The sequence below is a fragment of the Sphingomonas populi genome, from assembly GCF_004208535.1.
GTDB classification, from domain to species: Bacteria; Pseudomonadota; Alphaproteobacteria; order Sphingomonadales; family Sphingomonadaceae; genus Sphingomonas; species Sphingomonas populi.
In genome coordinates, this window is sequence record NZ_SGIS01000027.1 from 1 (window position 1) to 57,671 (window position 57,671).

At 66.7% G+C, this 57,671-nt stretch carries 47 protein-coding genes (1 of these 47 running past the window's edge); 23 read left to right on the forward strand and 24 right to left on the reverse strand.

Annotation, left to right across the window (positions count from 1 at the left end; genetic code table 11):
- Positions 1-132 precede the first annotated feature (132 nt).
- The 7 genes from EWE75_RS16270 to EWE75_RS16300 all read right to left on the reverse strand — a co-directional run bounded on the left by EWE75_RS16270 (position 133) and on the right by EWE75_RS16300 (position 14,158).
- Positions 133-3,105, reverse strand: coding sequence for a TonB-dependent receptor (locus EWE75_RS16270; RefSeq protein WP_231708402.1), 2,973 nt, complete (start codon positions 3,103-3,105; stop codon positions 133-135).
- A 114-nt stretch (positions 3,106-3,219) separates the two neighbouring features.
- Positions 3,220-4,143: a FecR family protein gene (locus EWE75_RS16275; protein ID WP_130159164.1), complete on the reverse strand. Its 924-nt coding sequence runs from the start codon at positions 4,141-4,143 to the stop codon at positions 3,220-3,222.
- Positions 4,140-4,694, reverse strand: a complete 555-nt coding sequence (locus tag EWE75_RS16280) for an RNA polymerase sigma factor (RefSeq protein ID WP_130159165.1) — start codon at positions 4,692-4,694, stop codon at positions 4,140-4,142. Before EWE75_RS16280 ends, EWE75_RS16275 begins: the two co-directional genes overlap by 4 nt.
- 252 nt (positions 4,695-4,946) lie before the next feature.
- Positions 4,947-6,878, reverse strand: a complete 1,932-nt coding sequence (locus EWE75_RS16285; protein WP_130159166.1) for a sialate O-acetylesterase — start codon at positions 6,876-6,878, stop codon at positions 4,947-4,949.
- A 10-nt stretch (positions 6,879-6,888) separates the two neighbouring features.
- Entirely contained in the window at positions 6,889-9,576 is a 2,688-nt protein-coding gene (locus EWE75_RS16290; protein WP_130159167.1) for a glycoside hydrolase family 3 C-terminal domain-containing protein, read from the reverse strand.
- A gap of 29 nt (positions 9,577-9,605) precedes the next feature.
- Positions 9,606-11,147, reverse strand: coding sequence for a tryptophan halogenase family protein (locus EWE75_RS16295; protein ID WP_130159168.1), 1,542 nt, complete (start codon positions 11,145-11,147; stop codon positions 9,606-9,608).
- A 59-nt stretch (positions 11,148-11,206) separates the two neighbouring features.
- A complete protein-coding gene (locus tag EWE75_RS16300) occupies positions 11,207-14,158 on the reverse strand; it encodes a TonB-dependent receptor (RefSeq protein ID WP_130159169.1) in 2,952 nt (983 codons plus the stop codon).
- Positions 14,159-14,495: 337 nt separating this feature from the next.
- On the opposite strand from EWE75_RS16300, the gene EWE75_RS16305 reads away from it, so the two are divergent.
- Positions 14,496-15,188: a SapC family protein gene (locus EWE75_RS16305; RefSeq protein WP_231708403.1), complete on the forward strand. Its 693-nt coding sequence runs from the start codon at positions 14,496-14,498 to the stop codon at positions 15,186-15,188.
- Positions 15,185-16,183 carry a cupin-like domain-containing protein gene (locus EWE75_RS16310; RefSeq protein ID WP_130159170.1) on the forward strand — a complete coding sequence of 333 codons (999 nt, stop codon included), beginning with the start codon at positions 15,185-15,187 and terminating at the stop codon, positions 16,181-16,183. The genes EWE75_RS16305 and EWE75_RS16310 overlap by 4 nt, the downstream gene beginning before the upstream one ends.
- A gap of 9 nt (positions 16,184-16,192) precedes the next feature.
- Here EWE75_RS16310 and EWE75_RS16315 read toward each other — a convergent pair whose 3' ends face one another.
- The 3 genes from EWE75_RS16315 to EWE75_RS25105 all read right to left on the reverse strand — a co-directional run bounded on the left by EWE75_RS16315 (position 16,193) and on the right by EWE75_RS25105 (position 20,288).
- Positions 16,193-18,184: a glycoside hydrolase family 43 protein gene (locus EWE75_RS16315; RefSeq protein ID WP_130159171.1), complete on the reverse strand. Its 1,992-nt coding sequence runs from the start codon at positions 18,182-18,184 to the stop codon at positions 16,193-16,195.
- A gap of 133 nt (positions 18,185-18,317) precedes the next feature.
- Positions 18,318-19,976: a glycoside hydrolase family 43 protein gene (locus EWE75_RS16320; RefSeq protein WP_165388419.1), complete on the reverse strand. Its 1,659-nt coding sequence runs from the start codon at positions 19,974-19,976 to the stop codon at positions 18,318-18,320.
- Positions 19,977-20,060: 84 nt separating this feature from the next.
- A complete protein-coding gene (locus EWE75_RS25105) occupies positions 20,061-20,288 on the reverse strand; it encodes a hypothetical protein (protein WP_165388420.1) in 228 nt (75 codons plus the stop codon).
- A 109-nt stretch (positions 20,289-20,397) separates the two neighbouring features.
- Between EWE75_RS25105 and EWE75_RS16330 the strand changes: the two genes are divergently transcribed.
- Positions 20,398-20,838 carry a hypothetical protein gene (locus EWE75_RS16330; protein WP_130159172.1) on the forward strand — a complete coding sequence of 147 codons (441 nt, stop codon included), beginning with the start codon at positions 20,398-20,400 and terminating at the stop codon, positions 20,836-20,838.
- A gap of 47 nt (positions 20,839-20,885) precedes the next feature.
- Here EWE75_RS16330 and EWE75_RS16335 read toward each other — a convergent pair whose 3' ends face one another.
- Complete coding sequence (locus EWE75_RS16335; RefSeq protein ID WP_130159173.1) at positions 20,886-21,389, reverse strand: hemerythrin domain-containing protein; 504 nt, start codon at positions 21,387-21,389, stop codon at positions 20,886-20,888.
- A gap of 180 nt (positions 21,390-21,569) precedes the next feature.
- On the opposite strand from EWE75_RS16335, the gene EWE75_RS16340 reads away from it, so the two are divergent.
- The 7 genes from EWE75_RS16340 to EWE75_RS16370 all read left to right on the forward strand — a co-directional run bounded on the left by EWE75_RS16340 (position 21,570) and on the right by EWE75_RS16370 (position 31,919).
- Positions 21,570-22,136: a DNA-3-methyladenine glycosylase I gene (locus EWE75_RS16340; RefSeq protein WP_130159174.1), complete on the forward strand. Its 567-nt coding sequence runs from the start codon at positions 21,570-21,572 to the stop codon at positions 22,134-22,136.
- Positions 22,133-23,674 (forward strand): cation:proton antiporter, encoded by a 1,542-nt coding sequence (locus EWE75_RS16345; RefSeq protein WP_130159175.1) that lies wholly within the window; start codon positions 22,133-22,135, stop codon positions 23,672-23,674. Before EWE75_RS16340 ends, EWE75_RS16345 begins: the two co-directional genes overlap by 4 nt.
- A gap of 181 nt (positions 23,675-23,855) precedes the next feature.
- Positions 23,856-25,118, forward strand: coding sequence for an efflux RND transporter periplasmic adaptor subunit (locus EWE75_RS16350; RefSeq protein WP_130159176.1), 1,263 nt, complete (start codon positions 23,856-23,858; stop codon positions 25,116-25,118).
- The gene (locus EWE75_RS16355) at positions 25,115-28,303 is read left to right on the forward strand and encodes an efflux RND transporter permease subunit (RefSeq protein ID WP_130159177.1); all 3,189 of its coding nucleotides are present in this window, start codon (positions 25,115-25,117) and stop codon (positions 28,301-28,303) included. The genes EWE75_RS16350 and EWE75_RS16355 overlap by 4 nt, the downstream gene beginning before the upstream one ends.
- The gene (locus tag EWE75_RS16360) at positions 28,300-29,721 is read left to right on the forward strand and encodes an efflux transporter outer membrane subunit (RefSeq protein WP_130159178.1); all 1,422 of its coding nucleotides are present in this window, start codon (positions 28,300-28,302) and stop codon (positions 29,719-29,721) included. The genes EWE75_RS16355 and EWE75_RS16360 overlap by 4 nt, the downstream gene beginning before the upstream one ends.
- 90 nt (positions 29,722-29,811) lie before the next feature.
- On the forward strand, positions 29,812-30,945 hold the full coding sequence (locus EWE75_RS16365) for a ThuA domain-containing protein (RefSeq protein WP_130159179.1): 1,134 nt from the start codon (positions 29,812-29,814) through the stop codon (positions 30,943-30,945).
- Between the two features lie 317 nt (positions 30,946-31,262).
- Entirely contained in the window at positions 31,263-31,919 is a 657-nt protein-coding gene (locus EWE75_RS16370; protein WP_165388421.1) for a PilZ domain-containing protein, read from the forward strand.
- A 6-nt stretch (positions 31,920-31,925) separates the two neighbouring features.
- Here the strand turns inward: EWE75_RS16370 and EWE75_RS16375 are convergent, their stop codons facing one another.
- From EWE75_RS16375 to EWE75_RS16390, 4 genes are all read right to left on the reverse strand, one after another.
- Positions 31,926-33,185, reverse strand: coding sequence for an MFS transporter (locus EWE75_RS16375; RefSeq protein ID WP_130159181.1), 1,260 nt, complete (start codon positions 33,183-33,185; stop codon positions 31,926-31,928).
- Positions 33,182-33,616, reverse strand: a complete 435-nt coding sequence (locus tag EWE75_RS16380; protein ID WP_130159182.1) for a MarR family winged helix-turn-helix transcriptional regulator — start codon at positions 33,614-33,616, stop codon at positions 33,182-33,184. Before EWE75_RS16380 ends, EWE75_RS16375 begins: the two co-directional genes overlap by 4 nt.
- Before the next feature lie 109 nt (positions 33,617-33,725).
- Complete coding sequence (locus tag EWE75_RS16385) at positions 33,726-36,143, reverse strand: TonB-dependent receptor (RefSeq protein WP_130159183.1); 2,418 nt, start codon at positions 36,141-36,143, stop codon at positions 33,726-33,728.
- A gap of 112 nt (positions 36,144-36,255) precedes the next feature.
- Complete coding sequence (locus tag EWE75_RS16390) at positions 36,256-39,669, reverse strand: acyl-[ACP]--phospholipid O-acyltransferase (RefSeq protein ID WP_130159184.1); 3,414 nt, start codon at positions 39,667-39,669, stop codon at positions 36,256-36,258.
- A 129-nt stretch (positions 39,670-39,798) separates the two neighbouring features.
- On the opposite strand from EWE75_RS16390, the gene EWE75_RS16395 reads away from it, so the two are divergent.
- Entirely contained in the window at positions 39,799-40,389 is a 591-nt protein-coding gene (locus EWE75_RS16395; RefSeq protein WP_130159185.1) for a TetR/AcrR family transcriptional regulator, read from the forward strand.
- Positions 40,390-40,487: 98 nt separating this feature from the next.
- Here the strand turns inward: EWE75_RS16395 and EWE75_RS16400 are convergent, their stop codons facing one another.
- From EWE75_RS16400 to hflK, 3 genes are all read right to left on the reverse strand, one after another.
- A complete protein-coding gene (locus EWE75_RS16400; protein WP_130159186.1) occupies positions 40,488-42,026 on the reverse strand; it encodes a Do family serine endopeptidase in 1,539 nt (512 codons plus the stop codon).
- Positions 42,027-42,124: 98 nt separating this feature from the next.
- Positions 42,125-42,943 (reverse strand): protease modulator HflC, encoded by an 819-nt coding sequence (gene hflC, locus EWE75_RS16405; protein WP_130159223.1) that lies wholly within the window; start codon positions 42,941-42,943, stop codon positions 42,125-42,127.
- Positions 42,944-42,984: 41 nt separating this feature from the next.
- Positions 42,985-44,133, reverse strand: coding sequence for a protease modulator HflK (hflK, locus tag EWE75_RS16410; RefSeq protein ID WP_130159187.1), 1,149 nt, complete (start codon positions 44,131-44,133; stop codon positions 42,985-42,987).
- 71 nt (positions 44,134-44,204) lie between these two features.
- Here hflK and EWE75_RS16415 point away from each other — a divergent pair, with 71 nt between their 5' ends.
- The 4 genes from EWE75_RS16415 to EWE75_RS16430 are packed head-to-tail and all read left to right on the forward strand — an operon-like array spanning position 44,205 to position 46,354.
- Positions 44,205-45,170 carry an Mrp/NBP35 family ATP-binding protein gene (locus EWE75_RS16415; RefSeq protein ID WP_130159188.1) on the forward strand — a complete coding sequence of 322 codons (966 nt, stop codon included), beginning with the start codon at positions 44,205-44,207 and terminating at the stop codon, positions 45,168-45,170.
- Positions 45,170-45,598 carry a CoA-binding protein gene (locus EWE75_RS16420; RefSeq protein ID WP_130159189.1) on the forward strand — a complete coding sequence of 143 codons (429 nt, stop codon included), beginning with the start codon at positions 45,170-45,172 and terminating at the stop codon, positions 45,596-45,598. The genes EWE75_RS16415 and EWE75_RS16420 overlap by 1 nt, the downstream gene beginning before the upstream one ends.
- Before the next feature lie 36 nt (positions 45,599-45,634).
- The gene (locus tag EWE75_RS16425) at positions 45,635-45,952 is read left to right on the forward strand and encodes a PilZ domain-containing protein (protein WP_130159190.1); all 318 of its coding nucleotides are present in this window, start codon (positions 45,635-45,637) and stop codon (positions 45,950-45,952) included.
- Between the two features lie 57 nt (positions 45,953-46,009).
- On the forward strand, positions 46,010-46,354 hold the full coding sequence (locus tag EWE75_RS16430) for a hypothetical protein (protein ID WP_130159191.1): 345 nt from the start codon (positions 46,010-46,012) through the stop codon (positions 46,352-46,354).
- Positions 46,355-46,375: 21 nt separating this feature from the next.
- Here EWE75_RS16430 and EWE75_RS16435 read toward each other — a convergent pair whose 3' ends face one another.
- From EWE75_RS16435 to EWE75_RS16450, 4 genes are all read right to left on the reverse strand, one after another.
- Entirely contained in the window at positions 46,376-47,425 is a 1,050-nt protein-coding gene (locus EWE75_RS16435; protein ID WP_130159192.1) for an aspartate-semialdehyde dehydrogenase, read from the reverse strand.
- A gap of 379 nt (positions 47,426-47,804) precedes the next feature.
- The gene (locus EWE75_RS16440) at positions 47,805-49,091 is read right to left on the reverse strand and encodes a homoserine dehydrogenase (RefSeq protein WP_130159193.1); all 1,287 of its coding nucleotides are present in this window, start codon (positions 49,089-49,091) and stop codon (positions 47,805-47,807) included.
- 108 nt (positions 49,092-49,199) lie between these two features.
- Entirely contained in the window at positions 49,200-50,153 is a 954-nt protein-coding gene (locus tag EWE75_RS16445; RefSeq protein WP_130159194.1) for an isopenicillin N synthase family dioxygenase, read from the reverse strand.
- Between the two features lie 172 nt (positions 50,154-50,325).
- The gene (locus EWE75_RS16450) at positions 50,326-50,823 is read right to left on the reverse strand and encodes a hypothetical protein (RefSeq protein ID WP_130159195.1); all 498 of its coding nucleotides are present in this window, start codon (positions 50,821-50,823) and stop codon (positions 50,326-50,328) included.
- A 106-nt stretch (positions 50,824-50,929) separates the two neighbouring features.
- On the opposite strand from EWE75_RS16450, the gene EWE75_RS16455 reads away from it, so the two are divergent.
- The 3 genes from EWE75_RS16455 to EWE75_RS16465 all read left to right on the forward strand — a co-directional run bounded on the left by EWE75_RS16455 (position 50,930) and on the right by EWE75_RS16465 (position 53,413).
- On the forward strand, positions 50,930-52,159 hold the full coding sequence (locus tag EWE75_RS16455) for a multidrug effflux MFS transporter (protein ID WP_130159196.1): 1,230 nt from the start codon (positions 50,930-50,932) through the stop codon (positions 52,157-52,159).
- 75 nt (positions 52,160-52,234) lie between these two features.
- Positions 52,235-52,579 carry a DNA primase gene (locus EWE75_RS16460; protein WP_206364792.1) on the forward strand — a complete coding sequence of 115 codons (345 nt, stop codon included), beginning with the start codon at positions 52,235-52,237 and terminating at the stop codon, positions 52,577-52,579.
- Positions 52,580-52,693: 114 nt separating this feature from the next.
- Entirely contained in the window at positions 52,694-53,413 is a 720-nt protein-coding gene (locus EWE75_RS16465; protein ID WP_130159197.1) for a hypothetical protein, read from the forward strand.
- Positions 53,414-53,426: 13 nt separating this feature from the next.
- On the opposite strand, the gene EWE75_RS16470 is transcribed toward EWE75_RS16465, so the two are convergent.
- A complete protein-coding gene (locus EWE75_RS16470; RefSeq protein ID WP_130159198.1) occupies positions 53,427-53,633 on the reverse strand; it encodes a hypothetical protein in 207 nt (68 codons plus the stop codon).
- Between the two features lie 80 nt (positions 53,634-53,713).
- On the opposite strand from EWE75_RS16470, the gene EWE75_RS16475 reads away from it, so the two are divergent.
- On the forward strand, positions 53,714-54,418 hold the full coding sequence (locus EWE75_RS16475) for a Crp/Fnr family transcriptional regulator (RefSeq protein WP_231708404.1): 705 nt from the start codon (positions 53,714-53,716) through the stop codon (positions 54,416-54,418).
- Positions 54,419-54,515: 97 nt separating this feature from the next.
- Here the strand turns inward: EWE75_RS16475 and EWE75_RS16480 are convergent, their stop codons facing one another.
- Entirely contained in the window at positions 54,516-55,187 is a 672-nt protein-coding gene (locus EWE75_RS16480) for an RBBP9/YdeN family alpha/beta hydrolase (protein ID WP_130159200.1), read from the reverse strand.
- A gap of 195 nt (positions 55,188-55,382) precedes the next feature.
- Here EWE75_RS16480 and EWE75_RS16485 point away from each other — a divergent pair, with 195 nt between their 5' ends.
- The 4 genes from EWE75_RS16485 to EWE75_RS16500 form a co-directional block, all read left to right on the forward strand.
- Entirely contained in the window at positions 55,383-56,132 is a 750-nt protein-coding gene (locus EWE75_RS16485) for a TlyA family RNA methyltransferase (protein WP_130159201.1), read from the forward strand.
- 88 nt (positions 56,133-56,220) lie between these two features.
- Complete coding sequence (locus tag EWE75_RS16490; RefSeq protein ID WP_130159202.1) at positions 56,221-56,778, forward strand: TspO/MBR family protein; 558 nt, start codon at positions 56,221-56,223, stop codon at positions 56,776-56,778.
- A gap of 25 nt (positions 56,779-56,803) precedes the next feature.
- Complete coding sequence (locus tag EWE75_RS16495; RefSeq protein ID WP_130159203.1) at positions 56,804-57,070, forward strand: accessory factor UbiK family protein; 267 nt, start codon at positions 56,804-56,806, stop codon at positions 57,068-57,070.
- Between the two features lie 108 nt (positions 57,071-57,178).
- Positions 57,179-57,671, forward strand: the 5' portion of a protein-coding gene (locus EWE75_RS16500) for a type III secretion system chaperone family protein (protein ID WP_130159204.1). Its footprint extends 8 nt past the window's final position; the window shows 493 of its 501 coding nt (coding positions 1-493); the start codon lies at positions 57,179-57,181; its stop codon lies beyond the right edge, outside the window.

Consider the following 57,671-nt stretch of genomic DNA (forward strand, 5'->3'; position numbering starts at 1 on the left):
CCGCAGAAGCGTCGAAGTCGGTGCGAAGTGCGATAGGCATGGCAAACTCCAGTCCGTTTGCCATCTTGAATCAAAGCTTACCGCCGCTGGCAAGCCCTTGCGAGTCACGATCATCGAGACTTGGTATAACGCTTAGAATTCGGCGCTGACGCCGAAGGTGAAGGTGCGGCCGGCGGTGGTGTAGACTTCGGGCCGGTCGTAATCGATGCTGGCGAACTGCCGGATCGGCGTGTTGGTCAGGTTGATACCCTCGGCGATCAGGCGCACGCCCTTGCGCACGTTGACATGTGCCTGAAAGTCGATGTTGTTGGTGCCCTTGATGCCGTCGCCGGCATTGACATAGGCGTTGCTTGCGCCAGTGAGATACTGGCTGCGATAGGCATCCGACACGCGCACGCCCCACACCGCATTCTCGTAATAGAGCGTCGCATTGGCCGCCCATTTCGACAGATTGTAGAGCGGCATGACGCGCGGCACACCGCTGTAGAACAGCGTCTGATGCCCGTCGAACCACGTCCCGTTCGCCACCACGCCGAGATGCTTGAGCGCGCCCGGCAGGAAGGTGAAGTCATGCTGGAACGCCGCCTCGATGCCCTTGATGTCGGCGCCGGGGCCGTTGATCGGCTGGCTGACGTCGAAGATCGTGTTGGCGTCCTCACCCTGCACGAGCAGCGACAACGGCAGGCCAGTTTGGCCGTAGGGGATCTGCTGGGTCGAGGAGACGATGTAGCTGTCCATCTTCTTGTAGAAGAAGCCGAGCGAGGCGAAGCCGGTGCGGTCCATATACCATTCGAGCGACCCTTCGATCGAGGTCGCCTTGTACGGCTTGAGATACGGGTTGCCGAGGCTGAGCGACCCGCCGTTGGGGCGCGTCGTGATCGACCCCGCCGCCGCCAGATCGCCGAGGCCGGGGCGGTTAACGTTGCGGCTTGCGCTCACGCGGAGCACCAGGTCCTTCGCCACGTCGAGCGCGACGTTGGCGGCGGGCAGGAAGCCGTGGCTGTTGGTGCCGACCGAGACCGGCACGAACTGAGTCACCCCGGCGATCACCTGCGAGAGATGCCCCGACGAGATCAGGTCGGTCGAATAATAGCGCACGCCCGCGTTCGCGCGCAGCCGCATCCCCGCGACGAACGTGTCGAGATCGAGCTGTGCGAAGCCCGCCCAGGTCTTCTCATCGACCCGGTAGTCGCTGCCGGCCTGAAGGTTGGCCGCTGCCAGGTCCCGTTTGTCGCCGATATAGCTGTACACGCCATCGACATTGCCAACGATATATTGCGCCAGCGTATCGACGCCGACGGTTTGCTTCAGGGTGTTGGGAATGGCCACGTCGGCGGGGACGTTGTGGAACACCTTGTTGACCCAGGTGTAGCCGCTGTTGATGAAATGCTTGAACTCGCCACCAGCCTTGAAGGTCAGCGCGTCGGTCAGCTTGTAGGCGCCGTCGAGCTTGGCATTGGCATATTGGTTGGTGACCGTGTTCTCCTGCACGTCGAGCCGCTGGAGCGCCCAGTTGTTGGGATCGGTGATGTCCTTCCCGTAGGTGTTGACCGGGATGGTCGGCTTCATGTTGAAGCTGAACGGCGTGTTCTTCAGCTCCATGAACACCTTGTCGAACACCGGCTGGCCGAAATCCGATTCCTCGTAACCGCCGAGCGCGTGCAGCGTCAGCCGATCGCTCACCTTCCACTCGGCGTTGGCGACGCCTTGATAGAAATCGGTGTGGTTCTCGACGATGTGGTGTTCGCTGCGCAGATCGATGCCGGTAAAGCTCGCCGCGCGCAGCGTGCTCGAACTGTCGATTTCGGCGCTCTGGATCATCTGTCCGCCGGTGACCGAGGTGCCGGTCAGCGCGTTGGTGCCGGCGGTGGCGATGGCATAATCGTCGCGGTGATCCCACAGCCGCCCGTACAGCCCGTCGATATCGAGCTTGAAATTGGTGCCGGGGTGATATTGCAGCGACGAGGTGACGCCGAGCCGCTTGCGATCGGTGAACCAGCTCGACGGCGATTGCGCGGTTGCTTGCCACACGCCGCTCAGCAGCTTCTGGCGCGTTGCCGCGTCGACGTTGGGGCCGATATTGGCCGCGCCATATTTGGTCAGCCCCCAGCCCCAGTTGCGATAGCCGAACTCGTTGTTCTTGATCTCGCTGTACGCGACCGAGACGAGCGCACCGAAATCGCCATGCCGGGTGGAGACGAGGCCGACGACGCGTGGCGTCACGCCGCTGGTGTTGTCGTTGGTCTGGCCCTTGGCCGAGACGACGAATTTGGTGCCGGCATAATCGAACGGGCGCGCGCTTGAGAGTTGCACGGTGCCGGCGATGCCGCCTTCGTCCTGTTCGGCCGAGAACGACTTCTGTACCGCGACGCGGTTGAACAGTTCCGACGCGAACAGGCTATAGTCGAACGCGCGCGAGCGGGTGACGCCGCCGCGATTGTCCATGCCCGAGGCGGTGTTGCCGAGCACTTCCATGCCGTTCAACTGCGTGCGGGTGAAATCCGCGCCAAGCCCGCGCAGCGCGATCTGGCGGCCTTCACCGCTGTCGCGGGTGATGGTGATGCCGGGAATACGCTGGAGCGATTCGGCGAGGTTCAGGTCGGGAAAGGCGGCGATATCGGTGGCGAGGATGTCGTCCTCCGCACCGACCGCGCGGCGCTTGAGATCCTGCGCCGCTTCAAGGCTGTGGCGATAGCCCGAGACGATGATGTCGCGCTGCGGCACGCTGTCATCGTCGGCGAGGGCGGCGGCCGGCGCCGGCGTGGCCGCGACCGGCGTCAGATGCGCGACCGGCGCGTTCGGCGTCGCGCCGGGCGTGAGCACCACCACTCCGCCGCGGATCGTCGCGGTCAGGTTGGTGCCGCGCAACAGCGCGTCGAGCGCCTGCCGCACGGTCAGATCACCGCGCACTCCGGCGGTATGCCGCCCGGCGACGGCGTTGGGTGCGACAACGACCTGTACGCCGGTCGCTTTCGAAAATTGCGAGATCGCGCTGCGCAGATCGGACGCGCCGATCTCGAAGCGCATCGGCCGGGCCGTGCTGGTATCGACTGGCCGCGCTTCGGCCAAAGCCGGCGCGGCGAGCGCTGCTGCCAAGACGATCAACGATGTTCCCTTTATGCGTATCATGATGTTCCTCCGCTCGGACGCATCTGCGCCTCGAACGGAAGACGGCGGTTTGCTCAGCTCAGGACAAAAGAATTTTGTTTCAATTCAATGTCATGAGTGTGACGTTTTGACGATACGGATGCGGTCGCCCGCGCGCACCGTCTCGAAGCCGTAGGCCGCGCCGATCGCGCCGAGCAACGTCTCGGCATTGTCGAGCTTGAAACGCCCCGACAGCGCCAGCCCGGCGAGCGCGGGCGGCGGCGGCGCGATTACCGGCCCGCCGCGCCGGTTGAGCGTATCGACGAGATCCTCCAGCCGCATGTCGTCGGTATCGAGCCAGTTCTGCCGCCAATCCTGCTGCGTGGCATCGAAGCGCACCGGCGCTTGTGCCACCGCACCGGCAAAGCGCGACCGCCAGCCGGCGGGCACTTCGACGCTGCCGCCCGCACCGCCGAAGCGGACCCGGCCGCGATAGACGTCGAGCTTCACCTCGCGCCGCGCGACATCCACGTCGAACGCGGTGCCGAGCACGCGCGTCTCCGACCCCGCCGCCGCGACGACGAACGGCCGCGCGGGTTCGTGCGCGACATCGAAATACACTTCGCCCCGACGTAGCGCGACGCGGCGTTGGCGGTCGCCGAGCGTCACGTCGAGGCTGGTATCGCCGTTGAGCTGGAGCTTACTGCCGTCCGCGAGCGCAAGATCGAGCTGTTGACCGCGCTTGGTCTCGTAATGTGTCGTCACCGGCGCGGGCGGGCCGAACGCGCCCTGCTGCCACGCGCCGATCCCGAGCGCGAGCGCCAGCGTCGCGGTGGCGCCGGTAACGAATGTGCGGCGGCGGCTCGCGCGCAGCGCGCGGATGTCGTCGTTCGACAGCCGCCCGAAATCCGCCGCCTGTGTCAGCGCCTCGCCAAGCGCGGGATCGTCGAGCGTGACGCGCAGATCGGCTGCGGCGCGCGGGGCAGGGGACGGCGGGATGTCGTCGCCCGCCAGCGTCCAGCGCGCGGCGGTGTTGAGATCGGCACGGCGCGTCATGGCCGCGCCCCCGGCGGCAGTCCACGCCGTTCGAGTGCGGCACGCAGATCGGCGAGCGCGCGCGTGCAATGCTTGTCCACCGCCGCGCGGCTCAGCCCGAGGTCGGCGGCGATCTGTACGGCGGGCGTACCGTCGAGCTGACGGCGCAGGAACACTTCACGGCGCAGCGCCGGCATCACCTTCATCGCGCGCACGAGGATTTCGACGCGCTGGCGATAGTCGAGTACCTCCTCGACGCGCGGCTGCGGGCAGACGATCGCGTCGTCGACCTGCTCGGTGCGCGGCGCGGCGCTGCGGCGGCGGAAATGATCGTGAACGAGGTTGCGCGCCACCGCGAAGCAGAAGGCGCCGATATCGGCGACGGGCCGGGTGCGGCGGTAATCGTAGAGGCGCAGATACGTTTCCTGCACGATGTCCTCACCATCGGCACGCTCGCCCGCGCCGAGCCGTCCGCCGACGAAGCGCTTGAGCGCAACGCGCAACTCGGCTTCCTCGCGCGCGGCATGGCGGCGCGCGGCATTGGGCGCGGCGATCGCCACGATCTCGTTCATAGCGCCCACGCCCCGGCGGGGCGCGGGCGGGCCATGTGGTGCCCCGTCACTGTTGCGTCTCCCCGCCCGGGCTTTTGCCCGGGTCCGTGGCTGCGCTAACGCCGTTCCATGAAGCGCGCGTGACAGTCTGGATTTCTCCCCTGCCGGCAAGGGAGGGGCCGGGGGTGGGGCGCTTTGCTTTGGAAGGTTCAGGCCACCACGAGCCAACCCACCCGCAGCCCCTCCCTTGTCAGGCAGGGGAGTAAGACGCGCTTATCGCACCGCCATCTCGAACGGTCCCGCCGGCAGCGCGGCGTCATCGACGAGATTGACCACCGGGAAGTCCGCCCATGCATAGCGCACGCGCGCGACCGGCTGGCCGTCGCCGGCCAGCATCACGCGATTACCGTCCACCGTCGCGGCGGCGTAGCGGCACGATCCCGCTGCCGTCCCGCACAGTTCGAAGCCGGTCGCCTGCGTGGCGCTGCGGGTGTGCAGCGCGCCGGTCACGCCCTTGAAGGTCACGGTTGCGCCGCCACTGGCGTCGCGTGTGACGTTCGTCACCTGCGGGCCGGACGGCGGGGTGGTGGCGCCATAGGCCAGACTGCTCATCGCCAGCGCGAGCCGCCGGCCGATCTCGTGCTTCTCGCCCGGATGGATGTCGAGCGGATCGCCGAGGTCGATCGCCAGCGCGACCGCCGTGTGGCCGTCCGTTTCGGCAACACGGCGCTGGTCGTCGCGCACGCGCGCCCAGCCGCTTTCGCCGGGGGCGGTCGCGGGCCTGCCGAAGCCGGCGAGCGAGACGATCGCGAACGGCAGCGCGGGCGCGCCGAATTGCGTGCGCCATTCGGCGATCAGCGCCTTCATGCGGTCGGCATAGCCGGGAATGTCGGTGTCCGATTCGCCCTGATACCAGGCGACGCCGGCCAGCCCGATTTTACCGAGCGGGGCGATCATCGCATTGTAGATCGTGCCCGCGCCAGTGATGTCGTCCCACGGCACACGGGGGCTCGTGCCGCTCGCCTTCTTCGCCACCGCATAGCGCCAGCCGTCGCCGATCGGGACGGTGGCACCATCGGCGAAGCTCAGCTTCATCGCCTCGGCCGGGCCGGGCAGGCCGCCGGTCGCATAAGCGTTCTCGATGTTGATGGTGATGACGTTGCGCCCGGCGACGAGCGTGCCGGCCGGCACGGTATAGACGCGCGCATCCCAGCCGCCGCGTCCGCCGACCGGCTTGCCGTTGATCCACACCCGGTCGGCATCGTCGGCGGGGCCGATCGCGATCATCGCGACCTGTTTGGCTTGCTCGGCGGTCAGATCGACGGTCTTTTGATACCACAACATGCCGAGATAGGTCTGGAGCGCGGGCACACCCCAATTCTCGTAGAAATCGACGCGCGGCACCGCCTGCCAGTCGAGCGCGGCATCCGGCTGCCACGGCTCATGGCCGGGCGTGTCGCCGCTCTGGTCGCGCCACCAGGCTTCCCACGTCGCGTTGGCGCTGCGCATCGCGGCGGCGGGATCGCGCGCGTAGAGCTTGAGCAGATCGGCTTGCGCGCCGCGCCCGGCGGCGCGTTGCGCATCGTCCCCCATCCACGCCGAGATCGACGAGCCGCCCCAGCTCGAATGGATTGCGCCGATCGGCACCTTGGCGGTCTTGCGAAGCTCCTGCGCCATGTAGAAACACGCCGCCGAGAAGCCGCCGGTGGTCAGCGGGCCAGCCGACGCCCAGGCCGGCTGCTGCGCGAGATGATCCTGCGCGACCGGCGCGGTCACCTTGGCGATCGTGACGAGGCGAAGTTGGTCGTCCACCGGCGCGTGGATCGCGCTGCCGGCATCCTGCGCGTGCTCGACCGGCAGTTCCATGTTGCTCTGGCCCGAACACAGGAAGACATCGCCGACCAGCAGATCATGGATTTGCGTGGTGCCGCTCGGTGCGATCACCGACAGGTCATACGGCCCGCCGGCGGGAAGCGCGGGCAGGGTGGCGCGGAACACACCATCGCGGCCCGCGCGCGCCTGCGCGCTGTGCCCGGCCAGCACCAATGTCAGTGGCTCGCCCGGCGTGGCGGTGCCGGTCAGCACGACCGGCTTGCCACGCTGGACGACGGCATGGTCGCCGATCAGCCCGTCGAGCCGTGGCGCGGCGAGCGCCGGGGTGGCGAGCGCGAGCAGGCTGGTGCCGGCCGCGATGGTGCGCAACATGGCTTTTCCCTTACAGCGGCAGCGGTGCGGACTGCGCGGCCTTGAAGCCCGCCGAGCGTACCGGCACGTCCGTCCCCGGCTGGCCCGAGCCGACGCTGACGCGATACTGCCCGGCCATCACGAGACGCGTGCCGTCGGCGGTGACAGCGCTGAGATCACGCGGCGAAAGGTCGAAGGTGATCTGGCGCTTCTCGCCCGGCGCGAGCGTCACGCGCTGATAGCCACGCAGGGCGATCTTCGGCGCACCGGGCACGTCGGGGAAGGTCAGATAAAGCTGCGCGACCTCATCGCCGGCGCGCTTGCCGGTGTTGCTGACTTCGGTCGTCACGCGCAGGCCCTGTTCGGCGCCGCCCGCCGCCGGGGTCACGTCGAGCGGGGCATAAGCGAAGCTGGTGTAGCTGAGGCCATAGCCGAACGGATAGACCGGCGTGCCGGTGTAGTAGCGATAGGTCCGCCCCTTCATCGTATAATCGCCGAACGGCGGCAGATCGGCGAGGCTCTTGTAGAAGGTCAGCGGCAGACGGCCGGCCGGATTGACCTTGCCCGACAGCACGTTGCCGACCGCGAGACCGCCGGCTTCGCCCGGATACCAAGCCTCCAGGATCGCGGCGGCATTGTCCTTCGCCCAGGCGAGGTTGATCGGGCTGCCGTTCATCGCGACGACGACGACCGGCTTGCCGGTGGCCTTGGCCGCTTCGAGCAGCGCCTGCTGGTCGGGCGGCAGATCGAGCGTGGTCTTGTCGCCACCTTCGAAGCCCGGCACCTTGACCGGGGTTTCCTCCGCTTCCAGATCCGAGGTGAGGCCGACCGCCGCGACCAGCACGTCGGCATTGGCGGCGGCGGCGCGCAGATCGGCATCGGGGTTGGTGGAGATGCGCTTCCACACCAGATCGGCCCCGCCGCCGACATGCGCGTCGGTGGTGACGGTGACGGGATAGCGGTGGCCCGCCTCCAGCGTCACGTCTTTGAACGTGCCGAGGCTGCCATAAGCGCCTGCGATGTCGACCAGCGGCTTGCCGTCGAACACGAGGCTGCCCGATCCGTTCATGCCGAGCCGGTAGGTGCCGCTCGCCGGCGGCACCAGGAATCCGGTCCACACGGTACGGTGATGGTCCGAAACCTTGGCGAGATCGAGATTGGCGCCCGAGACGCCCGCCTCGACGCGCGTGACGACCGGCTTGGTCGAGAAGCGCATCGCTTTGGTCACGTCCTTGAACGTGTCAGGCGCGAAAGATTTCGGCGGTGTCTCGACCGGGTTGTAATAGCGCGCGAGCAGACCGGGCTTGCCGTCCGGTGCGCGGAGAGCCGTGGTCGGCACGCGGTCGCCATCGGTGAACGACTTGCCGAACGGCACCAACGTCACGGTTGCGCCGGGCAGCGCCTGCTTCAGACCGTCGACGATCGAGATCGGCGGTGCGGACAGCTCCGACGAGTAATTGCCGCGCAGCACGCGGGTGGCATCGCCGAGCGGGCCGATCACGGCGATCCGCAAGCCGGGCTTGAGTGGCAGGATGCCGGTGTTCTTGAGCAGTACGAGGCTCTTCTCGGACGCGGTGAGCGCGAGTGCGCGATGCTCGGGCGTGTCGATCTGGCTAACCGGCACCGCGCTCGCGGTGCGCGCGCTCAGGCCGGGCAGGTCGCCATTGCGGTAGCGCGCCGAGAACAGCCGGACGAGGATGTGGTCGATATCGCCTTCCGAGATCAGCCCGCGCCGCAACGCTTCGTGGTAGCGGTCCCCGAGACCGGCGGTGTCGTTGAGCGTGCGCGTGTGGCATTCGTTGTCGACACCGACCTTGATCGCCGCCGCCACCGCCGATGCGCCGTCGGGCGCATATTTGTGGCCGTCGCTGATGTCCTTCACCGCGTCGCAATCCGACACGACATAGCCCTTGAAGCCCCACCCGCCGCGCAGATGGTCCTTGAGCAGCAGGTCGTTGGCGCAGGCGGGCTGGCCGTCGATGCGGTTGTACGCGCACATGATCGAGCCGGCCTGCCCCTCGACGATCGCGGCGCGGAAGGCGGGGAGGTAGGTGTCCTCCAGATCGTGCGGCGAGACGAAGACGTTGGCGGCGTGGCGCGTCGATTCGGGGCCACTGTGGACCGCGAAATGCTTCGGCGTGGCGATCACGGCGGGCAGATCGGGGTTCGGCCCCTGCATGCCGGTGACGAAGGCGACGCCCATATGCGCGGTGAGATAGGGGTCTTCGCCGTAGGTTTCCTGGCCACGGCCCCAGCGCGGATCGCGGAAGATGTTGATGTTGGGCGACCACGTATCGAGCCCGGTGCCGATCCGCCCGGTGCGCCCGGTCTGCACGCGCAGCGTATGAAGCGCGCGGACTTCGGTGCTGATCGTGCCGGCGACCTCATGCACCAGCGGCGCATCAAACGTGGCGGCAAGGCCGATCGGTTCGGGGAAGTTGGTAGTCGGCAAGGTGCCGATCGCGCCGTGCAGCGATTCGGTCCACCAATTGTAGGCGGGCACGTTCAGCCGGGGAATTGCGGGGGCGACGTTGAGAAGCTGATCGACCTTCTCGTCGAGCGTCATGCGCGCGACCATCGCCGCCGCCATCCGGTCGGCCTCGGCGCGGACGTCACCAGCGGGGGCGGGGTTGGCGGCCATCTGCGCATGTGCGGTGACGGCGGCAAAGCTGGCGCCGAGCAGGAGGAGCGCCTTGGCGAACGGGAAGGACGATGCCATGAAATACCTCACTTGCGGGAACAGGGAAATCAGATCGCGGGAAGTCCGTGGTCGATGATCTTGCGGATCAGGTCACGGTGGCGCGGCAGGCCGGCGCGCAGCCGCTGCGTCTGCACCGCCGCCTCGCGCCGGGTCTGCTCGGCGATCCGCGTCTCGGCCGACAGCGCCTCGCGCGACACTTCGGTGCCGAACTGCATGCCGTAGAGCACGTATTGGTAGCTCGCCGCCGGGAACACTTCGTCGACCCGGTCGAACTCGTCGTGGAACCAGGGTGGCTGGTATTTCCACAGCGTCAGCAGGTCGCGCAGCCGATCGGGGATCGTGTCGGCGCGGACATTGTCGCGCCAGAAGTCGCTGTCGGTGCGCTTGGTCAGCACGTAATGCAGCTTGAGGAAATCGATGATCCGACCCCAGCGATAATGCGTGGTGGCGTTGAAGCGCGCGGCGATGATGTCCATCACTTCGCGGCACACCGGCATCTGCTCGGCGATCAGCTTTGTGGACATTTCGATCAGCACGATCGCCGAGGCTTCGAGCGGTTCGAGGAACCCCGCCGCCAGCCCGACCGCGACGACATTGTTCTTCCAGAATGTTTCGCGGTGGCCCGAACGGATCTTGATTTTCCGCACGTCGGCGGTCGCGCCGACCGGGCCGAGGTAAGCGCGAAGTTCGCGCTCGGCATCGTCGTCGGAGATGTGGCTGCTCGAATAGACATGGCCGGTTCCGCGCCGGCTGGGCAGGCCGATATCCCAGATCCACCCGGCCGATTGCGCGGTCGAGATGGTGTGCGAGGCGATCGGGCTGTCCTCGCTGTCATACGGCACCTGGATCGCGAGCGCGGTGTCGCAGAACAGCACGTCGGCGCAGCTCTTGAACGGCACGCCGAGCGTCTTGCCGATCAGCAGCGCGGCGAAGCCGGTGCAATCGACGAACAGATCACCGGCAATCTCACCCGCCTGTTCGGTGACGACGCTGGTGATGTCGCCGTTCTCGGCCTGGTTGACGTGAGTCACATCGGCGAGGACGTGCCGCACGCCGAGCTTGGCGGTGCAGTGACGCTGGAGGAAGCCGGCGAATTTCCCGGCGTCGAGGTGATAGGCGTAATTGGCGACCGCGTCGAACTCGGGCGTGGCGATCGTCTTCGGCGCGAGGCCGTCGTCGCACAACATGCCCTGCGGGGTGACGGCGTCGCAAAAACTCTGGTCATGGCCGTCGGCGAGCCAGTGGGCGGCCATGTTCACGCGCTGGAAACCCTGCGGCAGCATCAACGGGTGGTAATAGCCTTCGTCCACTTCGCCGGTGGTCCAGCGGGCGAAGCGTGCGCCTTGCTTGAAGGACGCGTTGCATTCGCGGAAGAAGTCGGTTTCGGACACGCCCATTTTGGACAATGTCGTGCGCAGCGTCGGCCAGGTGCCTTCGCCGACGCCGATGATCGGGGTGTTGGGGGATTCGACCAGCGTGACGGTGAAGTCCGCCGGCATCCGCCCCTGATGTTTCGCGGCGATCACGCCCGCGGCAAGCCAACCGGCTGTGCCGCCGCCGACGATCACGATGTTTCTGATAGGCTGCATGATCTTCCGATACCAAAAAAACGGGGGCGCCGGGAAGGCGCCCCCGAGGTTGAGGAAGATCAGAAGCGGAAGTGGGCGCCGAAGGTGAAGCGGCGGCCGTAATCCCACACGTCGAGCATCTGGTTCTTGAACCGCCCGTGCGTGCTTTGCTGCGAGTTGTTGACGTTGGTGATCTCGCCGAACACGCTGAAATGCGGCGTGATGTCGTAGCTGGAGCTGAGATCGATCTGCGTCTGGGCGTTCACGAAGGTCGGCTCCGCGCCGAACTGGCCGGTGTTCTGGTTCTGCCCGAACTGGAGCAGATATTCGTCACGCCAGTTGACCGCGGCACGGAACTGGAAGCCGTTCTTGTCATAGAAGCCGACGAAGTTCGCCGAGTTGGCAAGGCCCGTAACGGCGAAGCCGGTCTGCGAGATATCGGCCTGGTTATACGGCTTATTGGTATCGACGAAGGTGGCGTTGGCGTTGAAGCCGAAACCGCTGTCGCCGAACACTTGCTGCCACGCGACTTCGACGCCGCGCACCGTCGCATCCGGGCCGTTGACTCGTGCCGTCACCGCGAAGCTTGCGGGCTGACCCGTGCTCGGATCGATCACGTTGTTGATCGTCTGCCGCGTCACGCCACCAACGATGAAGTTGCTGACGTTCTTCAGGAAGAAATCGACCGAGAAGTATGAGTTGCGCTGGTAATACCATTCCGCCGCAACGTCGAAGTTGTCCGAGAGGTACGGTTTCAGGTTCGGGTTGCCGCCGCTTGCCGTCAACGCGCCGACGCGCTGGCCGCTGCCGACGCTAAGCACTGGCGTGAGCAGGCTGAGGCCCGGACGCGTCAACGTCCGCGACGCATCGGCACGCACGATGAGCTTGTCGGTCAACTCGAGTTTGACGTCCATGCTCGGCAACAGATACGAATAGTTGCTGCGCGTGGTCACGTTCTGGACCGGGGTGTAGCCCGAGGGGTCGGGGATCGAGAGCAGCGTCGGATCAGCCGTGCTTGACAGCAGCAGCAGCGGCAAGCGGCCGACGCCCGTCGAAGTGAGGTGCGTGTTCTCGTTGCGCACGCCGGCGTTGAAGTGGAACGGCATGCCCGCCACTTCGGTGTTGAACGACGCACTGAAGAACAACGACCAGGTCTGCTCGTTGATGTGCTGGATGCTGCCCGGATCGGTCGCCTGATCGAACGTGCCGGTGAAGCCTGTCACGTTGTTGAAGCCGGGGATCGTCTTGGTCTGCGGGTTGCCGAGGCCCGTCAGATAATTCTGATAGGCGATCGGGCTGTACATGAAGATCGACGGTGGTAGCGACCCCTTGAAGCCGGGAATGAAGCCGTTGGTGCTGATCGTCCCCTGATACAGGTTCGCCGGCAGCGGCGCGATGCCGGTGCTACGACCCGAGGGCGAACCATAGCCGGCATAGGCCTGCCAATAGTTGTTGGTGAAGGTGCTGGCGTTCTGGAAATCGAACGTATCGTCGACGAACTGGCCGCCGACCTTGAGCGTAAGATCGTCTTGCTTCCAGGTTGCGGTCAGGCGGCCCTGCTTGAGCTTGTCGGTGTTTTTCTGCGTCTGATTGACTGTAACGTGCGAGCCGATCAGGGCGGTATTGGCGTAATTGGCCTGATTGCCGTTCGGGCCGTAGCTGGTCAGCGTCGGGAACGCCTTGTTGCTGTCACCAGTGATTGCCAGGCCGGTTGACGTGCCGAGGTTGCCGCCATAGCCGATATCGCCGTTTTGCGAACCGATGTTGCCGTCTGGATTGCGCCAACTCTGCGCATAACTGACGTCGGCGTCGATGTTGAGATGCTCGGTGGCATCCCACTTCAAATTGCCGCCGATCTGGTTGGTCTGAAGCACTTCCTTGTTGATCGCCGAAGTGAAGTCGGTCGGCGTTCCAGCCTGAACAAAATTGGTCGCTTGGCCGTTCTTGTCGAGCGTGACGTTGCGCAGATCACCCTGGTTGAACCACAGGCCGACACCGTATGAGTTGGTCGTGATCGTCTGGCGCGAGAAATTGTCGTCGACCGTCAGCATCACGTTCTCGGACGGGTGCCACTGCAGCGCGATGCGCGCATCGACGCGTTCGTCCTTGGTGTGGCTCTGCTCATAGCCGTATTGCTGCGGGAACCAGCCGACAACAGTCTGACGATTGCGCGTATCGGCATAGGCCGCGTTTTTCGGATCATTGGTCGGCGCGCATGCCGTGGCATTCGTACCCTGCAACTGGCACGGCGCGTAGAAGCCGCCCGACCAGCCCGAAACGAATACGCGGTTGGTGGTGGTGTCGTGGCGCGTGTAGATCGCATCGGCGAGCACGCCGAGCGTATCGTTGGCGAACGTGTCGCTGAGCAGAAGGCCGCCGGTCGGAACGACCTTGCCAGCGCGATCCTGGATCGAGCCCGAGCCGCTGCCCGCGATGCGGAAGCCGGGGTGATCGAACGGCTTGGGGAAGGCGATATCAACGGTCGCGCCGATCGAGTTCGACGACACCGCGACGTCGGGCGTCTTGTAGACGCTCAACTGCCCGATGAAGTCCGAACCGACGGTCGAGAAGTCGATCTGGCGGCCGCCTGTCGGCGTCGAGATGCGGCGGCCGTCATACAGCGTGGTGTTGAAGTCGCCGCTGAAGCCGCGCACCGTGATGCCGGTCGCTTCGCCGCGTGCGCCGGCACGCTGGATCGACACGCCGGGGAGGCGCTGAAGCGAGGCCGCGACGTTCGAATCCGGGAATTTGCCGATGTCTTCGGACGAAATCGCGTCGACGATGCCCGACGACGTGCGCTTGATATCGAGGTTGCGCTGGAGCGAGCCGCGCAGACCCGTGACGATGATGTCCTGGGTCTCATCGACAGGGCCGCTCGTGCTGGGGCCGTTGGTCGGATCGGTCTGCGGTGCGGCCTGGGTTGCCGCGTCCGTCGTCGTGGTGGCGGTCTGCGCGGCGGCCGGGTTGGCGATCGCCAGTGCGATCAGGCTCGACGCACCAATAAGGCCGAACTTGCGGCCACGTGCGGACATGAATGTGGTTGATTGTCTCACAGCACTCCCCTCCTTGAGAAAGTTTTTCGTCAGCATTGCCGCTCTCGCATCGTTGGCGAAAGCGGGGTTCACCCATTCGCAGCCGCGCCCTGGCCAGGTCATCCGCCCGGCTGTGGAATCAGCTCCGTCTGTGTTGGCGTGGTAACGCTACCAGAATCGTTCTGCAAGCGCTTTTTGTAGGAGCACATAAAGCGCCGGCGATGGCTTGGCCGGGGGCGGCACGCCGTTTATGCAGCGATACCACGCTGAACGAGGAATGCCGCTGCGCGGGCGAATCACGCGCGGGCCGATAGCGATACAAATATAAGGGAGACGGATGACCATGCCCACGTGGGAAGTGCTCAACAGCCAGGTGCATGCCACGCTGAGCATCGCCGCGCCGTCGGTCCACGAGCGGTTGCTCGTTCAGGTCGTAGCCGCCGAATTCGAATCGGCGGCCGCGCGTTTCCCGATCCTGTTCACCAAGAATTCCGAGACCGGCGCCTTCTTCGCAGGCGCGATGCTCGGCTTCAAACCCGGTCAGCCCCTGTTCGCCGACTCGCGGGATCTCATCGATGCGCAGCGGCTGTTCGATGTCGAGCGCGAGGGCTTCTACGTGTCCGACGACTCGATCGTCATCGACCGCGACCATGCGCGTTTCGGCGGCGCGAGCGGCAAGCCGCTGTTCGACTGGGAGGGCAAGCCCGACGAGCCGCTGCGCCGCGTTCAGCGCGCGCTCGCGCAACTGAGCGTCGGGCTGGACGCGACCGACCAATTTATTCGCGCCTGCCTCGACCTCAAGCTGATCGAGCCGATCGACATGACGTTCCGCTTCGACGACGGCGAACAGCTTGCGCTCGAGGGGCTGTACACGATCAGCCGCGATGCGCTCGGCGCGCTCGACGATGCCGCCGCGCTCGATCTGTTCCGGCGCGGGTGGTTGCAGCTTGCCTATGCCGTGATCGGCTCGCTCCAGCATGTGCCGCGGCTGGCGCGGCTGCACAATGATCGGCTGGCCGAGGCCGCGTGATCGAACGGGCCGGCCCGCTCGACCGTGCGACCTTCCTCGCCGGGATCGCGCCCGCGTGCGAGCCGGTCGTACTGCGCGGGTTGTGCCGCGACTGGCCGGCGACGCGCGCCGCCGCCGACTCGCGCGAGGCGTTGTTCGCGTGCCTGACGGATTTCGATTCGGGGCGGATGGCGGAGGCGTTTGTCGGCGACGCCGCGATCGCCGGGCGTTATGATTATGCGGCCGATCTCAACGGCTTCAACTTCGTTCGGGAGGCGATGCCGCTTGGCGCGGCGCTCGCGCGGATCGGCGCGGCGGCGGACATGCCCGGCAGCCCGTCGATCTATGTCGGTTCGTTGCCGGTCGAGACGTTTCTGCCCGGTTTCGAGCGCGAGCATCGGCTTGCGGCGCTGCCCGATGTGGTGCGGCAGCATATCTGGATCGGCACGGCATCGACCGTCGCCTGTCATTACGACACCTTCGACAATTTCGCCTGTGTCGTGGCCGGGCATCGGCGCTTCACGCTGTATCCGCCCGACGCGATCGGCGATCTCTATGTCGGTCCGATCGACCATACGATGGCCGGCCAGCCGACCAGCCTCGCCGCCAGCGCGCCGCCCGACGATCCGCGCTATCCGCGATTCGCGGCCGCGCGGGCGCGGGCCATCACGGTCGATCTGGAACCGGGTGACGTGCTCTATCTGCCGAAACTGTGGTGGCATTCGGTCGAGGCGACTGCGCCGTTCAACCTGCTGGTCAATTTCTGGTGGGATGAATTCGCAAGCGGTCCCGACGCGCCCTATACCAGCCTGTTGCTCGCGATGATCGCCATCGCCGAGCGGCCCGAGCGCGAGCGGGCGGCGTGGCGCGCCTATTTCGACCATTATGTGTTCCGCCCTCACGGCCATCCGCTCGCGCATCTGCCCGAGGCCAAGCACGGCGCGCTCGGCCCGCTCGCGCAAGGCAATTACGGCCGCATCCGCGCGCAGGTGATGAAGTGGCTGCGCGGCGGCTGACGGTAGCGCTCACTCGATCCTGAAACGCGCCAGATCGGCGTTGTCGGCGGTCGGCCCCGGGCTGTCGGCGCGCAGCGCGCCGGTGGCGCGATCGATGTGGAGATAGCGGTTGGTGGCGAGCGACATCAGCACCGCGCCGCCGCTGAGGCTCTCCATCCACTGGAAGCTCTGTCCCGGCGCATCGGCGCGCACCGGTTGCAGCGATACCGCGCCGTCCGCCGCCACCGTCAGCGCCTGCCCGCCGCGCAACAGCGCGACGCGGCCGAGCTTGCGATCGGCAACCAGCAACGGCGCTTGCAACAGCGCGGCGGTGCGATCCGAACCGACCGGGCGCAGCGTGACGCTCTTGCCGTAGGGAATCGCCGGGCGGCTCTCGGGCCGACCTTCGGTAACGTCGAAGCTGGCGAAATCGGCGAAGCCGCCCGCCGCGCCTTGCTGGTTGTAGGCGAACAGCCCGTAGCGGACGCCCTGGAAGGTCATCAACTGATAGACCATCGTGAAATCGGGGCCGAGATCGGTGAAGTGGGTGCCGTCGGTCGAATAGCTCAGGCGCGCTTGCTCGGTATCGAAATCGCTCGCCGCGCGCAGCCATAGGTGCGTTGCGCGAACCGGCGCACTCGCGAAACGGCCGCCGGTTTCGTCGAACCGCACGATCGTCAGCCCGTCCGCGCCACGTTCTGCGCCAAGCCACGCATAAGGCCGGTTGAGCAACGCCAGCCCCGCGACGTCACCCACTGCGAGTCCGGTCGCGTCGAGTTCGGCGGTCACGGTCGATTGCGGGCCGATCGCGCGCTGGGTCAGCGTGTTGCGGGCCGCAAGGAAATCGCTCGCGGGCGCGGTGTGCAGCCGCAGCGAGCCGGAACGCTCGGTGAGCGACCAGCGGGCCGGATCGGGGACATGGTTCCATTCCCACACGTTGGCGAGCGCACCGTCGAAGGTGTCGCTGCGCTGATAGGGCGCATGCGCTGGCGCGGTCGAGGCGATTGGCTTGACCCAGGTGCGCGGGCTGCGGCCGAGGTTGCCGGGCAAGCCGAAATAGGGCCAGCCGTCCTTCCACGTCACCGGCGACAGCGCGGTCAGCCGGCCGACCGAATTGCCTTCGAACATCGACCAGCCCCACCAGTCGCCCTTGGGCGTCTGGATGATGCCGCCCTGATGCATCGACATCGCATCGCGCAGTTTCGGATCGGGCGGCAGGATCGTTGTCAGATCCTTGTTGCCACGCAGGTGATAGCCCTTGGCGAGGCCGAAATCCTCATGCTCGCTGATCGAAGGATTGATCTCCCACGGCCCGAGCGGCGACGTGGCGCGTGCGGCGGGCATGCGGAAGCTGCCGGCATATTCGGCGGTGGTGATGTAATAGGTCTTGCCGAACTTGTAGAAATGCGAGCCTTCGCCGAGGCCGGTGCCCTTCTGCGTGATGATCCGTTCGCTGCCCGGCACGATGTCGGTCAGGCTCGCATCGAGCTGGGCGAGGTGGAGTTCCTGATAGCCCCACACGACATAGGCTTTGCCGTCATCGTCGAACAACACCGACAGGTCGTGAAAGGTGCGCTTCATCGGCGTGCGCGTCCACGGCCCCTTGGGGGATTTGGCGGTGAACATCTGCGTCATCGCGTGGTTGACGTTGCTGAAGATGTAGAAGGTGCCGTCGTGATAGCGGAAGCTCGGCGCCCAGATACCCTGGCCGTAGATATTCTTGCCGTCCTCCAGCCGATACGCCGGGCCGAGATCGAGCGTGTCGAGCGCGTAGCCGACGAAATCCCAGTTCACCATGTCCTTCGAATGGAGGATCGGCAGGCCGGGCATCGCGTGCATCGTCGTGCCGGTGAGATAGAAATCGTCGCCGACGCGGATCATGTCGGGGTCGGAGAATTCGTCGTAGAACAGCGGGTTGGTGTAGGTGCCGTTGCCGTTGTCGGCAGTCCACGTCGGACGCTGCGACGCGACGGCGGGGGTGGTGGCCAGCGCCAGTGCGAGCAGGCTTGCGAACGATTTCATGCGTGTCTCCTCAACACCGTTATGGCGCGACGATATCAAAGCTCCGTTCGTGCTGAGCGTAGTCGAAGCACATGCTGCAAGCGCGCCGCCTGAGGCATGCACTTCGACTTCGCTCAGTGCGAACGGATTACCCCTAAGGCCGCGGCCCCTGCGCGAACGGGCCGATCATCGTGCCGACGAACCCGCCCGCGGTCGCGGTGCTGAGGTTGGTGGCATCCACCCCGGCGGCGACCGTCGTCCACGCCTTGCCCTGCGAAACCGCGAAATCGTAGCGGCCACCGTGCGCTGCGATGCGCAATTGCACCGGGCCTGCCGCGATCGGACGTTCGGCGACGGTGACGCCGTCGCGCGGCTCCTGCTTGCCGGCGCGGCGGGCGACGCGGACGAAGGTCTTGCCGTCGTGGCGGGTCAGCGCGATCGTCAGGAAATAGTTGTCGTTCTGGAGCGCGGCGAGGCCAGCCATTTCACCCTCGCGCGGTGCGAAGCTGAGCGCGGTGGTGACCGTGGCGTCGGCATGCTGCTGGCGCCGCGCGACGAAGGCGGGGCGGCCGAAATCGCCGAGTCCGTCGCGGCCCGGCGTCAGCGACAGCGCGCCGCCGGTGGGCTGCACCGGAGCGGTACGCATTGCCATCCATTCGCGGCCGAGCCTGGGCGCGGTGAAATCGTCGCGCACGGTGAAACTGCCGGTCAGCGGCGTCGTGCCGGCCGCATCGGCGGGAAGCGGCGCCTTGAGCAGCGTCGGCACCGGCTTGCCGCGATCGAGGATCACCGGCCAGCCGTCGCGCCACGTCACCGGCAGCAGGAAGGTCTCGCGACCGGCGTTGTAATAATCCTTGTCATAGGGCCGCGTGCCGAGGAACACGGACCACCAGCGGCCATCGGGCAATTGCACCAGATCGGCATGGCCGGTCGCGCTGATCGGCGCGGGGCGGCCGGCGGGCAGATCGCGCTGGGTCAGGATCGGGTTGATCGCGGGCGGGGCGGGGCGGTAGGGGCCATCGACTGTGTCGGCGCGCAGGATCACTTCGCTGTGGTTGACGCTGGTGCCGCCTTCCGCCGCCATCAGATAATATTTGCCGTTGACCTTGTAGACGTGCGGCCCTTCGATCCACACCGGCTTGGCAGCGGGATCGATGCCGCCGTCGACGATCATCTTGGCGTTGCCGAGCATCTTGAGGCCGACGGGGTCGAACTGCTCGATCCAAATCGCGCGGTGCCCCGAATAGCGCGGCGTGCCCTCTGGCGCGCGGTTGTTGACGATCCACGCGCGGCCGTCATCGTCGAAGAACATCGACGGATCGATCCCCTCGACGGTCTTGAGCCAGACCGGATCGGACCACGGACCCGCCGGGTTGGTCGCGGTGATGACGAAATTGCCGCCGCAATCGACGCAGGTGTTGACGATGTAGAAGCGTCCGGCGTGATAATTGATCGCCGGCGCGAATACGCCGCGCGACATCGCGAGCGTGCCGAAATCGAGTTGGCCGGGCCGGTCGATCGCATTGCCGATCTGCGTCCAGTGGATCAGATCGCGGCTGTGGAACACCGGGATGCCGGGGAACCACGAGAAGGTCGAGGTGACGAGATAATAGTCGCTGCCGACGCGGAGGATGCTGGGATCGGAATAGAAGCCGGCGAGAATCGGGTTGCGATACTGGCCAGCCGGAGCGGCAGGGCCGTCGGTGCCGTGATACTCGACCCAGTCGAAGCGCGCCTTTTCAGGTGCCGGCGCGGCCGATACCAGCATCGCTGTCGCGAGCGCGCCGACCATCGCCAGAATACTGCTCTTCATCGTCCGACCTCTCCCGTACCGCGCCGTCCCACGGCGTCGCGGTCCGATGTTAACGCTATCAAAGAGCGCTGTCGAGGTGGGCGGTCAGCGCTTGTCGTCAGCGTTGCGCCCGGTCAGCGGAAAGCCGTCGCCGGTGGCGGCGTCGCTGTCGAAATCCTCGCCGGCGTTGCCGCCGCCCGCACCCGAGCCGCTGCCGTGGACGGCGCCGGTCACGGGATCGAAGGAGGCGCGCTTGCCATTGTCGGGCGGGATCGCGGCCTCGGATTGCGTATCGGCCTTGGGCGGCGCGGGTAGATCCTTGGGTGTGGACATGATCGTTCTCCTTGCAGGCACAACGCATCACGGCGTAGCGAGTGCCGGGGCACGGGTCCGAAGCTGATTCCCGTGCGTTGTTGCAGTGCAGCAATTCGAGGAATCCGCAATGCCGTCCGTTACCGACAATGCCATGACGTTATGGAACTGGCCGCTGGCCGCCGCCCAGTGGAACAAGGACGTCATCGACATGATGTTCGGCGCGCAACGCGTCGTCGCCGCGCGCATGCCGACGATCGCTGCGGCGATGCAGAACCCGTTTACCGCCGATCACGTCGAACTGCGCCGGATGGTGACCGAAAAGGTCGGCGCGTTCACCACGTCGGGCAAGTCGATTGGCGCTGCTGGCGATGCGGTGCAGCGCGCTGGCAGCGCCAACGCGGATGCGCTCGGCAAGATGGCGTCTGGCAAGATGCTATGGCCGACCGAATGGATGCGCCTCGCCGAAAGCAACCTCGCGGCGGCGGCGGCGATGGCCGCGCTCCCCACCGCGACGCTGGCGCCGCTACAGGATGGCGTAAAGGCGAACGACACGCGCTTTCGGAAGTAGACCGCACGAACGGTTAGGGCCGGGGCTTAACACCCCGGCCTATTCGATCACCCGCCGAGCGACACCGTCTCGAAGGTGCGCGCCTCGGGCGTGGGCAGTTTCTTCTTGTACTGCGCGGTCAGCTCTTCCTTGCGGGCGAACATCTGCTCGCCGAGCGCGGCGAGATCGAGGTCGGTGCGCCGCGCCTGTGCGAACAGGCCCTTGAGGAATGCTTCCTCCTCATGGACGTGGTGTTTGATCTGCTCGGCCAGCACGGTCACCTTGGCGTCGTAGAAATCGTCGCTCGGTTTGCCGTTCTCGATCTCGGTAATCAGCACCTTGGCGCCGTCATGTTCGACATAGCTTTCGTCGAGCAGATCGTCTTCGACCTCGCCCTTGCACGCCGGATAGAAAATCTCTTCCTCGATCTGGGTGTGGACGGTGAGTTCGAGGCAAATCTGCTCGGCGATCTTGCGCTTGGCGACCGCGCCCTTGGCGGTCTCATAGTCGGAAAACAGATCCTCCACCTTGCGGTGATCGGCCTTGAGCAAGGCGATCGCGTCGTGTGCCATGTCGTCTTCTCCTGTTGGGGTACAGCGCCTTCAACGTCCGGTCGGCGTGCGGCGTTCCTCGCGCTTGCAACCTCTTTAAGGACCGTCCTGGCGGCTCGCGGGTTACAATCGGGTCCGGTTCTTGTCCCGAACAGCTTTCATGGCCGAAACCGCCGCACACCGACTCGAAAGGGATCGTAGATGACCGGGAAGACGCGATGTGGGTGGTGCGGTGATGACGCGCTGATGGTGCGCTATCACGACAAGGAATGGGGCGTGCCGATCCACGACTCGCGTGAGCTTTGGGAGACGCTCGTCCTCGACGGGTTCCAGGCCGGGCTGTCGTGGCGGACGATCCTCCACAAGCGCGAAGCGTTCCGCGCCGCCTTCAAGGGCTTCGATCCGGCGATCGTGGCGCGCTTCGACGACGGCGATGTCGAACGGCTGATGGCCGACCCCGGCATCGTCCGCAGCGCCGCCAAGATCCGCGCGACGATCACCGCCGCGCACATCTATCTCGACATGATGGCGCGCGGTGAGGATTTCGCCGGCTTCGTCTGGGGTATCGCCGGCGGCGCGCCGGTCGAGGGCGACGGGCACATCGTCGCGAGCACGCCGGCTTCGGAAGCGATGTCGAGGGCGCTCAAGGCGCGCGGCTTCAAGTTTGTCGGGCCGGTGATCGTCCACGCCTGGATGCAGGCGGTCGGCATGGTCAACGATCATGCGCGCGACTGCTTCCGCCACGCCGAGGTGCGAACCCCGACATGACCTTCTTCGAAAGCCTCATCGCGCTTCTGGCCGCCGCGATCCTGCTGTTGCAGGTGACGCGGCGGGTGCGGCTGCCGTATCCGGGCATGCTCGCCGCCGCCGGCGTGGCGGTGGCGATGCTGCCCGGCGCGCCGGTGATCCCGATCGATCCAGGCACCGCGCTCGCTTTGTTCATCGCGCCGGTGCTGATCGATTCGGCCTATGATTTTCCGCTTGGCGCGGCGTGGCGGCTGCTGGTGCCGCTGATCGTGTTCGCGGTCGGCGCGGTGCTGTTGACGACGGCGGTGGTGGTGGCGATCGGTTCGGGCGGTTTCGGCTTGCCGATCGTGGTGGCGGTGACGCTCGGCGCGATCGTGTCGCCGCCCGATGCGGCGGCGGTGACGGCGGTGCTGGTCAACCTGCCGGTTGCGCGTCGGGTCGATGCCTTGCTCAAGGGCGAGAGCCTGTTCAACGACGCGACGACGCTGCTGCTGTTCGGCGCCGCGCTCGCGGTGCAGGCGCATGGCGGGATCGACGGCGGCACCGCGCTCAGGCTGACGCTGGCGGTGCCCGGCGGCATCCTGTTCGGGATCGCCTACGGGATGCTGGTGTCGCGGGTGCGGCCACTGTCCGACAATACTGTCGGCGGGACTCTCCTCCAGTTCGTCCACGCCTTCGCGACGTGGTTGATTGCCGAGCGGCTGCACCTCTCGCCCGTGCTCGCCACCGTCGCGAGCGCGATGACGATCGCCTATCACGCGCGGGTCACCGATTCGCCGCGCATGCGCGTCCACTCCTATGCGGTGTGGACGACGGTGGTGTTCCTGCTCAACGTGCTGGCTTTCCTGCTGATGGGGTTGCAGGCGCGGCGGATCGTCGGCGGCATGTCGACCGCCGATCTGCACCGCGCGGTCGGCCTGACCAGCGCGGTGGTGGCCGGGGTGATCGTCACCCGGCTGCTGCTCGCCTTTCTCTACCGTGAGTTCGCAAAATACCGGCGCAATCGCACCGGCGGGGACGAGCCGGTGTCGCGGGGTGAGGCGGTGCTGATCGGCTGGGCCGGGATGCGCGGGCTGGTGACGCTCGCGACGGCGTTCGCGTTGCCGGCGAGCTTCCCCGAACGCGATCTCGTCGTGCTGACCGCCTTCGCGGTCGTGCTGGCGACGCTCGTTCTGCAAGGCGCGACGCTTGCGCCGATGATCCATTTTCTCAAGCTCGAACGCAGCAAGGATGCTGAGCAGGAGCGCGATGCCGCCCGGCTGGCGCTCGTCGAGGCGGCGCTGGCGCGGCTGGAGGACGAACCGGGTGACGCCGCCGAAGCGGTCCGCCAGGCCTATCGCGAACATCGCGACCGGCTGACCGACCGTAAGCACGAGGCACCGCTCGCGCGCCGGCGCGGCCTGTCGCTCGCGGCGGTGCTGGCGCAGCGCAAGCGGCTCGACGAGTTGCGTGATGCCGACGAGATCGGCCCCGACGCATATCTCGAATTGCAGGAAGATCTCGACTGGAAGCAACTCGCCGTCGTGTCCGACGAAGACCGGCGCATCGACGAGAGCTAATTACCGCCTGCGCCCGAAAGATGGGCCGGCATGACATGATGCCGACGCCATGAAATGTTACGAAACCGTGCATTTCATAACCGCTGGATGACGGACTTGTCACTGTTACGCCGCAGTGCAGCGCGGTAATGCCGCGCCGGACCCATTCTTGCGCCTGCCCGCCAAAACACACAGGAATTCGATGCACACTCACGACCAGCCAAAGGCGCTGCCGCAGTCGACGCGCCTGCCTGCCCGCACGCAGCTTCGCTGGCTTGGGCTGGGTGTCATCGCGCTTGTCGTGATCGCGCTGCTGGTGATGCTGATCGCGCAGTTCACCCGCAGCACGCCGCCGGCGCCGCCGGTGACGCCGCCCGGCACCCTGCGCCTCTCGCGCGATCAGTTCGCCGCGTTGCAGACGATGCGCGTCGCGATCGGCGATTCGGATGCGCGCACGCTCGCGACCGGCGCGATCACCGTCGATGCCGATCACAGCACGCCGGTGCTGATGCCCTATTCGGGGCAGGTCGCGCAGGTGCTCGTCGATGCCGGGCAATATGTGAAACAGGGCCAGGCGCTGTTGATGGTGAAGACCGGCGATTTCGTCGATGCGCGCAACGGGCTGTTCTCGGCGCGGGCGGCGTACCAGACCGCGCAGGCGCAGCTCCAGGCCGCGCAGCGCACCACAGAGCGCCAGCAGCAGATCTATTCGACCGCCGGCGGCGCGCTGAAAGACTATCAGCAGGCACAGGCCGATCTCGCCGCCGCGCAGGCGACTGCGCGCACCGCCGCCGCCGCGCTCGGCGCGGCGCGCGACAAGCTCGCCATCCTTGGCAAGAGCCCGGCTGAGATCAACAAACTCGAAGGCGCGGGCGAAGTCTCGGGCATCCACGACATGACGACGCTGCACGCGCCGATCTCCGGCCTCGTCGCGACGCGCGACGTTTCGGTCGGGCAATATCTGTCGCAGGGCGGCGACAAGCCGGTGATGACCATCACCGATCCGTCGCGCGTTTGGCTGGTTGCGCAGATCGCCGAAAGCGATGCGAGCGCGGTGCATGTCGGCGATGCCGTGACGGTGACGACCCCGGCGCTGCCCGGCCGCATCTTCCACGCGACGATCAACCTCGTCGGTGCCGCGCTCGATCCCGATACGCACCGCCTGCCGGTGCGCGCCGCGATCCCCAACCCCGACGGCGCGCTGAAACCCCAGATGTTCGCGAGCTTCGCGATCCACCAGAGCGGCGCCGCGCAGGCGATCCGCGTCCCCGCCGCCGCCGTCATCCACGAGGGCGATTCGGCGCGCGTATGGGTGGTGCGCCCCGACGGGCTGCTCGCCGCGCGATCGGTGACGGCGGGTGAGGAGCAGGACGGATCGGTCGAGATCACCGCCGGCATCAAGCCGGGTGAGCGCATCGTCACCGCCGGCGCGCTGTTCGTCAACGAGGCGGGTCTCGGCGAATGAACCGTCTCGTTGCGATCGCGCTGCGGCAGCGGATGCTGATCGTCGGCATCTTCTGCGCCATGCTGCTGGCCGGGGTGATCGGCTTCCTCAACCTCAATATCGAGGCCTATCCCGATCCGGTTCCGCCGATGGTCGAGGTCATCACCCAGACGCACGGCCTGTCCGCCGAGGAGATGGAGCGCAACGTCACCATCCCGATCGAGGTCGGCATGGCGGGCATCCCGCATCTCACCGCGATCCGCGCGATCTCGCTGTTCGGCCTGTCCGACATCAAGCTGCAATTCAGCTATGATCTGACCAACGAGGACGCCAAGCAGCAGGTCATCAACCGGCTGTCGCAATTGCCGCCGCTCGCGGGTGGCGCGCAGCCGTCGCTGTCGCCGACCAGCCCGGTCGGCGAGATCTACCGCTACAAGATCACCGCGCCCAAGGGCTATTCGGTGATGGACCTGAAGACCTTGCAGGACTGGGTGCTGCAACGCCGCTTCAAGCGAATCCCCGGCGTGATCGACGTGACCGGCTGGGGTGGCAAGCTGCGCACCTATGACGTGGTGATCGACAGCGCGCGGCTCGCCGCGCACAACGCGACCATCTCGCAAGTGCTGACCGCGCTCTCCAAGAGCGACGGCAATGTCGGCGGACAGACCATCAACTTCGGCGCGCAGGCGGCGATCGTGCGCGGGGTCGGGCTGATCCAGTCGGCCTCGGCGATCGAGAACGTGCTGGTCGGCACGTCGGGCGGTCAGCCGATTCTCGTCAAGGACGTCGCGAACGTCCAGATCGGCAATGCGCCACGGCTCGGCATCGCCGGCTACAACGATCAGGACGACATCGTGCAGGGCATCGTGCTGATGCAGCGCGGCGCGCAGTCGATGCCGACGATTCAGGCGGTGCAGAAGGAAGTCGCCGACATCAACAGCTCGGGCATCCTGCCGCCGGGCGTCCAGCTCGAACGCATCTACGATCGTTCCGACCTGATCCATTTGACGATCCATACCGTGCTGGAGAACATGCTGGTCGGCATCGTGCTGATCTTCGTGTTGCAGGTGCTGTTCCTCGGCAATCTGCGCAGCGCGATCATCGTTGCGGCGACGATTCCGTTCGCGCTCGCCTTCGCGATCCTGATCCTCGTGCTTCAGGGCGAGAGCGCGAACCTCCTCTCGGTCGGCGCGCTCGATTTCGGGCTGGTGGTCGATGCCAGCGTCATCATGGTCGAGAACATCTTCCGCCACATGGTCGATCGTACCGCGCGTGTCGAAAGCGGGCATGGCCATTACACCACCGCAACGCGCTTCTCGGCGATCCTCGGTGCGAGTTCCGAGGTGAGCCGGGGCATCTTCTTCGCCGCCGCGATCATCATCGTCAGCTTCCTGCCGCTGTTCACGCTGACCGGCGTGGAAGGCCATATCTTCGGGCCGATGGCGAAGACCTATGCCTATGCCATCTCCGGCGGCCTGATCGCGACCTTCACCGTCGCGCCGGTGCTGTCGGCGATGTTGCTGCCCGACAAGCTCTCCGAAGTGGAGACGTGGATCGTCGCGCGACTGCGCCGCCTGTACGAACCCGCCGCCGCCTTCGCGCTCGGCAACCGCATCCTCGCGATTGGCGGCGCGGTGCTGCTGCTGGTCGTCGCGCTGATCGGCGGGCGTTCGCTCGGCATCGAGTTCTTGCCCCATCTCGAGGAGGGCAACATGTACATCCGCGCCAGCCTGCCGCCCTCGATCAGCCTCGAAGCTGGCGAACCGGTGGTGCAGGGCGTGCGCCGGATCATCATGAAATACCCTGAGGTCAACGCGGTGCTTTCCGCGCACGGCCGTCCCGACGACGGCACCGATGCGACCGGCTTCTTCAACGCCGAATTCTTCGTGCCGCTGAAGCCGTTTGACACCTGGCCGCGCGGCGTGACCAAGGACACTTTGATCGCCGAACTGTCGAAGAAGCTTTCGGACAAATACCCCGGCGTGGAATTCTCCTTCTCGCAGATCATCGAGGACAACGTCGAGGAGGCCGCCTCGGGCGTGAAGGGCGCCAATTCGATCAAGCTGTTCGGCCCCGATCTCGCCACGCTCGAAAAATATGCCGACCAGATCAAGAGCGAGATGGCCAAGGTGCAGGGCATCGCCGATCTCGGCGTGTTCCAGTCGCTCGGCCAGCCGACCGTGCAGGTCGATGTCGATCGCGGTGCCGCGGCGCGCTACGGTTTGACGCCCGACGACGTCAACCAGACCGTCGCCGCCGCGATCGGCGGTTCCTCGACCGCTGACCTGTACGAGAAAGGCACCGACCGCCACTTCCCGATCATGGTGCGGCTGAAGCCCGAGCAGCGCGATACCGTGGAGGCGATCCGCCGCATCACCATCGGCGCGGCGGCGCCGAGCGGCACCGGCATGATCCAGGTGCCCTTGTCCGAAATCGCCAACGTTCGGCTCACCTCCGGCGCGTCGTTCATCTACCGCGAGCATCAGGAACGCTACATCCCGATCAAATATTCGGTGCGCGGGCGCGATCTCGGCAGCGCGGTAGCGGAAGCGAAGTCGCGGATCGCGCGCAACGTCCATTTGCCGTCGGGCTATCATCTCGAATGGGCGGGCGAGCTCGACAATCTCAACAACGCCGTCGCCCGGCTGGAGATCGTCGTGCCGATCAGCCTGCTACTGATCCTGCTGCTGCTCTACGCCAATTTCGGCTCGATCCGTGACAGCCTGCTCGCCTTCTCGGCGATCCCGATGGCGGTGATCGGCGGCATCCTCGCGCTGGCGCTGTCGGGGACGCCGTTCAGCATCTCCGCCGCGATCGGCTTCGTCGCTTTGTTCGGGATCGCGGTGATGGACGGGATTCTCGTCGTGACAACCTACAACAATGCGATCGACGAGGGTGTCGATCGCGACGGATCGCTGGCGACGACGGTGTCGCACAGCCTGCGCCCGGTGGTGATGACCTGCCTCGTCGCCGCGATCGGCCTGTTGCCGGCGGCGATGTCGAGCGGGATCGGCAGCCAGGTGCAGAAGCCGCTTGCGCTGGTCGTGGTCGGCGGGATGACGCTGGCGCCGGTGCTGATCCTGCTGGTGCTGCCGGCGCTGATCGCGCGCTTCTCGCGGCGGGTGTCACCGCACGATCGCGGCGCGCATGGCCGCGATGTCGGGCATCACACACCGCCTGCGGGCGAAGGGGAGATGCCGGCATGACGCGTTCGCTCCTGATCGCCGCGTTGCTCGCCACCAGCGGCTGCGCGCTTGGCCCCAAAAACCTCGATCCGCACGCCGCATTGCCGCCGTCGCCCGCGCCCGAGACGATCCGCCCGGTGAGCGGCGCGGCGCAGACCGTCACCGCCGATGCACCGACCGGCGACTGGTGGCGCGATTTCGGCAGCGATCAGCTCGACGCGCTGGTGATAACCGCGCTCGCGCACAACACTGACATCCAGGTCGCCGAAGCGTCGCTACGTCAGGCGCAGGAGACGGGCCGGGCGACCGCCGGTGCGGTGTTGCCACAGGTCGATCTCAATTATCAGGCGCAGCGGACCCGCATTTCGCGCGACCTGTCACCCGCCGTCGCGGATTCGAACCAGTACCTCTACAGCCTCCACACCGCGCAGGTGACGGTCAGCTACGGGCTCGACCTGTTCGGCGCGACACGCTCGCGGATTCGTTCCGCACGCGCCGCCGCCGAGGTGCAGGCGCACAAGCGCGATGCCGCGCGCGCGACGGTGGTGGCGAACCTCGTCGCCGCCGTCATCCAGCGCGCCGCACTCGCCGACCAGATCGCCGCGACTGAGACCAGCATCGCCGTCAACCGCGACATCCTCGGCGCGTTGCAGCGGCGTCAGCAACTCGGCGAGGTCGGTGCCGCCGACGTCGCGACGCAGCAGACTGCGCTCGCCGCCGCCGAGGGCGCGTTGCCGCCGCTGGTGCGCGCTGAGCTTCACCAGCGTGTCGTGATCGGCAGCCTGATCGGCGTGCCAGCCGGGGCGGCCTTGCCTGATCTGCCGTCGCTGGCTTCGCTCGCGTTGCCGACACGGCTGCCGCTGGCCTTGCCGTCCGATCTGGTAACGCGGCGGCCCGATATCGGCGCGGCGCGCGCGCAGCTCGAAGGGGCGGGGGCCGATGTCGGCACCGCGATCGCGGCGCGCTTGCCGAGCATCCAGCTCAGCGCGAGTGCCGGTGGCGCAGCCGAAGCGTTCGGCACTATGTTCAAGGACGGCAATCCGTTCTGGGCGATCCTTGGCGGTGTGACGCAACCGCTGTTCCACGGTGGCGCGCTGCGCCACCAGCAACGCGCGGCGGAGGCTGCGCTCGACGGCGCCAAGGCGCAGTATCGCGCGACGGTGCTCCAGGCGTTCGGCGAAGTCTCCGATGCGTTGAGCGGGCTGCGCACGGATGCCGACGCGCTCGACGCGGCGACGCGCGCCAGCGACGCCTCGGGCCGTGCGCTGGGCTTCGCGCGACGCCAGCTCCAGCTCGGCAGCATCGGCACGCTTGCGCTGCTCAACGCCACCGCCGCCGACGCGCAGGCGCGCGCGCAACTCGTGCAGGCCCGCGCCGCGCGGCTGAGCGACACGGTCGCGCTGTTTCAGGCGGTCGGCAGCCGGGTGGGGGCGCAATAGCAGGTACGCGATCTCTGGCGCAGCGGCGAAAACCCGCTTAGCACGGCGCGGCCAGGCGGAACCGCGCCGGCCGTGAGGGGATGCCTGCCAATGATCGCACTACGCACCATTCTGGGGTTCGCACTGACCGCCTGCGCCGTACCGGTCGCCCACGCCGAATCCGTCGATTGTCCGCTTGCCCACGCACCCTATTCGGTGCGGACGCCGGTGATCGACCTGTTGCTCGACCCGCGCGCCAAGGCGGTGCTCGAGCGGGAGATCGGTCCGGCACTCGCCAAGCTGCCGCCGGGCTTCGGTTCGACCACGCCACCCACCTTCGCGACGATCATCTCGGTCAAGGAAGTGATGGGCTTTGCCGGCGCGCCGGACGTCGCGGCGACACTCGCCCGGCTCGATCCCGAATTGCGCGCGATCCCGATCACCCCGGCGGCGAGCCGCGCCCGCTGCGCGCGCTACGATCATGTCCCGCCCAAACTGCCCGCCACGCTCAAGCACCCCGCGCTGCTGGTGTTCGACAAGATCACCGGCTTTCGCGACACGCCCTCGGTCGATGCCGCCACCGCCGCGCTGAAGGCGATGGCGGCACGGCGCGGCTGGTCGCTGTCCTTCACCGATAAGGGCGCGGTGTTCAACCGGCGCGATCTGGCGCGGTTCGACGCGGTGATCTGGAACAACGTCAGCGGCGACGCGCTGACCGTGCCGCAGGAGAAGGCGTTTCAGGCCTATCTGGCGGGTGGCGGCGGGTTCGCCGGTTTCCACGGCGCAGCGGGCGACCCGTTTTACGTATGGGATTGGTATCCCGATACGCTGATCGGCGCGCGCTTCATCGGCCATCCCGGCAAGCCGCAATTCCAGCAGGCGCGCGTCGTCGTCGATGATCCGAAAAGCGCGATCACGCGCGGACTGGGCGACGGGTGGACGATGACCGAGGAATGGTATTCGTTCGCCAAGAGTCCACGCGGCCCCGGCACGCATGTCCTCGCGACGCTCGACGAAAAGACCTATGCGCCCGTCGGCTATGGCGGCGCGTCCCTGGCGATGGGCGATCACCCGATCGCCTGGACGCGCTGCATCGGCGGCGGGCGGTCATTCTATTCGGCGATCGGGCACCGGCCGGAAAACTACACCGAGCCGAACAGTGTGCGGCTGCTCGAACAGGGCATCGCCTGGTCCGCCGGGCTCGGCGAGACGACCTGTCGTGAAGGGCGCGAGATCGCGCGGTGATCTCTGGCGGGATGCCGCCGGTCGATACGGGGTTCGGCGCGACATGCGCCGGACAAAAAAAGGGCCGCCCCGAGGGGCGGCCTTTGAAAGTTTTAGGAGAGGATGCCTGAAAGGCACGCCCTCTTTGCGGCGAGACTGAAAATGCTGCAAGTGCGAACAAAGCAGCCCTGATTGCGTGGCGCGCATGTGCCCGATCCGGCCGGAATCCTTTAATTAACGTGTCGTTAACGAACTCTGGATACCCATTTTGGGGTTGGCGCTCGGCATGGTGCGTCGAGCCAGCACGAATGGCATCTACACCGGGGGAGAGAGCGGCCATGTTCGACCGTTGCAATGACAAAGCTTTAACCGTCGTGTCGATGTGCGACGACGTGCCCCCGGCGCCCGAACGCCGTAGCGAGGCCCGTAACCTGTCGATTCTCAAGGCCGCGATCTTGCGCTCCGCGCTCGGCGAGGAGCTGTGTCTGGTTCGCAACATCTCGCGCGGCGGGCTGATGGCGCATATCTTTTCCGAACTGGAGGTCGGCGATCCGGTCAAGATCGAGTTCCGCTCCTCGAAGATCGTGCGGGGCCGTGTCGTCTGGCGCCAACCGGAACTGATGGGCGTGCGTTTCAGCCAGTTCATCGACATCGCCGAAGTCCTGACCGAACCGAAGCCGCGATCCGGCCATGCCGCCCGTGCGCCGCGCGTCGCGGTCAACGTGCCGGCACGGCTGCGCTCGGGGGGACGCTATCAGGCCGCCGCGCTCGGCAACATCTCGCAGGGTGGCGCGCGGATCTATTTGAGCGAACCCGACCGGCTCGGCGACGATGTGGTCCTCTCGGTTGTCGGACTGCCCGTGCTCACCGGCTCAGTGCGGTGGCGCGACGATACATCCGCCGGCATCGTCTTCAGCGAGTTGCTCGCGTTCGAGGATGTGGGCCGCTGGATCTCCAGCCACAATATCGGCGTTCCGCCGCAGCTTGCGGAATAGCCGGCGCTACGCCGTGGCGCGGCGTGGCGCGCCACGCCCGCTCGTCACGAACAACCCCGAGGCGATCAGCCCGAACACGCCGGCGATGACGAACGCAGGCAGGTATGTGCCGGTCGCCTCGCGGATCGCGCCCGCGCCGAATGCGGCGGTCGCCGCGCCGAGTTGGTGGCCGACCAAGATCCAGCCGAACATCACCGGCGCGTCGCGCTCGCCGAACGCCTGGTTGGAGAGCTTGACGGTGGGCGGCACGGTCGCGATCCAGTCGAGTCCGTAGAACACCGCGAAGATCGTGAGGCTGAGCGCGGAGAAATCAATGAACGGCAGCGCGATCAGCGACGCTCCGCGCAGGCCGTAATAGACCATCAGCAGCTTCCTGGGATCGTAGCGGTCAGTCAGCCAGCCCGACGCGGTCGTGCCGATCAGATCGAACACGCCCATCATCGACAGCAGCCCCGCCGCCGCCACCGGCGCGATGCCGTGGTCGCCGCAGAACGCGATCATGTGCGTGCCGATCAGCCCGTTGGTGGTCAGCCCGCACACGAAGAAGGTGCTGAACAGCAGCCAGAACACGGGATTGCGGCTGGCGCGGAACAGCGCCTCGAACGCGAGCATGGGCGTCGCCGCCTGTTTCAGCGCGGGTGGCGTGGTCGGCTCGGCTTCCCCGAAGCGGCCGGTGCCGACATCGCCGGGATGTTCGGGGATCAGCAGCCATACCAGCGGCACCAGCGCGAGCGCGGCGACGCTCACCGCCGTCGCTACCGGCTTCCAGTCGCCCGCGCTCGACAGCCAGGCCAGCACGGGCAGGAACACCAACGCGCCGGTCGCGGTACTCGCGCTCAGCATGCCCATGACGAGGCCCTGGCGCGTCGCGAACCAGCGGTTGACCACCGCCGCACCCAGCACCGAGGCGACCGCGCCGCTGCCGATGCCGGATACCACGCCCCAGCTCAGCACATACTGCCACGCCTCGGTCATCCTGAGGCTCGCGATCGTCGCCGCAGCCATCAGCGCGAGGCCGCCGAGCATCGTCCGGCGGATGCCGATGGTTTGCATCAGCGCGGCTGCGAACGGCCCGACCAACCCGTAGAAGACAATGCCGATCGCCGCCGAGGCCGAGATCGTCGCGCGATCCCAGCCGAAGTGCATTTCCAGCGGCACCATCATCACGCCCGGCGCGGAGCGTAAGCCCGCCGAGACGAGCAGCGCGAGGAACGTCACCGCGACGACGACATAGGCATAGCAGCGCGGCGGGATACGCAGGATCATGCATCCGTCCCCTGCGCGAGCGTGGACAGATGCGCGAGCGAGGATTCGAGCGCGGCCCATTGCTCGGCTCCGAACGTGCCGATCAGGCGCGTCTGCATCGCTTCCCACGGCACGCGCGCGCGTGCCATCGCCTCGTGCCCGCTCTCGGTGAGGGTGACGGACTTGGCGCGCGCGCCGGCATCGGAAATCCTGAGCCAGTCGAACTGCTCGAGCGGCGCCAGCGCACGGTAGAGTGAGGTGCGCTCCATCACCAGAGCCTCGGCCAGCCGGCTGAGTGCGATCGTCCCGCACCGCGCGACATTGCGCAGGATCGCGAATTGCGTGATCGTCATGCCGGTTGGCGCCAGCGCCTCGTCATACAGGCGCGTGACGGCGCGGTTCGCCTTGCGGAGCGTGGTACAGGCGCAAGCGGGATCGGGTGCGGTGGCCATTCTGATGATGTATATGCATCATCGAAATCGCGTCAACCGGACATATCAAAATCCTCCCCCGCCAGCGCAGGGGAGGACTTGAGTATTGGCAAATCCTCGGCGCGTTGCCTCAGAAATTGACGCTGATCGTACCGAACACCTGGCGCGGGGCGACCGGGAATTCGTTGAACGTGCCAGACGCCGCGCCGATGCTGAGCGTGGACGCGCCCTTCTGGTTGGTGATGTTGGTGACGTTCAGGCTCAGGTTGAGCTTCTTCACGAACATCGCGTCGTTCAGCGGCACGGCCACGCCGATCCGTCCGGCCAGCGTGAAGTAGCCCGGCACCGAGAGATCGTTGGTGAAGGTCGCGAAACGGCGGCCGAGATAGTCGCCGGTGAACTGCACGTCGAACATGCCGTAATTGGCCGACACGATGGTCTTGTTGAGCCATTTCGGCGAGCCGGGCACCTGCTTGTCCGCAGTCGGCACCACGACCGCCGGAACGCCGACCGAATAGTTCTGCTGGTACTTGGAGTCATTGTACGAGACGGCGTTGTAGATCGAGAAATGCGATCCGAAATGCAGCGTCGCCGCGAAATCGACGCCGTTGGTTTTCACGTCGCCGACGTTCTGGACGATCGCCGCGCCGCTGATGATCGACGTGATCACCGTGGTCGGGCTGAGCGCGAGCAGGCGGTTGCTGAAATCGACGTGATAATAGCTGATCTGGCCTTCGAAGGCGGTGATCGGCCCCAGCGAGACCGAATGCTGCGAACGCGCGCCGATTTCGTAGGTCCAGCTCGTCTCGGGCTTCACGGTCGCCTTGAAATCCTCGAACACCGGCTGGCTGCCGAGTGCGAAGGGTGACAGGCCGGTGGCGGCGCTGGTCGGGAACTGGCGGATGTTCTGCTGCGCGTTGACGAAGAACTGGTCGTGCTCGGTGACGGCCCAGGTCGCGCCGATTTCGGGCAGGAACGCCTTGTCGGTGTTGATGCGACCGACCGGCAGCGCGGTCGAGTTCGAGAACGAGCCAGCGATCGGCTGGACCGGAACCTCCTGGCGCGCCTTCTGGAAGGTGCTCTTGAAGCCGGCCAGCACGGTCACGCTCGGCAGGATGTGCCAGGTATCCTGGATGTGCGTCTGGATCTCGTCGACGGTGATGCGGCTGCCATATTGCGTGATGAGCGGCGCGGCCTGATCATAGGGGCGGGTGTAGGGCGACGACGGGTTGTTGACGTCGAGCGCGTACCAGCGCCGGAACGCCGACGAGCTTTGCCGCTCGTACCAGCCGCCCAGCTCGATCTCATGGTTGCCGAGGTGCGCGCTCAGCGTCGAGAGGATGCCACCGCGATCGATCTGATATTCGGTGGTGCGCGACGCGAGGCCCGAGCCGCCGAAGATCGTCGAAAGCCGCGCGAGGTTCGCGGGCGAGGTCGCGGTGCTGCCGGTAGCGCCAGGATAATAAAACGAGAACAGCCCCGGCAGGCCGGCGACGTCGATCGGCCCGGCCACCACGCCGACGCCGTCGTTATGATGCGCGTAGGCCTGGTTGCTCCAGGTGACGCGGTCGCTGACGTGCCAATCGTATTTGGCATAAGCGAGATAATCGGTGCGCTGCGCATCCGAATAATAATTGCGGTAGTTCGAGCCAGCCGCCTTGTACGCGCCGGAATTGAGATAGGTCTGCATGCCCGCGAAATCGGGGTAGAAGAACGGGCGCGCATACGGTGCGGTCGCGCGGTTGGCAGGCGTGATGACGGTCGCGTCCTCGTTCGGCTCGGTCTTGTCCGAGTAAGCGGCGTAGATCGTAAACTTGCCGGTGGCGTCGTCGTGGACGAACTTGCCGTTGGCCTGATAGCCGCCCTGATGGCCGTTGAAATCCCACGCGCGCGAATCCTGCCGCACGCCCGAGAGGTAGAAGGCACTGCCCGCGCCGAGATCGCCGCTGTCGATGCGGACGAAGGTGCGATAGGTGTTGTAGCTGCCGAAGGTCTGCGCGATCGTGCCGCCCATCTCGGGCTTGGGATCGCTTGAGAACGTGTCGATCGTGCCGCCCAGATTGCTGGTCGATGCGGTGCCGAGATCGCCCGCGCCGCTCGCCAGCGTGACACGCCCGACGTTCTCCGAGATGATCGCGCGCTGCGGCGACAGGCCGTTGTAATTGCCATAGGTCTGGTCGCCGAGCGGAATGCCGTCGAGCGTGTAGCCGAGCTGCTGTGCGTTGAAGCCGTGGATGAACAGCGAGATGTTCTGCTCATTGTTGCCCCACGGATCGGCGGTGAGGAAGGTGACGCCGGGCAGCGTCTGGATCGCCTTCAGCGGGTTGATGCCGGGCAATTGCTTCTGGATCTGCATACCGTCCATCTCGACCACCGAGCGCGTGCGGCGGCCGGTGACGACGATCGACTCGGCATCGCCTTCAGGCGCTGCGGCATCGGCGGGCGCTGCCGCCGGGGCGGGCGCGGCATCGGCGGCGTGCGCGGCGACGGGGGCGGCGCTGGCGATCCCCGTGGCCAGCGCGATCAGCGAAATCAAACCCGTCTTCATTCTTTTTTCCCTTTTTGCGGCACTGCAACAAAGGGGGCGCGTAGAGACGATGGAAGACGGGGTGGTGTCAGATATGTTTCAGATTTGTGTTATCGGCGAATGCGGGACCCTGTCATGTTTTTGCATCAGCGGCGTCGGTCACCATCGCGCCCATCGTCACATAATCGGTCTTGCCCGTGCCCAGCACCGGCAGCGCCTCGACCACGCGGATGTCGCGCGGGATCGCCAGTTCGGCGATACCGTTCGCGCGGCCCCAGGCTTGTAGATCCGCCGCTTTGGCATCCTTCTGTGTTGTGAACAGCACGAGCTGTTCGCCCTTCTTCGCATCGGGCCGTGTCACCACGCCATGTTGCGCCTCGGGCCAGAGTTGCGCCGCATAGCCTTCCACCGCCGGCAGCGAGACCATCTCGCCGCCGATCTTGGCGAAGCGCTTGGCGCGGCCCTTGATGCTGACGAAGCCGGCATCGTCGATCTCGACGATATCGCCGGTGTCGTGCCAGCCACCCTCGGGCGGTTGCAACACGCCGGGCTGGTCGGCCTTGAGATAGCCCGCCATCACGTTCGGCCCGCGGATCGAAAGCTTGCCGCCGCCGTCGATGCCCGGAACCGCGTCGAGTTGCCTCTCGATACCGGGCAACAGCCGCCCGACGCTGCCGGTCTTGAAGTGCATCGGCGTGTTGACCGCGATCACCGGCCCGGCCTCGGTTGCGCCATAACCTTCGAGGATGCGCAGGCCGAACTTCTCCATCCACGCCTTGCGGGTCTCGTCCTTCACGCGTTCGGCGCCGGCGACGACGTAGCGCACCGCGTAGAAGTCGTACGTGTGCGCCATCCGCGCATAGCCCGCGAGGAACGTGTCGGTGCCGAACAGGATCGTCGCGTTCGCATCATAAGCGAGCGCGGGCACGATCCGGTAGTGGAGCGGGTTGGGGTATAACAGGGTTTTCACCCCCGACAGCACGGGCAGCAGCACGCCGCCGGTCAGCCCGAAGCTGTGGAACACCGGCAGCGCGTTGAGCACCATGTCCGACCCGTTGAAATCGATCCGCGCCGCGATCTGCGCGCAATTGGCGAGCAGGTTGCGGTGGGTCAGCACGACACCCTTGGGCAGCCCTTCGGAACCGCTCGTGAACAGGATCACCGCCGGCGATGTCGGCGCGATCTTGCGGCGGGCGTGGAGGTGCGCGGCGAATCGCGTCGCGACCAGCGCACGCAGCTTGGCGCCGAGGCCGATCTCGGCGGAGACGTCCTCCAGATAGCGCACCGCAATGCCTTCGGCGGTCAGCCCCTCGACCACCGCCGCCAGCTTCGCTTGTTCGACGAAGGCGCGCGCCGTCACGACCGTCCGCACCTCGGCGGCGGCACACGCCGCCTTCAGGTTGGCGAGACCGGCGGTGTAGTTGAGCATCGCCGGCACGCGTCCGGTCGCCTGCAAGCCGAAGAACGTCACCACCACCGCCGAGACGTTGGGCAGCAACACGCCGATCGCCTCGCCCGGCCGGGTGCCGGGTTCGAGCGCACGCCCGAGCGCGAGGCTGCCGGTGACGAGCCGTGCGTAGGTGAGGGGAGTGCGCTTCACATCCTCGATCACCGGCTTGCTCGCACCGCCGAGATGGCTGGCATCGACCAGCGCTTCGAACAGGGTACGGTCGATATGCGACGTCGCGAAGATCATCGCGCTCATCTCGTCATAAAGTTGCCGCCCGGTCGCGGCGCGGCGCTGGCGTGCGGTCATTGTCCCTTCGACGTGGAAATGGCGGGGCGGCAATACGGTGAGCGTGATCTTGGGGAACAGCCGCGTCCGCACCTTGCCGCGTAGATACGAGAACGGCGTGAACTGCGCGCCCTCGATCCGCACCGGCACGATCGGCGCATCGGCCTTGTCGGCGACCATGCCGGGGCCGTCGAACACCTTCATCAGCGCGCCCGTCACCGTGATGCGGCCTTCGGGAAAGATGACGAGCGTATTGCCTTCCTTCACCGCGCGCACCATCGCCTTGGCCGACATCGGGTTGGTCGGATCGACCGGAAACGCCCGGAACAGCTTCAGCGCGGGCGCCATCCACCAGCGTTTGGTGACGGCGGTATGCACCGCGAACACTGGCTTGCCGGGTAGGAACACCGCGAGCAGCAACCCGTCGAGCCACGACACATGGTTGACCACCACCACCGCGCGCTCGCCGGGCTGGGGCATGTTGTCCGCGCCATCGACCTCGACGCGATACAGCAAGGTCAGCAGCCCGCGCATCACCGCCTTGATGACCGTTTCGGGCAGCAGCCAGCACGAGATCAGCGCCACAGCCAATGTCGCGAAGCCCAGCGCGCCGATCACGCCCGAAACGGTTGTGCCGCTCGCCTGCAACCCTGCGACCGCCGCCACCACCGTCACCGTGACGGCGGCGTTGAGGATGTTGTTGGCGGCGATGATCCGCGAGCGTTCCTCGGGCGGGCTCGCCGTCTGGAGGATCGCGTACAGCGGCACGATGAACATGCCCCCCGCGAACGAAATGCCGGCGAGATCGAGCAGCACCCGCCACGCGCCTTCGCTGCGCACGAAGGTCAGCATGCCGGGGTTGGGGGCATGGACGACATAGGCCGAGGTCGACAGCCACAGATCGATCATGAACCCGGCCATCATCAGCGCCGCCACCGGCACGTAGCGCGCCGAGACTTCGCCCGCGAGCAGCCGGTTGACGAACAGCGAGCCGAGCGCGACCGCGATCGAGAAGGTCAGCAGGAACAACGTCACCACCGGCGACGCGCCGCCGAGCCGCCCGGTCACCAGCGCGGGGAATTGTGAGACGAGAATCGCGCCGACCGCGAAGAACCAGCTTATCCCGAGGATGCACAGCCACACGCCTTCGCCGTCATGCGCGGTCTTGAGGACATGCCAGGTGCTCTTGAAGGGATTGCGCTCGATCCGCACGTCGGTGCGGACCGGCGGCGCGGGCGCGATGCCGAAGCTGGCGAGCAGCCCGCACACCGCCAGCGCGGTCGCGATCATGCCCGCTTCCCACGGCGGCACCACGCCCGCGAGCAACTGCCCGCCGAGGATGGCGAGGAAGGTGCCCGCCTCGATCACGCCGGTCGCGCCCATGATCTCGTGGGGGCTGAGCTGCTGCGGCATGATCGAATATTTGACCGGGCCAAACAACGTCGAATGGCAGCCCATCATGAACAGCGCGACCAACAGCAGCGGCACCGACTGGAACCAGAACCCGGCGAGGCCGATCGCCATGAACCCGATCTCGGCGGTCTTCACCAGCCGGATCAGCTTGGCCTTGTCCCACGCGTCGGCGATCTGCCCGCCCAGCGCCGAGAACAGGAAATAGGGGAGGATGAAGATGCCGGTCGCGATCGTCGCGAGCATCTCCGCTTTCTCGGGATGCCCCGTGTACAGCGTGAAGTTGGCGAGGAACAGCATCGCGAACTTGAGGACGTTGTCATTGAACGCCCCCAGGAACTGGACGACGAACAGCGGGCCGAAGCGGCGCTTGGCGAGGAGCGAGAAATCGGGTGCCGACATTGTCATCTCCGAACGGAACGGATGCGCATTGGTTGCCTGCCGAGACTGGCTAGTGTTGAGTGCCACATAAATGAGCGCTGCTCAATATAAAAATTGGACAGCGCTCATTTTCCATCTTATCGCGCCGATATGGGCCGCCGATCCGATCATAGCCGCGCAGAGCTTGAAGAACTGATCCTTGCCGAGGCGCACGCGCTGATGGCCGAAGTGGGCTTCGCGCGCTTCTCTGCGCGCGAGGTGGCGAAGCGGATCGGCTATTCGATCGGCACGATCTACAATGTGTTCGGCAGTCTCGACCGGCTGGTGCTGGCGGTCAACAGCCGTACCTTCGTCGCTTGGGCGGCCTTGGTGCGTGCGCGGCTGGATGCGGCGGGGGCGGACCGGGTGGCGGCTCTGGTCGATGCCTATTTCGATTTCGCCGAGGCCAATCCCAATGTGTGGATGGCGATCTACGATCACCGCTTGCCGCCCAATGCGCCGTTCCCGGAGGATTATTTCCGCCAGCGCGCCGAACTGACCGGGTTGGTCGAAGCCGAGATCGCAGCGATCTTGCCGCCGGCGCAGGCGGACGGGGCGGCGGCGCTGGCGCGCTCGCTGGTGGCGATGGTCCACGGCCATTGCCTGTTCGCCCTCAACGGCACGTTCGCATTGCTGGGGGAGACCGATGCGCGCGGTGCCGCGCTGGCGCGGGCGCGCGAGATTTTGGGCTCGCAACACTAAATGTTCTCCCGCGAAGGCGGGAGCCCAGTCTGGGCTCCCGCCTTAGCGGGAGAACATCGAAAGGGGCGCAGCAGCCTTAGCCGCCACGCCCCATCTTTTTACTTCTTCAGCTTCACCGCCACGAACAGCGCCGGCATCCGCCCGCGCTGCACGTACAGCGCAACCTGGTCGCGACCGTCGCGCTTGGCCTGTGCGACCACGGCGGCCAGTGCCGCCGGGGTCGGCGTCGTCGTGCCGTTGGCGGAGATGATAACATCGCCACGCTTCAGCTTCTGGCCAGCGTCGCTCGCCGGATCGGTGGTCGCGATCACGACACCCTGCACCGACGAATCCACGTTGAGGCTGCGTGCGATCGCCGGGGTCAGGGTCTGCACGGTCAGCCCGAGCGGGTTCGCCGAAGCCGACGGCGCGCCCTGCTGGCCGTCATCGCCGCCCAGTGCGTCGTCGTCATCGCCGGTCGCGACCTTGGCGGCGAGCGCGTCCTCGGACGGTCGCGTGCCGATCACCGCGGTGATCGTCATCGGCTTGCCCTGGCGGATGATGCCGATCGGCACGCGCGTGCCCGGCGTCACGTTCGCGACCAGATAGCTCAGCGACTGATCCGGCGTGACGTCCTTGCCATCGACCGAGGTGACGACGTCGCCGACCTTGAGCCCGGCCTTGGCCGCCGCCTCGTTCGGCTCGATCGAGCGCAGCAGCTCGCCGTGGTTCTTCTGGAGGCCGAGCGCCGCCGCGATATCGTCATCGACCGGCTGCGGCCCGACGCCGAGATAGCCGCGCGCAATCTTGGTGCCCTTCATTAATTTGTCGATGACGGGGCGTGCGTCTTCCGCCGGAATCGCGAAGCCGATACCGATGTTGCCGCCCGACTGGCCGGCATAGATCTGCGAGTTGATGCCGATCACCGCGCCGGTCATGTCGAACATCGGGCCGCCCGAATTGCCCTGGTTGATCGCGGCATCGGTCTGGATGAAGCGATCATAGGCGCCGCCGCCGGTGACGCGGTGCAGCGCCGAGACGATGCCTGCGGTCACGGTCGAGCCGATCCCGAACGGATTGCCGATCGCGATGATCCAGTCGCCGACGCGGGCACGGCCCGAATCGCCGAACTTGACGAAGGGCAGGTTGGTCGCGTCGATCTTGAGGAGCGCGAGGTCCGAGGTCGGATCGCGGCCGATCAGCTTGGCCTTGTATTCCTTGCGGTCGATCATGATCGCGGTGATCGAATCGACCGTCGCGCCCTTCGCGCCGGGCGCGACGACGTGGTTGTTGGTGACGATATAGCCGTCCGGCGAGATGATGAAGCCCGAGCCGAGCGACGTCGCCTCGCGCGTGATCGGCGCGCCGCCGTTGCCGCCGCCCTGGCCCATCTGGCCGAACATCTCGGCGAACGGTGTGCCCGCGAACGGATTGGCGGGCTGCTCGACCTTGATGTGCTGGCTGGTCGAGATGTTGACGACGGCAGGCTGCAACTTCGCGACCATGTCGGCGAAGCTCATCGGCGCGCCGGGGCGCGGTACGGCGGCGGCGATCGCGCCGGGCTCGTTCTGCGCGGTCTGCGCGGGCGGTTCCAGCGCGACTGCGGCAGCGGTGCCGCTGAGAAGGATGGCTGCAGTAATGGCGTAAGCGTATCGCACTTGGGTTGATTCCTTCCGTGTGCCGTATCGGGGCAACGCACCGACCTTAGCCAAGGTTGCTGAACGGTTATTGAATATGAACAAGCCCAAAGGGCCGATCAACGCTGGCCCTGGAATTGCCTGAGATAGGCATTGTCAGGCGACAATACCATCGAGGTCTGGCCCTTCGCGGTATCGCCGAAGGTATAACGGTACGACTGCATGGCCCGGTAGAAGTCATAGAAGTCCGGGTCTTTGTTGAAACTCTCCGCATAGATTTGCGCGGCCTTGGCGTCGGCTTCGGCACGGATGATCTGCGCGGTCTGCTGGCCCTTGGCCTGGATCGTCAGCGCTTCCTGCTCGCGCGCGGTCTTCATCCGGTCGAGCGCGCTTTGCAGCGGCGCGCCGTCGGGCAGGTCGGCATGCTTGATTCGCACATCGACGATCTGCACCCCGTATTGCGCGGCGAGCCGCTGTAGCCCGGCCTGGATATTGTCCATCACCTGACCACGCTCGGGGCTGAGCAAGGCCGCGAACGGACGCTTGCCGAGTTCGTTGCGAAGCGCCGAGCTGAACAGCGGCTGGAGCTGATCGATCACGCGCTGTTCGGTGACCGAGGTGCTGCCGGTCGAGACCACCGCCTTTAGCGGATCGACGATGCGGAAACGCGCATAGGCATCGACTTCGAGCCGCAACTGGTCGGTCGAAAGCACCGGCTGGTTCTCCAGCTCGACGTCGAGCACGCGCTTGTCGACCCACACGAGGCGATCGATGAACGGAATGCGCGCGATCAGCCCGGCGCCGGAATGGCCGAACACCTCGTTTGGCTTCCAGCGGTTGATCGCGCCGCCGACCGGCTGTTCGAAACGCAGGATCACCGCCTGCTTGGTCTCGGGCACGATCGCGAAGGTGCTGGCGATCAGGATCAGCGCGAGCATCGCGACGATGCCGATCGCGATGGGGTTGCGGAAGCTGAGGTTCACTGTGCGTCTCCCTGAACCTGCGGGACGGGGGCTTGAGCCTGCGCCGCCGGAGCCTGCACATCTGGCGCGCGCCGCGCGCCGCCGGGGAGCGGCAGGTACGAGTTTACGCCGGGCGCCGCGACGATCGTCTTGTCGCTGTGTCCCATCACCAGTTCCATCGTCTCATAATACATGCGCTTGCGCGTCACTTCGGGAGCGAGCTTGTACTGGGCGTAGATCACGTCGAACGACGCCGCCTCGCCCTGAGCGCGCGCGAGGATCTGCTGCGCATAGCCGCGCGCCTTGTTGATGTTGCCCTGCGCCTCCTGCTGCGCGGCGGAGACCTTCTTGAACGAATCGATCACCTGCTCGGGCGGTTGCGCGCCCTTGATCGCGACGCCCTGGATGCGGATGCCGGCGTTGTAGCTGTCGAGGATCGCCTGCATGTTCTGCTGGACCTTGACCTCCATCGCGCCGCGACCCGAGCCGATCGCGTCATCGAGCGTCGCGGTCGCCAGCACCGCGCGCATCGCGCTTTCGGCGGTGGCGCGCAGTGTCGCTTTGGGATCGGCGATCTGGAAGACGTAATCCTGCGGATTGCTGATGTCCCAGCGCACCGAATAATTGACGTCGACGACATTCTGGTCGCCGGTCAGCATCAGATTCTCGCCGCCATTCTCGGGGAAGGTGTCGGTCTTGATCTCGCGCACGTCGACCTTCATCACCGAGTTGAACGGCGCGGGCAGCGTCAGCCGGATGCCGGGTTCGAGCGTGCCGGCATAGCGCCCGAAGAACGTCACCACCGCGCGCTGCTGCGGGCCGATCGCGTGGATCGAGGTGAACGCGATCCACAGCACGACGATGATGCCGACGCCGATCAGCCAGAGCGCGCCCGCGCTCGGCGTGCCCGGAATATGGGGCCGTCCGCCGCCGCCATTGCCGCCACCGGCACCACGCGCTCGCTTGATGAACTCGTCGAGCGCGCTCGGCCCGGGGATGCGCGAGCGGTTGCCATTGCCATTGCCGGGCTTGGGCGCCCACGGATTGCGCGGGCCTTCGCCACCGCCACCACTGGCGCCATCGCCGCCGGAGCCGCTGCCCCACGGGCTTTTGTCGTCGCTATTGAGAAGAGGGGGACGCTGAAACCAGCCCGTTAGGATCGTCATCCTTTCTCTATAGGTACGCGTTTCAATGAAAAATAGTGGCAAGCGGCCGTAACGACCCTATCTGCGCAACGATGACCGATCCAAACCCGCTCGATACCGCACTCGCTCCCGTCGCCGGCACCCGCGCGACCGCGCGGATCGAGGGAAGCCGCGCCAGCATCATCCTCGACGTGAGCGGGCTCGATCCGAGTGAGCATGACGCGCTCGAAGCGCGCGTCCGCGCGGCGGCGAGCGCGGTGCCCGGTATCGAGACGGTGCGCGTCGCGCTCACCAGCCAGCGCACTCGCCGCGTGTCGATCGCGGTGGCGAGCGGCAAGGGCGGGGTCGGCAAATCGACCGTTTCGGCCAATCTCGCCATCGCGCTGGCCGCGCGCGGGCGGCGCGTCGGGCTGGTCGACGCCGACATCTACGGGCCATCGCAGCCCAAGCTGATGGCGGTCGAAGGCAGCAAGCCGACCGCGCGCGACAAGGTGCTGCAACCCGTGCGGACGCCTTATGGTGTTCCGCTGCTGTCGATGGGGCAACTCGTGGCGGCCGATCAGGCGATCGCGTGGCGCGGGCCGATGGCGGCGGGTGCGCTCGGGCAACTCATGGACGCCAATTGGGGGGCGACCGATACTCTGGTGATCGATCTGCCGCCCGGCACCGGCGACGTCCAGCTCACCATGATCCAGAAGCACAAGCCCACTGGCGCGGTGATCGTCTCGACCCCGCAGGATCTCGCGCTGATCGACGCGCGCCGCGCGATCGACCTGTTCGTCAAGGCGGGCGTGCCGATCATCGGTCTGGTCGAGAACATGTCCGGCTATGCGTGCCCGCACTGCGGCGAAATTTCGAACCCGTTCGGGCAGGGCGGCGCGGAAGCGGCGGCGGCCGACCTGGGCATCGCGTTTCTCGGCCGCATCCCGCTCGACATCGCGATTCGCACCGCCTCCGACGCGGGCACGCCGCCCGCCGCCGGGAACGGACCCGAAGCCGCCGCGTTCGCGACGATTGCCGACGCGGTCGCGCGGTGGTTACAGACGGAGGGACGCTGATGCCGATCACCGATGACGCCGGGATCAAGGCTTTGCTCGAAGAAACCCGCACGATCGCGCTGGTCGGCGCGTCCGACCGGCCCAACCGCCCGTCCTACGGCGTGATGAAGGTTCTCCAGGACCACGGTTACCGCGTGATCCCGGTCAACCCGCAGATCACCGGCGAGCATATCCACGGCGAATTCGTGTTCCGCGATCTCGACCAGCTCGGCGATCCGATCGATCTCGTCGACATCTTCCGCAACTCGGCCGCCGCCGGTGAGGCGGTCGACGATGCGATCCGCATCGGCGCCAAGGCGGTGTGGATGCAACTCGGCGTCGTCAACGAGGCCGCCGCCGCGCGTGCCGAGGCGGCTGGGCTGAAAGTGGTAATGGACCGCTGCCCGGAGATCGACATTCCCCGGCTCGGCGTCGCGCCGGTCGCATAGCGGAAACCTTAACCATCGCGCGGCTATGCTGCCGCGATGGAAAACGCCGAGACTAGACCGGAAACCCGCGTCGCGCCCCGCAGCGTGGTGGTGATCCGCGCGCAGGTGCGGATGATGGGCACCGACAAGCTCGACATCGACGTGACCGACCTGTCGCGCACCGGCTTCCAGATCGAGACGATCCACCGTATCCAGCCCGGCGCGACGATCTGGCTCAAGATCCCCGGCCTCGCCGGTCTCGAAGCGACGGTGAAGTGGAGTCGCCGCCATTTCTACGGCTGCGCGTTCGTGCGGCCGCTGCACGAAGCGGTGTTCGACCATGTCGTCGCGCTCGCGACGCCATCGCGCGATTGACGCGGCTGCGCGCGCGGATCATCCTCGCATGATCCGAGGCTTCCGGGCGACTCCGCGATGGTGTTTCCGCTGCTCCTGCTGATTGCCGCCCCCGACGACGCGGCCATCATGGCATATCAGGCGCTGACCAGCGCCAGGCCGGCCTGCTCGCGCCCCACCGGCGATGATGTCGTGGTGTGCGGCCGTCGCGCCGCTGATCGTTACCGCGTACCGCTGATCGTCCACGACCCCGGCGACCCGGCCTATGAAGGCGTTCTCGCCGAGCGTGAGCGGCTGTTCGCGCGGACCGACAATTGCGAGGAGAAGTCGATCTTCCTCGTCGGCTGCGGGTCGTTCGGCCTGAAGGCGACCGTCAACGCGGCCGGCACGCGGATCGCGGGCGAGCGGGCGCTGGCGCCGTAGCGCCCGCTCGCCCCGCCGTCGTCAGCGCGCCTGCGCCAGCAGCACTTCGGCGATCTGCACCGCGTTCAGCGCCGCGCCCTTGCGCAGATTGTCGCCGGTGACGAACAGCGACAGCCCGTTCGCGACGGTCGGGTCGGGACGGACGCGGCCGACGAACACCGCATCCTTACCCGTCGCGGCGAGCGGATTGGGCACCGCCACCAACTCGACTCCGGGCGCGCGGCGCAGCAGGCCGTTGGCCTCGCTCACCGAGATCGGGCGTTCGAACGCGGCGTTGATCGACAGCGAATGGCCGGTGAACACCGGCACGCGCACGCAGGTCGCCGAGACGGCGAGGTCGGGCAGGTCGAGGATCTTGCGGCTCTCGTCGCGCAGCTTGAGTTCCTCCTCGGTATAGCCGTCCTCGACCAGCACATAGTTGAGCGGCACGACGTTGAAGGCGATCGGCGCGGCCCACTTGCGCGGCACGCCCAGCTTCACCGCGCCTCCGTCCTGCGCGAGCGTGGCGCACGCCGACGCGCCGGCGACGATCTGTTCCTCAAGCTCGCGCACGCCCTCCATGCCGCCGCCCGACACCGCCTGATAGGTGCTCGCCACCAGCCGGGTCAGGCCGGCGGCGTCGTGGAGCGGCTTGAGCACCGGCATCGCCGCCATCGTCGTGCAATTGGGGTTGGCGACGATACCCTTGGGCAGATCGCGGAGCGCGTCGGGGTTGACCTCCGCCACCACCAGCGGAACCAGCGGATCGCTGCGCCACGCCGAGCTGTTGTCGATCACCACCGCGCCCGCTGCCGCGACCTTCTCCGCCAGTGCCTTCGACGTGCTGCCGCCGGCCGAGAAGAACACGATGTCGAGCCCGCTGAAATCCGCCGTCGCGGCGTCCTCGATGGTGATCTCCGCACTCTTGAACGGCACGCGGCTGCCCGCCGAGCGCGCCGAGGCGAACAGCCGGAGCGCGGTGAGCGGGAATTTACGCTCGGCGAGCATGGTCAGCATCATGCTGCCGACGAGGCCGGTGGCGCCGACGATGCCAACGGCGAGACGGTCGGGCGAGGGGCGGAACGAAGTCATGGGTAGGCGTCTCCTGGTATGCGGAGGCGCGGGAAGTATTTCGGTCCTGTCGTACAAGGCCGCCCCGCGCTTACCGCGGGGCTGTGTCCGGTTGGCTTAGGGTTGAACCGTCAGCACGACCAGACCGCCCCGCGCGTGCGGGTCGGCTTGGTGCTAATGGTTTTGGCCATCGAGGACATGGGGAGCGCCGATAGCGAGGCACGGAGCCGGTGTAAACCGGGTTCGTAAACTCCCCTCCTTCTGCCCCCCTGCTTCTGCTCCCCTCCCTGAAAGGGAGGGGCTGGGGGTGGGTCGGCCAGTTGGTGGCGTAACCTTCCCTCGCAGACCAACCCACCCCCGGCCCCTCCCTTTCAGGGAGGGGAGAAGCGTGAAGACACCCTTACTCCAGAATATGCATCCACAGCGGCTGGCCGGTCAGGCTCTGCGAGCCGCGCAGCCGCTCCAGCGCCTGCGCGACCGCGCGCTCGGGCGCTTCGTGCGTCACGATCGCGACCAGCACGCTGCCGTCGCCGCTCGCGCCGCGCTGGATCAGGCTTTCGATCGACACGCCCGCATCGCGCATCGCCGCTGCGATCTCGGCGAGTACGCCGACCTTGTCCGCCACTGCGAAGCGCACGTAGTTGCGCCCGCGCCGCTCGCCCGAATCGGCTGCACCCTGCGCCAGCAGTGCGGAGGAGGGCATCGCGAAGGCGGGGCCGAACTCGCCGCGCGCGATGTCGATCAGGTCGGCGACGACGGCGCTCGCGGTCGGGCCGTCGCCCGCGCCCGCGCCCTGGAACAGCAGCCGGCCGACGTAATTGCCCTCGGCGACGACCGCGTTCGTCGCGCCGGTCACATGCGCGAGCGGGTGGCTGATCGGCACGAGATGCGGATGCACCCGCTGGAACAGCCCGCCCGCGCCGTGATCCGCCACGCCGAGCAGCCGCACGCGGTAGCCGAGCGCCGCCGCCTCGGCGATGTCGGCGGCGAGCACATGGCGGATGCCGCTCGCCGCGACGTCGGCGAACGCGGGCTGTGTGCCGAACGCGATGCTGGCGAGGATCGAGAGCTTGTGCGCGGCGTCGATGCCGTCGATGTCGAAGGTGGGATCGGCCTCGGCATAGCCGAGCGCCTGCGCCTCGGCGAGCACCTCGGCGAAGTCGCGGCCTTCCGCTTCCATTTTCGACAGGATGAAATTGCAGGTGCCGTTGAGGATGCCATAGACTCGGCTGATCTCATTGGCAGCGGCGCCCTCGCGCAGCCCCTTGATGACCGGGATGCCGCCCGCCACCGCCGCCTCGAACTTGAGCGCGGCGCCAGCCTTTTCGGCAGCTTCGGCGAGTTCCAAACCGTGATGCGCGATCATCGCCTTGTTGGCGGTGACGAAGCCCTTGCCCGCGCCGAGCGCACTGCGCGCCAGCGTGAGGGCAGGGCCGTCCGATCCGCCGACCAGCTCGACCACGACATCGACGTCGCGCGAGGCTAGCGCTGTGGTGTCATCGACCCATTCGAAACGGCTGATATCGACGCCGCGATCCTTGCTCCGGTCGCGCGCGGACACCGCGACGATCTCGATCGGCCGCCCCGCGCGCCGCGCGATCAGCGCGCCATTTTCGTCGAGCAGCCGGATCACGCCGCCCCCGACGGTGCCGAGGCCAGCGAGCGCGATACGAAGCGGTTGGGTCATGATCTGCCTTCTTCCGACTACCCCGACGCCGTTCGTGCCGAGCGAACGGGCGGTGATTACCGGTCGGCCTTTAGACAGGCGGGAGAGGCGGGGACAAGCCCGGCGTGGTTACTTCTTCACCAACCCGATCTCGACGAGCCGCTCATGCAGGTAATCGTGCGAGGTGATCGGCGTCTCATATCGGTTCGGTCGCTCCGCGCTGATGCAGCCGGGCAAGGTCTCGATCAGGAAATCGGGGTTGGGGTGCAGGAAGAACGGCATCGAATAGCGCGAGACGCCGCGCCGTTCGGGCGGCGGGTTGACGACGCGGTGGCTGGTCGAGGGCAGCACATGGTTGGTCAGCCGTTGCAGCATGTCGCCGACGTTGACGACCAGCGCGCCCTCGGGCGGCTTGACCGGTAGCCATTGCCCATCACGATCGAGCAGTTCGAGCCCGGCTTCCTCGGCGCCGAGCAACAGGGTGATGAGGTTGATGTCCTCATGCGCGCCGGCGCGGACGCCCTCGGCATCGACCGGAATCGGTGGATAGTGGAGCAGCCGCAGGATCGAATTGCCGTTCTCGACGGCGGGATCGAACCAGTTTGGGGCGAGCTTGAGGTGCCGCGCGATCGCGGAGAGGATGCGGTCGCCGGCGCGGTCGAACGCGGCGTAGAGCTGAAGGAACGTGTCCTTGAACCGTTCGGGCCGCTCGGGCCAGATATTCGGCGGCATCCGGTCGGCGAGCGGATGGCCGGCGGGCAGGTCGCGCCCGACGTGCCAGAATTCCTTGAGATCGACCACCGAGGCGCCCTTGGCGATCTCGGTCCTGAACGGGGTGTAGCCGCGCTGGCCGCCGCCGGCGGGGGTGAAATACCGGCGCTTCTCGTCTTCGGGCAGCGCGAAGAAGTCAGCGGTATCGGCCCAGCCGCGCGCGATCAGATCGGTGGGGATCCCATGATCGGCGATGACCGCGAAGCCGAACCGTTCGAACGATCCGCCCAGCGCGGCGGCGAAGCCAGCGGGATCGCCCGCCTCGTCGGCAAGCGAGAGCGTCGGGATTTCGGAAAGCAGGGTATCGGGCATGAACGCGGGCCGTTGGTTGGGAACTGGGCTGGCCAACATAGGCAAACGGTGCGCGGGCGAACACCCCGCTACGACGGTTCTCCCGCAAAAGCGGGATAACAGCGCCACAAGCGCTGCGCTGTTTGGCTCTGGCCCCCCGCTTTCGCGGGGGAACGGGTGTGTGCAACTCGGCCTAACCGATCAGGATCGTCCCGTTCGCTTTGTCGGTGCCCTTCGGCGCAAGATCGAGCCGGAATGGTTTGCCCTCCTCGGTCGTGCCCGAAAGCCCCGATCCGTTGGGCGAGACCTTGAAGCCCGCGCTGCCCAGCTTGCCCGCGAACCAGTCTCGCACGGTCACCGGAGTCGCCGGGCTTTCGAAGCTGACCTTGACCTGGCCGTCATCGTCACGGCCGGGCCGGTCGTGCCCGTCGATGTTCATGCCGCTGATCGTCGAGCCGGGGTAGAGATGCACGCCGTTCATGTCGAAATTGTCCGCATTGAGCTTGATCGCCGGGAGCTTGATGCTCCCCGAAATGCCTGGTGCGTTGAGCGCGAGCTGGCCGTTGGAGCCGATGCTCGCGACGACATTGCCATCGGCGCCATCGGCGTTGAGGGTGATCGCGGTGCCGTCCTTACCGTCGCAGGCGACGAGCAGGGCGAGCGGGATGGCGAGGAGCAGGGGGCGGATCATGGCGCTCTCCGTGTATCGGTGATGCAATACACTAAGCTGAAGTCGCACGCCAGGTCAACGCGGCTTGCGCGTGACCGATGTTGCGATGTCGGGCATGAGGCGGGCAATGTCGATCGAATCGCCTCCCGCCCCGCTCAACACCGCGCCGATCCCCTTCTTCGAATTCGTCGCGCTGGTCGCCGCGCTGATGTCGCTGGGCGCGCTCGGCATCGATTCGATGCTGCCGGCGCTGCCCGAGATCGGGCGGCGGCTCGGCGTTCCCGATGTCGGCGGCCGCGCGCTCGTCATCACCGTGTTCGTGGTCGGCTTCGGCCTCGGGCAATTGGTGCAGGGGCCGCTTACCGATCGCTACGGTCGGCGGCCGGTGCTGATCGGCGGGCTGGCCGGCTATATCGTCTGCTGTCTGCTCGCCGGGCTCGCGGGCAGTTTTACCTTGCTGTTGGCCGCGCGTTTCGCCGGCGGCGTCGCGATCGCGGCGAGCCGGGTCGTCACCATCGCCTTGGTGCGCGATTGTTTCACTGGCCGCGCGATGGCGAAGGTGTCGAGCCTCGCCTTCATGGTGTTCATGGCCGTGCCGATCCTCGCGCCGAGCGTCGGCCAACTCATCCTGCTGGCGGGATCGTGGCGGCTGATCTTCGAGGTGATCGCGGGGCTGGCAGCGCTGGTGCTGGCGTGGTTCGCGTGGCGCATGCCCGAGACGCTCGCGCCCGAGAATCGCGTGGCGCTGTCGGTCCGGCAGTTGCTGCGCGGCTGGCGCACGACTCTCGCCGACCGCGCCTCGCTCGGCTATACGATCGCCGGCATGATCGTGCAGGGCGCGCTGTTCGGCTATATCGGGCTGATCGAGCCGATCATGGAGCGCGTGTTTCACGCCCAGCATCTGCTCGGTCCGGTGTTCGCCGCGTCGGCGGGGACGATGGCGGCGGCGAACCTGCTCAATTCGCGGATCGTAATGCGGCTCGGCATGCGCCGCATCTCGCAGGCCGCGCTGGTGGTGATGACGCTGGCGGCGGCTGGCGGACTCGTCGCGGTGGGGCTGGGACGCGAGGGGCTGGTGCTGTTCGTCGTGATGCAGGCGTTGGCGATGGCGGGCTATGGTCTCGCCGGATCGAACATGTCGGCGATGGCGATGGAAAATATGGGCGCGATCGCCGGCACCGCCGCCAGCTTGCAGGGATCGCTGGTCATCACCGGCGGCGCGGTGCTCGGCTCGATCATCGCCAGCTATTTCGACGGCACCACGATCGCGTTGCACGTCGGCTTCTTCGTCGCGGGGCTGCTCGGTCTCGGCATCGCCGCGATCGTCGAACGCGGACGGCTGTTCCACCCGAGCTGAGCGATTCTCGGGAACCGAGTCGCGTGTGTGATGTTGGCGTCGTGCCCCCATTTTTCCCGGGACAGGAGAGCGAAGATGGCGATCAGCGGTGGATATCAGGTGCCCGGCGGAGGCCCGGGCGACGACGGCTATGACGAGGAAGGCTATGACGAGAGCCAGCGCGCCGAGATACTCGAAGCGACCAGTGGCGGCCCGAGCGACGGCGCGATCCTGACCGACCTCGAACCCGATATCGCGGGCGACGAGGACGACGAGGACGATCTCAAGATGGAGAGCGACGAAGTCGGCGAGGAAGATGACGACGCCGACCAGGACGAGGACGATCAGGACGAGGACTCGCTCCAGGAGGATTTCGAGGACGATGACCTCGCCGACGAAGGCGATCTCGACGACAAGGACGACGCCGCGCTCAAGCCGTGAAGTGCCGGCGCGGTCGGCATGGCCGGTCGCGCCCGTCCCTCAGCGGGACGAACGTTTCAGTACCGATACGAGTTGACCGGAACGGAGCCGGTGGCGCATCGTTAAGGGAACCCGATGTCGAAAGTGTTGCCCGTGCGCGTTGTTGCTGTTTTGCCCCTGCTGCTGATCGCCGCCTGCGCCCCGCAAACCGACATGGGCGTCAACAACGACGTCGATATCGACGCGGCGGCCGAGCGCGCGCAGAGCAGCATCAACGCCTATCACCCCGACACCGTGTTGCCCGCGAACGATCCGGTCGCGCCGCCGCCTGCGACCGATCCGATGCCGTCCCCCACGCCGACGTCCGCCGCGAGCGTTCCCGATGGCCTCGAAGAGCCGCTCGTGCCGCCCGCGCCCGGTGCCCCCGGCGGACTGCCCGACGATCGCACGCCGATCTCCGAGGCGCCCGCCGCGCCCGACAGCGCACAGGGCGCGGCGCATGTGGTCGAGCGCTATTACGCGTTGATCGGTGAGCGCAAATACAAGCCGGCCTGGCAGATGTGGCGCGGCGGCGGCGCCGGATCACGGCTTACGCCGACCGATTTCGCAGACAGCTTTTCCGAGTTCAGCGAGTATCACGCCAATATCGGCGCACCCGGGCGGATCGACGCCGGTGCCGGGCAGCGGTACGTCACCGTTCCGGTGCAGGTCTATGCGCGGCTCAAGCAGACGCGCAAACCCTATTATGCGATAGGGTCCGTCACGCTCCAGCGCTCGGACGTGGATGGCGGTACAGACGCGCAAAAGATCTGGCGTATCCAGCAGGTCGCGCTCAAGCCGGCGTTCAAACGCTGACGCAATGGTGTGTTTACACTCGGCGAGCGCCACTATCGTCCGATGACGTCGCGCCAGTGCGCTGCTCCTGCGCCGCGCAGGCGGCGACGTGGATCGCATGCGCGGTTTGCCGTGCGGCATCGGGGGTGAGCGACAGAGCGAGGCCGTCGGGGCCGTCGATCAACACCTCGCCCTGTTCGGCGGTCGCCTCGGCGGGTGTTTTTTCCGGCTGCTTGGTCATGGACGATACCTCTTGCCGGGAATAACGTGCATGGCAGTGCAGCGTTCCGGTGTTTTGGAGTTGGGGGTGTTTGAGCGATGATGACGCGGTTGTTCTTGCAGGCGCACAGAACGCCCACCTTGGCCCCGGAGGAGGTCGCCGCGCTCGAACAGGCGATCGCGCGCACCGTCGAGTTCGCCGCGCGCCGCACGATCGTGCGGCCGAACGAGCCGCTCAGCCAATGCACCTTGTTGCTCGACGGTTTCGTCCAGCGCTACAAGGACACGCCAGAAGGCCGGCGCCAGATCCTCGCGATCCATGTGCCGGGCGATTTCGTCGATCTGCACAGCTATCCGCTCCGTCAGCTCGAACATCATGTCGCGGCCATCACCCCCGTGCAGGTCGCGCTGTTCCCGCATAGCGCAGTCCGCGCGCTGACGAAGGAATCGGCGACGCTCACCGAATTGCTGTGGCGCTCGACGATGATCGACGCGGCGATCAATCGCGAGTGGATCGTCTCGATCGGCGCGCGTCCGGCGGCGGTGCGGCTCGCGCATGTGTTCTGCGAGATGTACCTGCGGCTGGAGCGGGTCGGTCTGGCTGACGGCACGCGCTACGCGCTGCCGCTGACGCAGATCGATCTCGCCGACGCGACGGGGCTAACTGCGGTCCATGCCAATCGCATGCTGCGCCAGTTGCGGGAGCAGGGGTTGGTCGAGTTCCGCCAGGGAAGCGTCGAGATTTTCGACTGGCCGGGGCTGAAGCGTTTCGCCGAATTCGACGCGAGCTATCTGTATCTGGATTAGGCGCTAAGCCATCCGTTAACCCGCGCATTCTGGACGAGGTGGAAGGCCGTGCCCCACCATGAAGGACGGGCACGTCCCTTGACCGCGTTCAAGCCGCTCACGCGCCGAGATGATGCGCCTGCATTGTGTCGGTCGCGTTGACCGCCAGGATCGAACGCGCTTCGCTTGGCGCTCGGGTTTTGCCCTGACGGTCGGCTGCGGCATGCACCACCCGGTCGAGCAGTTCGCGGCCTTCGCTCCACCAGCCGATGCCGCTGGCGGCGTTGAGATGTCCCTGCGCGCCAGCATCGACGAAATGGCTGCCCCAATCGACCGCGAGGCTGTGCGCCCGGTCGATGTCGATCCACGGATCGTCGGTGCTCGCCACCACGATCGACGGGAAGGGGAGCGGCGTGCGCGGTGCTGGCGCGAGCGCCTTCAGTTCCTGCTGCGCATCGGCGCGATCGACATCGGCGGGCGCGACCAGCAAGGCCCCGGCGACCGGCCAGCCATAGGGTTGCCGGGCGAGTTCCGCCCACCACGCCACCGCCAGACAGCCGAGACTATGCGCGGCCAGTACCACCGGGGCCTGCGCGGAACGGATCGCCTGATCGAGCTTGGTCACCCAGGCGTTGCGATGCGGGGTGTTCCACATGCCGAGTTCGACGCGGATGGTATCGGGTCGCGCCGCTTCCCACAGGCTCTGCCAATGCGACGGCCCCGAGCCGCCGAGGCCCGGCACTGTCAGGATCGTCGGCTGCGCCGGATCGAAGTGCGAAAAGCTGCCCATCATGCTTCTCCAAGGGTTCGAGGAAACGTGGCCGTCCGTCGCTCTAGGGTACGCCGGATAACCACGCTTCCCAGTCGCCAAGATATTCCTACTCATCCGATGGGCAATAGCCCTGCGCCGGAGCGAGGAGCCATTGCGGCAGCCCGAAATCGCGGCCGCCTTTGCGTCGGTGAAACGGCGCTGTTAGGAGGCGAAATGTCCAAGATGCGTGCCGACCAACTCCTCGTCGATCGGGGACTCGCCGAGAGTCGCACACGGGCGCAGGCGCTCATCATGGCGGGGCTGGTGTTTGCCGGCACGCGCAAGATCGACAAGCCGGGGCAGGCGGTTGCCGACGACGTGACGCTCGACGTGCGCGGGCGCGACCACCCCTGGGTCTCACGCGGTGGCATCAAGCTGGCGCATGCGCTCGCGCACTTCGGGCTCGACGTGGGCGGTGCGGTGGCGATCGATGTCGGTTCCTCGACCGGCGGCTTCACCGACGTGTTGCTGACCAACGGCGCGGCGCGTGTCTATGCGGTGGATAGCGGCACCAATCAGCTCGCATGGAAGCTGCGCGAGGACGATCGTGTCATCGTCCATGAAAAGACCAGCGCGCGCATCCTGACACCTACGCATATCCCGGAGCCGGTCGATCTGATCGTCTGCGATGCCAGCTTCATCGGTCTCGCCAAGGTGCTCGACGTGCCGCTCGGCTTCGCGCGGCCCGGCGCGCGGCTGGTCGCGCTCATCAAGCCGCAGTTCGAGGCAGGGCGTGGCGAGGTCGGCAAGGGCGGGGTGGTGCGCGACGCCGCCATCCATGCACGCGTCTGCACGGAGGTTTCCGAGTGGCTGACCGGCAAGGGCTGGCAGGTCGATGGGCTGGTCGAAAGCCCGATCACCGGGCCGGAGGGCAATGTCGAGTTTCTCATAACGGGGCATTTGCCCGAAACCGACTCCGGCTGACGCGGAACTCCGGCGCGCTGCGGCAATTGTCTTTCGTACCCGCGATGATACACGACCCACTCACCTCGCGGGACGGAAGGACCGACGATTGAGCGAAATCGCGTCTAGGCAGCAGTTGAGGCTGGCGTTCCTGCGCTGGGCGATCGTGACGGTGCCGCTGATCCTGCTGCTCGGCTTCACCTCGGCGCGGATCGCGCCGGCCGGATCACAGAACCGCTGGTATGCGATGCTCGCCAAGCCCGCCGCCAACCCGCCCGACTGGGTGTTCCCGGTCGCCTGGACGACGCTGTACGTGCTGATGGGGCTCGCGCTGGCGATGGTGATCCATGCGCGCGGATCGCGGCTGCGCGGGCCGGCGATCACGCTGTTCGCGGTGCAATTGCTCGTCAACCTGATCTGGTCGCCGGTGTTCTTCGGCATGCATCTGGTCGGCTGGGCGCTGGTCATCATCGTGGCGATGTTCGTGCTGGCGCTGGCGACGACGCTCGTGTTCGGGCGAGTCCGCACGCTGGCGGCGTGGCTGATGGTGCCCTATCTGGCGTGGGTCGCGTTCGCGGGTGTGCTGTTGTTTGAGATCGATCGGCTCAATCCCAACGCCGAAACCATTGCGCCGGCGTCGGCGAGTACCCAAGTCATCCCCCTGTAATCCACATCACGAAAGCGTTCACATCATGCAGGCCGACAACAAAATCTTCGACGATCTCGTAAAGCTGATGAACAGCGCGGCGGGTACGATCGCCGGCGTCGGCCGCGAAGCCGAAGCGGGCGCCAAGGCGCGCGCGAAGGAATGGATCGGCGGCCTCGATTTCGTCAGCCGCGACGAGTTCGAGGCGGTCAAGGCGATGGCCGCCGCCGCGCGTGACGACGCCGATGCGCTGCGCGCGCGTATCGCCGTGCTCGAAGCCAAAGCTGGCGCCGGGGTGCAGACCGAGGCTTGATGCGGTTATCCACAGCTTTGTCGACAGGTCCGTCCACACGGGCTTGTCGGCATTTCGAGCTTTCGTCACGCTTGAGCCTGTACCGTCTAAAGCGTAAGGGCTGACGATATGCTCGACGAAGCCGATTACGAACGCGACGACGCCGCTCCCATCGATATGCTCGAAAGTTACTTCTCGGCGCATGGCTGGGATTACGAGCGGCAGGATGACGAGGTCATCGCCAAGGTCAAAGGAAGCTGGACGCAGTACGAATTGCGCGCCTTGTGGCGCGACGAGGACAGCGTCATCCAGTTCCTCGCTTTCCCCGACATCCGCGTCACCGAGGATCGCCGAGCCGCGCTCTACGAGACGGTCGGGCTCATCAACGAACAGCTCTGGGTCGGCCATTTCGAGATTTGGTCGGCGAGCAACATCCTGCTCTATCGCCACGCCGCGATGATCGACGGCGACGGCGGCACCCTGTCGCTCGCCGCCGCCGAACTGCTGGTCGAATCGGCGATCGACGAATGCGAGCGGTTCTATCCGGTGTTCCAGTTCGTGCTGTGGGGCGGCAAGAGCCCCAAGGAAGCGCTTGCCGCCGCCATGACAGAGACGCAGGGCG

Bases quoted from the DNA above. Each gene is read 5' to 3' on its own strand.
- EWE75_RS16275 (WP_130159164.1), bottom strand. From the start codon at position 4,143: ATGACGCGCCGTGCCGATCTCAACACCGCCGCGCGCTGGACGCTGGCG.
- EWE75_RS16280 (WP_130159165.1), bottom strand. From the start codon at position 4,694: ATGAACGAGATCGTGGCGATCGCCGCGCCCAATGCCGCGCGCCGCCAT.
- EWE75_RS16285 (WP_130159166.1), bottom strand. From the start codon at position 6,878: ATGTTGCGCACCATCGCGGCCGGCACCAGCCTGCTCGCGCTCGCCACC.
- EWE75_RS16290 (WP_130159167.1), bottom strand. From the start codon at position 9,576: ATGGCATCGTCCTTCCCGTTCGCCAAGGCGCTCCTCCTGCTCGGCGCC.
- EWE75_RS16295 (WP_130159168.1), bottom strand. From the start codon at position 11,147: ATGCAGCCTATCAGAAACATCGTGATCGTCGGCGGCGGCACAGCCGGT.
- EWE75_RS16300 (WP_130159169.1), bottom strand. From the start codon at position 14,158: ATGTCCGCACGTGGCCGCAAGTTCGGCCTTATTGGTGCGTCGAGCCTG.
- EWE75_RS16305 (WP_231708403.1), top strand. From the start codon at position 14,496: ATGACCATGCCCACGTGGGAAGTGCTCAACAGCCAGGTGCATGCCACG.
- EWE75_RS16315 (WP_130159171.1), bottom strand. From the start codon at position 18,184: ATGAAATCGTTCGCAAGCCTGCTCGCACTGGCGCTGGCCACCACCCCC.
- EWE75_RS16320 (WP_165388419.1), bottom strand. From the start codon at position 19,976: ATGAAGAGCAGTATTCTGGCGATGGTCGGCGCGCTCGCGACAGCGATG.
- EWE75_RS25105 (WP_165388420.1), bottom strand. From the start codon at position 20,288: ATGTCCACACCCAAGGATCTACCCGCGCCGCCCAAGGCCGATACGCAA.
- EWE75_RS16330 (WP_130159172.1), top strand. From the start codon at position 20,398: ATGCCGTCCGTTACCGACAATGCCATGACGTTATGGAACTGGCCGCTG.
- EWE75_RS16335 (WP_130159173.1), bottom strand. From the start codon at position 21,389: ATGGCACACGACGCGATCGCCTTGCTCAAGGCCGATCACCGCAAGGTG.
- EWE75_RS16340 (WP_130159174.1), top strand. From the start codon at position 21,570: ATGACCGGGAAGACGCGATGTGGGTGGTGCGGTGATGACGCGCTGATG.
- EWE75_RS16345 (WP_130159175.1), top strand. From the start codon at position 22,133: ATGACCTTCTTCGAAAGCCTCATCGCGCTTCTGGCCGCCGCGATCCTG.
- EWE75_RS16350 (WP_130159176.1), top strand. From the start codon at position 23,856: ATGCACACTCACGACCAGCCAAAGGCGCTGCCGCAGTCGACGCGCCTG.
- EWE75_RS16355 (WP_130159177.1), top strand. From the start codon at position 25,115: ATGAACCGTCTCGTTGCGATCGCGCTGCGGCAGCGGATGCTGATCGTC.
- EWE75_RS16360 (WP_130159178.1), top strand. From the start codon at position 28,300: ATGACGCGTTCGCTCCTGATCGCCGCGTTGCTCGCCACCAGCGGCTGC.
- EWE75_RS16365 (WP_130159179.1), top strand. From the start codon at position 29,812: ATGATCGCACTACGCACCATTCTGGGGTTCGCACTGACCGCCTGCGCC.
- EWE75_RS16370 (WP_165388421.1), top strand. From the start codon at position 31,263: ATGTTCGACCGTTGCAATGACAAAGCTTTAACCGTCGTGTCGATGTGC.
- EWE75_RS16375 (WP_130159181.1), bottom strand. From the start codon at position 33,185: ATGATCCTGCGTATCCCGCCGCGCTGCTATGCCTATGTCGTCGTCGCG.
- EWE75_RS16380 (WP_130159182.1), bottom strand. From the start codon at position 33,616: ATGGCCACCGCACCCGATCCCGCTTGCGCCTGTACCACGCTCCGCAAG.
- EWE75_RS16385 (WP_130159183.1), bottom strand. From the start codon at position 36,143: ATGAAGACGGGTTTGATTTCGCTGATCGCGCTGGCCACGGGGATCGCC.
- EWE75_RS16390 (WP_130159184.1), bottom strand. From the start codon at position 39,669: ATGTCGGCACCCGATTTCTCGCTCCTCGCCAAGCGCCGCTTCGGCCCG.
- EWE75_RS16395 (WP_130159185.1), top strand. From the start codon at position 39,799: ATGGGCCGCCGATCCGATCATAGCCGCGCAGAGCTTGAAGAACTGATC.
- hflC (WP_130159223.1), bottom strand. From the start codon at position 42,943: ATGCTCGCGCTGATCCTGATCGCCAGCACCTTCGCGATCGTGCCCGAG.
- hflK (WP_130159187.1), bottom strand. From the start codon at position 44,133: ATGACGATCCTAACGGGCTGGTTTCAGCGTCCCCCTCTTCTCAATAGC.
- EWE75_RS16415 (WP_130159188.1), top strand. From the start codon at position 44,205: ATGACCGATCCAAACCCGCTCGATACCGCACTCGCTCCCGTCGCCGGC.
- EWE75_RS16420 (WP_130159189.1), top strand. From the start codon at position 45,170: ATGCCGATCACCGATGACGCCGGGATCAAGGCTTTGCTCGAAGAAACC.
- EWE75_RS16425 (WP_130159190.1), top strand. From the start codon at position 45,635: ATGGAAAACGCCGAGACTAGACCGGAAACCCGCGTCGCGCCCCGCAGC.
- EWE75_RS16430 (WP_130159191.1), top strand. From the start codon at position 46,010: ATGGTGTTTCCGCTGCTCCTGCTGATTGCCGCCCCCGACGACGCGGCC.
- EWE75_RS16435 (WP_130159192.1), bottom strand. From the start codon at position 47,425: ATGACTTCGTTCCGCCCCTCGCCCGACCGTCTCGCCGTTGGCATCGTC.
- EWE75_RS16440 (WP_130159193.1), bottom strand. From the start codon at position 49,091: ATGACCCAACCGCTTCGTATCGCGCTCGCTGGCCTCGGCACCGTCGGG.
- EWE75_RS16445 (WP_130159194.1), bottom strand. From the start codon at position 50,153: ATGCCCGATACCCTGCTTTCCGAAATCCCGACGCTCTCGCTTGCCGAC.
- EWE75_RS16450 (WP_130159195.1), bottom strand. From the start codon at position 50,823: ATGATCCGCCCCCTGCTCCTCGCCATCCCGCTCGCCCTGCTCGTCGCC.
- EWE75_RS16455 (WP_130159196.1), top strand. From the start codon at position 50,930: ATGTCGATCGAATCGCCTCCCGCCCCGCTCAACACCGCGCCGATCCCC.
- EWE75_RS16460 (WP_206364792.1), top strand. From the start codon at position 52,235: ATGGCGATCAGCGGTGGATATCAGGTGCCCGGCGGAGGCCCGGGCGAC.
- EWE75_RS16465 (WP_130159197.1), top strand. From the start codon at position 52,694: ATGTCGAAAGTGTTGCCCGTGCGCGTTGTTGCTGTTTTGCCCCTGCTG.
- EWE75_RS16470 (WP_130159198.1), bottom strand. From the start codon at position 53,633: ATGACCAAGCAGCCGGAAAAAACACCCGCCGAGGCGACCGCCGAACAG.
- EWE75_RS16475 (WP_231708404.1), top strand. From the start codon at position 53,714: ATGACGCGGTTGTTCTTGCAGGCGCACAGAACGCCCACCTTGGCCCCG.
- EWE75_RS16480 (WP_130159200.1), bottom strand. From the start codon at position 55,187: ATGGGCAGCTTTTCGCACTTCGATCCGGCGCAGCCGACGATCCTGACA.
- EWE75_RS16485 (WP_130159201.1), top strand. From the start codon at position 55,383: ATGTCCAAGATGCGTGCCGACCAACTCCTCGTCGATCGGGGACTCGCC.
- EWE75_RS16495 (WP_130159203.1), top strand. From the start codon at position 56,804: ATGCAGGCCGACAACAAAATCTTCGACGATCTCGTAAAGCTGATGAAC.